Annotated in this window: 56 protein-coding genes and 2 pseudogenes (2 of these 58 cut by a window edge); 28 read left to right on the top strand and 30 right to left on the bottom strand. The window is 67.3% G+C overall.

From position 1 onward, the window contains the following. The 4 genes in view from E3O54_RS01960 to E3O54_RS01945 are tightly spaced (at most 23 nt apart) and all read left to right on the top strand, a layout consistent with a single transcriptional unit that may run on beyond the window. Positions 1 to 1,042, top strand: partial view of an ABC transporter substrate-binding protein gene (locus E3O54_RS01960; RefSeq protein ID WP_241976715.1) — the 3' portion only. 218 nt of this gene lie to the left of the window's left edge; the window shows 1,042 of its 1,260 coding nt (coding positions 219–1,260); the start codon falls outside the window, past its left edge; its stop codon occupies positions 1,040 to 1,042. A 3-nt stretch (positions 1,043 to 1,045) separates the two neighbouring features. Then, a complete protein-coding gene (locus E3O54_RS01955) occupies positions 1,046 to 1,981 on the top strand; it encodes a carbohydrate ABC transporter permease (protein ID WP_134374620.1) in 936 nt (311 codons plus the stop codon). Further along, a complete protein-coding gene (locus E3O54_RS01950) occupies positions 1,981 to 2,889 on the top strand; it encodes a carbohydrate ABC transporter permease (RefSeq protein WP_134343014.1) in 909 nt (302 codons plus the stop codon). The genes E3O54_RS01955 and E3O54_RS01950 overlap by 1 nt, the downstream gene beginning before the upstream one ends. 23 nt (positions 2,890 to 2,912) lie before the next feature. After that, positions 2,913 to 4,619 carry an alpha-glucosidase gene (locus E3O54_RS01945; protein WP_134400835.1) on the top strand — a complete coding sequence of 569 codons (1,707 nt, stop codon included), beginning with the start codon at positions 2,913 to 2,915 and terminating at the stop codon, positions 4,617 to 4,619. Here E3O54_RS01945 and E3O54_RS01940 read toward each other — a convergent pair. Further along, positions 4,607 to 5,068: a VanZ family protein gene (locus tag E3O54_RS01940; protein WP_104101106.1), complete on the bottom strand. Its 462-nt coding sequence runs from the start codon at positions 5,066 to 5,068 to the stop codon at positions 4,607 to 4,609. The genes E3O54_RS01945 and E3O54_RS01940 overlap by 13 nt on opposite strands. A 65-nt stretch (positions 5,069 to 5,133) precedes the next feature. Beyond that, positions 5,134 to 6,669, bottom strand: coding sequence for an amino acid permease (locus tag E3O54_RS01935; protein ID WP_104101105.1), 1,536 nt, complete (start codon positions 6,667 to 6,669; stop codon positions 5,134 to 5,136). 108 nt (positions 6,670 to 6,777) lie between these two features. On the opposite strand from E3O54_RS01935, the gene E3O54_RS01930 reads away from it, so the two are divergent. The 3 genes from E3O54_RS01930 to E3O54_RS01920 all read left to right on the top strand — a co-directional run bounded on the left by E3O54_RS01930 (position 6,778) and on the right by E3O54_RS01920 (position 8,124). Continuing rightward, positions 6,778 to 7,539 carry an AzlC family ABC transporter permease gene (locus E3O54_RS01930; protein ID WP_104101104.1) on the top strand — a complete coding sequence of 254 codons (762 nt, stop codon included), beginning with the start codon at positions 6,778 to 6,780 and terminating at the stop codon, positions 7,537 to 7,539. Next, a complete protein-coding gene (locus E3O54_RS01925; protein ID WP_134400825.1) occupies positions 7,536 to 7,847 on the top strand; it encodes an AzlD domain-containing protein in 312 nt (103 codons plus the stop codon). Before E3O54_RS01930 ends, E3O54_RS01925 begins: the two co-directional genes overlap by 4 nt. Positions 7,848 to 7,935: 88 nt before the next feature. Beyond that, positions 7,936 to 8,124: a DUF1508 domain-containing protein gene (locus E3O54_RS01920; protein ID WP_104101102.1), complete on the top strand. Its 189-nt coding sequence runs from the start codon at positions 7,936 to 7,938 to the stop codon at positions 8,122 to 8,124. A gap of 290 nt (positions 8,125 to 8,414) precedes the next feature. On the opposite strand, the gene E3O54_RS17260 is transcribed toward E3O54_RS01920, so the two are convergent. The 6 genes and pseudogenes from E3O54_RS17260 to E3O54_RS01895 all read right to left on the bottom strand — a co-directional run bounded on the left by E3O54_RS17260 (position 8,415) and on the right by E3O54_RS01895 (position 12,705). Then, positions 8,415 to 8,801: a hypothetical protein gene (locus E3O54_RS17260; protein WP_370247134.1), complete on the bottom strand. Its 387-nt coding sequence runs from the start codon at positions 8,799 to 8,801 to the stop codon at positions 8,415 to 8,417. 82 nt (positions 8,802 to 8,883) lie between these two features. Then, positions 8,884 to 9,504, bottom strand: a pseudogene (locus E3O54_RS17255) (MsnO8 family LLM class oxidoreductase); the annotation flags it as partial. A gap of 125 nt (positions 9,505 to 9,629) precedes the next feature. After that, positions 9,630 to 9,899 carry a 30S ribosomal protein S15 gene (gene rpsO / locus E3O54_RS01910; RefSeq protein ID WP_104101100.1) on the bottom strand — a complete coding sequence of 90 codons (270 nt, stop codon included), beginning with the start codon at positions 9,897 to 9,899 and terminating at the stop codon, positions 9,630 to 9,632. Between the two features lie 314 nt (positions 9,900 to 10,213). Next, positions 10,214 to 10,633, bottom strand: a complete 420-nt coding sequence (locus E3O54_RS01905; RefSeq protein ID WP_104101099.1) for a dihydroxyacetone kinase subunit L — start codon at positions 10,631 to 10,633, stop codon at positions 10,214 to 10,216. Beyond that, complete coding sequence (locus E3O54_RS01900; protein WP_104101098.1) at positions 10,630 to 11,436, bottom strand: HAD-IA family hydrolase; 807 nt, start codon at positions 11,434 to 11,436, stop codon at positions 10,630 to 10,632. Before E3O54_RS01900 ends, E3O54_RS01905 begins: the two co-directional genes overlap by 4 nt. Positions 11,437 to 11,526: 90 nt before the next feature. Continuing rightward, the gene (locus E3O54_RS01895) at positions 11,527 to 12,705 is read right to left on the bottom strand and encodes an AI-2E family transporter (RefSeq protein WP_134400824.1); all 1,179 of its coding nucleotides are present in this window, start codon (positions 12,703 to 12,705) and stop codon (positions 11,527 to 11,529) included. Positions 12,706 to 12,961: 256 nt separating this feature from the next. Between E3O54_RS01895 and E3O54_RS01890 the strand changes: the two genes are divergently transcribed. Together E3O54_RS01890 and E3O54_RS01885 are read left to right on the top strand one after the other, a co-directional pair. After that, positions 12,962 to 13,486 (top strand): type IV secretory system conjugative DNA transfer family protein, encoded by a 525-nt coding sequence (locus tag E3O54_RS01890; protein WP_241976720.1) that lies wholly within the window; start codon positions 12,962 to 12,964, stop codon positions 13,484 to 13,486. After that, entirely contained in the window at positions 13,479 to 13,892 is a 414-nt protein-coding gene (locus tag E3O54_RS01885; protein WP_134400822.1) for a DUF4913 domain-containing protein, read from the top strand. Before E3O54_RS01890 ends, E3O54_RS01885 begins: the two co-directional genes overlap by 8 nt. A 427-nt stretch (positions 13,893 to 14,319) precedes the next feature. Here E3O54_RS01885 and E3O54_RS01880 read toward each other — a convergent pair whose 3' ends face one another. The 3 genes from E3O54_RS01880 to E3O54_RS01870 all read right to left on the bottom strand — a co-directional run bounded on the left by E3O54_RS01880 (position 14,320) and on the right by E3O54_RS01870 (position 18,543). Beyond that, entirely contained in the window at positions 14,320 to 16,029 is a 1,710-nt protein-coding gene (locus E3O54_RS01880) for a PKD domain-containing protein (protein ID WP_134400821.1), read from the bottom strand. A gap of 102 nt (positions 16,030 to 16,131) precedes the next feature. Further along, complete coding sequence (locus E3O54_RS01875) at positions 16,132 to 17,397, bottom strand: nidogen-like domain-containing protein (protein WP_134400820.1); 1,266 nt, start codon at positions 17,395 to 17,397, stop codon at positions 16,132 to 16,134. A 243-nt stretch (positions 17,398 to 17,640) separates the two neighbouring features. Then, on the bottom strand, positions 17,641 to 18,543 hold the full coding sequence (locus tag E3O54_RS01870; RefSeq protein ID WP_104101086.1) for an LLM class flavin-dependent oxidoreductase: 903 nt from the start codon (positions 18,541 to 18,543) through the stop codon (positions 17,641 to 17,643). A 253-nt stretch (positions 18,544 to 18,796) separates the two neighbouring features. Here E3O54_RS01870 and E3O54_RS01865 point away from each other — a divergent pair, with 253 nt between their 5' ends. Together E3O54_RS01865 and E3O54_RS01860 are read left to right on the top strand one after the other, a co-directional pair. After that, positions 18,797 to 19,978 carry a M4 family metallopeptidase gene (locus E3O54_RS01865; protein ID WP_134400819.1) on the top strand — a complete coding sequence of 394 codons (1,182 nt, stop codon included), beginning with the start codon at positions 18,797 to 18,799 and terminating at the stop codon, positions 19,976 to 19,978. 10 nt (positions 19,979 to 19,988) lie between these two features. Continuing rightward, the gene (locus E3O54_RS01860; RefSeq protein ID WP_104101085.1) at positions 19,989 to 20,258 is read left to right on the top strand and encodes a protealysin inhibitor emfourin; all 270 of its coding nucleotides are present in this window, start codon (positions 19,989 to 19,991) and stop codon (positions 20,256 to 20,258) included. Positions 20,259 to 20,551: 293 nt separating this feature from the next. Here the strand turns inward: E3O54_RS01860 and E3O54_RS01855 are convergent, their stop codons facing one another. Further along, positions 20,552 to 20,950: a hypothetical protein gene (locus E3O54_RS01855; RefSeq protein ID WP_134342059.1), complete on the bottom strand. Its 399-nt coding sequence runs from the start codon at positions 20,948 to 20,950 to the stop codon at positions 20,552 to 20,554. Between E3O54_RS01855 and E3O54_RS01850 the strand changes: the two genes are divergently transcribed. From E3O54_RS01850 to E3O54_RS01840, 3 genes are all read left to right on the top strand, one after another. Further along, on the top strand, positions 20,943 to 21,242 hold the full coding sequence (locus tag E3O54_RS01850; RefSeq protein ID WP_134400818.1) for an LPXTG cell wall anchor domain-containing protein: 300 nt from the start codon (positions 20,943 to 20,945) through the stop codon (positions 21,240 to 21,242). The genes E3O54_RS01855 and E3O54_RS01850 overlap by 8 nt on opposite strands. 112 nt (positions 21,243 to 21,354) lie before the next feature. Next, positions 21,355 to 21,780 carry a pyridoxamine 5'-phosphate oxidase family protein gene (locus E3O54_RS01845; protein WP_104101082.1) on the top strand — a complete coding sequence of 142 codons (426 nt, stop codon included), beginning with the start codon at positions 21,355 to 21,357 and terminating at the stop codon, positions 21,778 to 21,780. 4 nt (positions 21,781 to 21,784) lie between these two features. Further along, complete coding sequence (locus E3O54_RS01840) at positions 21,785 to 22,633, top strand: SDR family NAD(P)-dependent oxidoreductase (RefSeq protein ID WP_104101081.1); 849 nt, start codon at positions 21,785 to 21,787, stop codon at positions 22,631 to 22,633. A 1,349-nt stretch (positions 22,634 to 23,982) separates the two neighbouring features. Here E3O54_RS01840 and E3O54_RS01830 read toward each other — a convergent pair. Beyond that, complete coding sequence (locus E3O54_RS01830) at positions 23,983 to 24,402, bottom strand: hypothetical protein (RefSeq protein WP_104101079.1); 420 nt, start codon at positions 24,400 to 24,402, stop codon at positions 23,983 to 23,985. Positions 24,403 to 24,458: 56 nt separating this feature from the next. Here E3O54_RS01830 and E3O54_RS01825 point away from each other — a divergent pair, with 56 nt between their 5' ends. Next, on the top strand, positions 24,459 to 24,755 hold the full coding sequence (locus E3O54_RS01825) for a DUF167 domain-containing protein (protein ID WP_241976714.1): 297 nt from the start codon (positions 24,459 to 24,461) through the stop codon (positions 24,753 to 24,755). A 51-nt stretch (positions 24,756 to 24,806) separates the two neighbouring features. Here E3O54_RS01825 and E3O54_RS01820 read toward each other — a convergent pair whose 3' ends face one another. The 3 genes from E3O54_RS01820 to E3O54_RS01810 all read right to left on the bottom strand — a co-directional run bounded on the left by E3O54_RS01820 (position 24,807) and on the right by E3O54_RS01810 (position 27,987). Then, entirely contained in the window at positions 24,807 to 25,178 is a 372-nt protein-coding gene (locus tag E3O54_RS01820; RefSeq protein ID WP_104101078.1) for an FKBP-type peptidyl-prolyl cis-trans isomerase, read from the bottom strand. Positions 25,179 to 25,343: 165 nt separating this feature from the next. Beyond that, a complete protein-coding gene (locus tag E3O54_RS01815; protein ID WP_134400816.1) occupies positions 25,344 to 26,573 on the bottom strand; it encodes a PrsW family intramembrane metalloprotease in 1,230 nt (409 codons plus the stop codon). 22 nt (positions 26,574 to 26,595) lie between these two features. Then, complete coding sequence (locus E3O54_RS01810; protein WP_104101076.1) at positions 26,596 to 27,987, bottom strand: FAD-binding oxidoreductase; 1,392 nt, start codon at positions 27,985 to 27,987, stop codon at positions 26,596 to 26,598. A 189-nt stretch (positions 27,988 to 28,176) separates the two neighbouring features. Between E3O54_RS01810 and E3O54_RS01805 the strand changes: the two genes are divergently transcribed. The 3 genes and pseudogenes from E3O54_RS01805 (at position 28,177) to E3O54_RS01790 (ending at position 31,494) form a co-directional block, all read left to right on the top strand. Further along, positions 28,177 to 29,799, top strand: coding sequence for a DNA-3-methyladenine glycosylase 2 family protein (locus E3O54_RS01805; RefSeq protein ID WP_134342092.1), 1,623 nt, complete (start codon positions 28,177 to 28,179; stop codon positions 29,797 to 29,799). Beyond that, complete coding sequence (locus tag E3O54_RS01800) at positions 29,796 to 30,671, top strand: fumarylacetoacetate hydrolase family protein (protein WP_233194206.1); 876 nt, start codon at positions 29,796 to 29,798, stop codon at positions 30,669 to 30,671. Before E3O54_RS01805 ends, E3O54_RS01800 begins: the two co-directional genes overlap by 4 nt. Before the next feature lie 13 nt (positions 30,672 to 30,684). After that, positions 30,685 to 31,494 (top strand): annotated as a pseudogene (locus E3O54_RS01790) (glycosyltransferase family 2 protein). A 112-nt stretch (positions 31,495 to 31,606) separates the two neighbouring features. Here the strand turns inward: E3O54_RS01790 and E3O54_RS01785 are convergent. Together E3O54_RS01785 and E3O54_RS01780 are read right to left on the bottom strand one after the other, a co-directional pair. Beyond that, positions 31,607 to 31,888: an alpha/beta fold hydrolase gene (locus E3O54_RS01785; RefSeq protein WP_134342063.1), complete on the bottom strand. Its 282-nt coding sequence runs from the start codon at positions 31,886 to 31,888 to the stop codon at positions 31,607 to 31,609. Positions 31,889 to 32,326: 438 nt separating this feature from the next. Beyond that, positions 32,327 to 33,874, bottom strand: a complete 1,548-nt coding sequence (locus E3O54_RS01780) for an amino acid permease (protein WP_104101074.1) — start codon at positions 33,872 to 33,874, stop codon at positions 32,327 to 32,329. A gap of 220 nt (positions 33,875 to 34,094) precedes the next feature. Here E3O54_RS01780 and E3O54_RS01775 point away from each other — a divergent pair, with 220 nt between their 5' ends. From E3O54_RS01775 to E3O54_RS01755, 5 genes are all read left to right on the top strand, one after another. Then, complete coding sequence (locus E3O54_RS01775) at positions 34,095 to 35,462, top strand: glutamine synthetase family protein (RefSeq protein WP_134342064.1); 1,368 nt, start codon at positions 34,095 to 34,097, stop codon at positions 35,460 to 35,462. After that, a complete protein-coding gene (locus E3O54_RS01770; protein WP_198411411.1) occupies positions 35,449 to 36,276 on the top strand; it encodes a gamma-glutamyl-gamma-aminobutyrate hydrolase family protein in 828 nt (275 codons plus the stop codon). The genes E3O54_RS01775 and E3O54_RS01770 overlap by 14 nt, the downstream gene beginning before the upstream one ends. Continuing rightward, the gene (locus tag E3O54_RS01765) at positions 36,273 to 37,634 is read left to right on the top strand and encodes an aldehyde dehydrogenase (RefSeq protein WP_134400813.1); all 1,362 of its coding nucleotides are present in this window, start codon (positions 36,273 to 36,275) and stop codon (positions 37,632 to 37,634) included. The genes E3O54_RS01770 and E3O54_RS01765 overlap by 4 nt, the downstream gene beginning before the upstream one ends. Positions 37,635 to 37,669: 35 nt before the next feature. Further along, positions 37,670 to 38,461 carry a 3-oxoacyl-ACP reductase gene (locus E3O54_RS01760; RefSeq protein WP_166784834.1) on the top strand — a complete coding sequence of 264 codons (792 nt, stop codon included), beginning with the start codon at positions 37,670 to 37,672 and terminating at the stop codon, positions 38,459 to 38,461. 67 nt (positions 38,462 to 38,528) lie between these two features. After that, entirely contained in the window at positions 38,529 to 39,275 is a 747-nt protein-coding gene (locus E3O54_RS01755; protein ID WP_104101273.1) for a FadR/GntR family transcriptional regulator, read from the top strand. A 28-nt stretch (positions 39,276 to 39,303) separates the two neighbouring features. Here the strand turns inward: E3O54_RS01755 and E3O54_RS01750 are convergent, their stop codons facing one another. The 3 genes from E3O54_RS01750 to E3O54_RS01740 form a co-directional block, all read right to left on the bottom strand. After that, entirely contained in the window at positions 39,304 to 39,609 is a 306-nt protein-coding gene (locus E3O54_RS01750) for a hypothetical protein (RefSeq protein ID WP_233191409.1), read from the bottom strand. A 118-nt stretch (positions 39,610 to 39,727) separates the two neighbouring features. Beyond that, positions 39,728 to 41,233 (bottom strand): NCS2 family permease, encoded by a 1,506-nt coding sequence (locus E3O54_RS01745; protein WP_134400812.1) that lies wholly within the window; start codon positions 41,231 to 41,233, stop codon positions 39,728 to 39,730. A gap of 139 nt (positions 41,234 to 41,372) precedes the next feature. Further along, a complete protein-coding gene (locus E3O54_RS01740) occupies positions 41,373 to 42,902 on the bottom strand; it encodes a carboxylesterase/lipase family protein (RefSeq protein ID WP_241976713.1) in 1,530 nt (509 codons plus the stop codon). A 102-nt stretch (positions 42,903 to 43,004) separates the two neighbouring features. Between E3O54_RS01740 and E3O54_RS01735 the strand changes: the two genes are divergently transcribed. Beyond that, a complete protein-coding gene (locus E3O54_RS01735; protein ID WP_134400810.1) occupies positions 43,005 to 44,285 on the top strand; it encodes a uracil-xanthine permease family protein in 1,281 nt (426 codons plus the stop codon). Between the two features lie 265 nt (positions 44,286 to 44,550). Here E3O54_RS01735 and E3O54_RS01730 read toward each other — a convergent pair whose 3' ends face one another. The 3 genes from E3O54_RS01730 to E3O54_RS01720 form a co-directional block, all read right to left on the bottom strand. Continuing rightward, positions 44,551 to 44,880: a peptidase gene (locus E3O54_RS01730; RefSeq protein WP_134374666.1), complete on the bottom strand. Its 330-nt coding sequence runs from the start codon at positions 44,878 to 44,880 to the stop codon at positions 44,551 to 44,553. After that, positions 44,877 to 46,079, bottom strand: coding sequence for an inorganic phosphate transporter (locus E3O54_RS01725; RefSeq protein WP_134374668.1), 1,203 nt, complete (start codon positions 46,077 to 46,079; stop codon positions 44,877 to 44,879). The genes E3O54_RS01730 and E3O54_RS01725 overlap by 4 nt, the downstream gene beginning before the upstream one ends. Before the next feature lie 89 nt (positions 46,080 to 46,168). Further along, on the bottom strand, positions 46,169 to 46,642 hold the full coding sequence (locus E3O54_RS01720) for an 8-oxo-dGTP diphosphatase (RefSeq protein WP_134400809.1): 474 nt from the start codon (positions 46,640 to 46,642) through the stop codon (positions 46,169 to 46,171). A 61-nt stretch (positions 46,643 to 46,703) separates the two neighbouring features. Between E3O54_RS01720 and E3O54_RS01715 the strand changes: the two genes are divergently transcribed. Then, entirely contained in the window at positions 46,704 to 46,958 is a 255-nt protein-coding gene (locus tag E3O54_RS01715; RefSeq protein ID WP_104101065.1) for a mycoredoxin, read from the top strand. 89 nt (positions 46,959 to 47,047) lie between these two features. Here E3O54_RS01715 and E3O54_RS01710 read toward each other — a convergent pair whose 3' ends face one another. From E3O54_RS01710 to E3O54_RS16170, 5 genes are all read right to left on the bottom strand, one after another. Continuing rightward, complete coding sequence (locus E3O54_RS01710; RefSeq protein ID WP_104101064.1) at positions 47,048 to 48,076, bottom strand: 6-phosphofructokinase; 1,029 nt, start codon at positions 48,074 to 48,076, stop codon at positions 47,048 to 47,050. Positions 48,077 to 48,188: 112 nt separating this feature from the next. After that, positions 48,189 to 50,369 carry a DEAD/DEAH box helicase gene (locus E3O54_RS01705; RefSeq protein WP_134400808.1) on the bottom strand — a complete coding sequence of 727 codons (2,181 nt, stop codon included), beginning with the start codon at positions 50,367 to 50,369 and terminating at the stop codon, positions 48,189 to 48,191. Between the two features lie 204 nt (positions 50,370 to 50,573). Beyond that, positions 50,574 to 50,909: a DUF6804 family protein gene (locus E3O54_RS01700; RefSeq protein ID WP_104169961.1), complete on the bottom strand. Its 336-nt coding sequence runs from the start codon at positions 50,907 to 50,909 to the stop codon at positions 50,574 to 50,576. Continuing rightward, positions 50,909 to 52,036: a DUF2207 domain-containing protein gene (locus E3O54_RS01695; RefSeq protein WP_166805185.1), complete on the bottom strand. Its 1,128-nt coding sequence runs from the start codon at positions 52,034 to 52,036 to the stop codon at positions 50,909 to 50,911. Before E3O54_RS01695 ends, E3O54_RS01700 begins: the two co-directional genes overlap by 1 nt. After that, positions 52,033 to 52,218: a hypothetical protein gene (locus E3O54_RS16170; protein ID WP_166805184.1), complete on the bottom strand. Its 186-nt coding sequence runs from the start codon at positions 52,216 to 52,218 to the stop codon at positions 52,033 to 52,035. Before E3O54_RS16170 ends, E3O54_RS01695 begins: the two co-directional genes overlap by 4 nt. Positions 52,219 to 52,307: 89 nt before the next feature. Between E3O54_RS16170 and E3O54_RS01690 the strand changes: the two genes are divergently transcribed. Both E3O54_RS01690 and E3O54_RS16165 read left to right on the top strand, forming a co-directional pair. Beyond that, positions 52,308 to 52,586, top strand: a complete 279-nt coding sequence (locus E3O54_RS01690; RefSeq protein WP_104101060.1) for a metal-sensitive transcriptional regulator — start codon at positions 52,308 to 52,310, stop codon at positions 52,584 to 52,586. Between the two features lie 107 nt (positions 52,587 to 52,693). Next, complete coding sequence (locus tag E3O54_RS16165; protein ID WP_158252085.1) at positions 52,694 to 52,861, top strand: hypothetical protein; 168 nt, start codon at positions 52,694 to 52,696, stop codon at positions 52,859 to 52,861. A gap of 623 nt (positions 52,862 to 53,484) precedes the next feature. Here E3O54_RS16165 and E3O54_RS01685 read toward each other — a convergent pair. Beyond that, positions 53,485 to 55,044 (bottom strand): SDR family oxidoreductase, encoded by a 1,560-nt coding sequence (locus E3O54_RS01685; protein ID WP_134400806.1) that lies wholly within the window; start codon positions 55,042 to 55,044, stop codon positions 53,485 to 53,487. 134 nt (positions 55,045 to 55,178) lie between these two features. Here E3O54_RS01685 and E3O54_RS01680 point away from each other — a divergent pair, with 134 nt between their 5' ends. Then, a protein-coding gene (locus E3O54_RS01680) for a TOMM precursor leader peptide-binding protein (protein WP_134400805.1) crosses the window boundary here: on the top strand, positions 55,179 to 55,220 show its beginning. 819 nt of this gene lie beyond the right edge of the window; the window shows 42 of its 861 coding nt (coding positions 1–42); its start codon is at positions 55,179 to 55,181; its stop codon lies beyond the right edge, outside the window.

Below are 55,220 nucleotides of genomic sequence, written 5' to 3'. Positions count from 1 at the left end.
CAAGAACAAGGTGCCCGATGTGATCAGTCTGAACGGATCGGGGAACTTCGGCCAGCTGGCGCGGGCCGGTGTCTTCCACGACTTCAGTGGCGACCCCGTTCTCGACCGGATCAACCCGGCCGTTCAGGACATCGTCGGGGCCCTCGGCTCCTACCAGAACGAGGTGAATGCCCTCGGCTTCGCGAACAACGGCAACGGCGTTCTCTACAACCGTGACATCTTCGCCGCGCAGGGCATCGAGATTCCCACCACCTGGGACGAGTTGATCGCCGCCTGCGACACGCTCCAGGCGGCCGGTATCGCCCCGTTCTACGGCACCGCGGCCGACGCATGGACAGTGCAATCCTCCCTGAACGGTATCGGCGCCCAACTCGGCGGCGACGATTTCTTCCCCGATCTCCGCGCGGAGGGTGAGGAGGTGGGTCCCGACTCGGCCGTCTCGTTCGCGAAGAACTACGACGAGACGTTCGAGAAGCTGCAGACGCTGTATTCCTACGCGCAGGACGGCTACCTCGGCCGCACGTACGAAGACGGCAACCTGGCTTTCGCGAACGGCGAATCGGCCATGCTGATGCAGGGGATCTGGGCCCTCAGCCCGATCCTGGCCAACAACCCCGACATCAGCGTCGGCGGTTTCCCCTACCCTGTGACGGATGACCCGGCCGACATCGAGCTCGTCTCCGGTGTCGACGTGGCCATTGCCATCGGCCGCGACACACCGCGCCTCGCCGAAGCCCGACTTTTCGTGGACTTCCTCTTCCAGGAGGAGGTGCAGAACTCCTTCGCAGCCTCACAGAACATGTTCTCGACGGCCCGGGACGCAGCCGAGAACACCAACCCGGCCCTGGCGGAACTGCAACCGTACTTCCAGGCCGGCCGGATCACCGGTTTCGTCGATCACCAGATCCCGGCGAGCATCCCGCTCGGGCCCATCGTGCAGCAGTTCCTGACCGACGAGAACAGCGCGAAAGCGCTGGCGACCCTCGACAACGAATGGCGCAAGGTCGCGTCACGCACCACCTCGACACGAAGCGGAGACTAACTGATGGTTACTTCCGTCCTGACCCGGCCCCGGCCGGAGCAGACGCCCCGAGCGTCGCGGCCGAGCGCGGCGCGGCGACGCGTCGGCGCCACCCCGCGCGCCTTCTACTGGATGGTCGTCCCCGCGGTCGCCGTCTTCGCGCTGCTGCACACCGTCCCGGTACTCATCGGCATCTTCTTCTCCTTCACCAACTACGCAGGCTTCGGCTCGTGGGACTTCGTCGGGTTCGGCAACTTCATCGCCCTGTTCCAGGACGACCGGGTACTGAAGGCCTATGGCTTCACCTTCGGCTTCGCCATCGTCGCCACCATCCTCACCAACGTGATCTCGCTGGCCATCGCGGTCGGACTCAACGCGAAGATCGCGTTCCAGTCCACCTTTCGCGGCATCTTCTTCATCCCCTACGTGCTGGCGATCCTTGTCGTCGGTTACGTCTTCCAGTATTTCTTCGCCAATTCGCTCCCCCGGATCCTGTCGAACGTCCCGGTGTTCCGTGACAACATCCTCACCAACCCGGACTGGGCGTGGACGGCCATCGTCGCCCTCGCGGTCTGGCAGGCCTGCGCGTTCGCGATCATCCTCTACCTGGCCGGTCTGCAGACGATCCCTCAAGAGCTCTACGAGGCATCCGCCATCGACGGGGCCACGCCGGGACGGCAATTCCGGTCGATCACGTTCCCCATGATCAGCGCCTTTTTCACCATCAACATGGTGCTGAGCCTGAAGGGGTTCCTGCAGACCTTCGACCACATCGTCGCCCTCACCGCCGGCGGGCCGGGCACCTCGACCGAATCGATCACCCTGCTCATCTTCCGGGGCGGTTTCCAAGGCGGCGAGTTCGCCTACCAGTCCGCCAACGCGGTGCTGTTCGTCATCGTGATCATGCTCGTCTCGTTCCTGCAGTTCCGAGTTCTTCAGCGCACGGAGGCCGACTTCTAATGGCTATCACCATCGACTCCCCCGCCACGGTCGAACCCGCATCCCCCCGGGCGGCCCGTGACTCGCGCGGTGTCCGGCGCATCAAAGACAACCGCACCCGGATCAACTGGTGGGCCACCATGCTGATCGCGGTCTGCGCGATCACCGTGCTGGTGCCGCTCTACTTCGCCGTGATCACCGCGCTGAAGACCCCCGACCAGCTCGGCGGCACCGGGTTCGCGCTCCCCACCAGCGTCCACTGGGAGAACTTCGCCGACGCCTGGACGCTGACCAAATTCCCGCAGGCGCTGATGAACACAGCCCTGATCACCGTCGGCGCCGTCATCCTCACCCTGCTGACGAACTCGCTCGTGGCGTACGCGATCGCCCGCAACCTGCACAAGCCGTTCTTCACGGGCGTCTACTTCTACCTGCTGTCCGCCATTTTCATCCCGTTCCCGATCATCATGCTCCCAGTCGTGAAAGAGACGGCCCTGTTCGGTCTGGACAACCAGGTCGGGTTGATCTTGCTCTACGCGGTGTTCGGGCTCTCGCTCAACGTCTTTATTTACGTCGCGTTCATCAAATCGATCCCGATCGAGCTGGAGGAGGCGGCCTACACCGACGGGGCGACCACCTGGCGGGTTTACTGGCAGATCATCTTCCCCTTGTTGACCCCGATGAACGCGACCGTCGGCATCCTCACCTGTGTCTGGGCGTGGAATGACTTCATCCTGCCTCTCGTCGTTCTCTCCGACCCGGCGGCACGCACCCTGCAACTCTCCCAATTCGTGTTCCAGGGCCAGTTCAACACCAACTACTCGGCCGCGTTCGCCTCATACCTGATGGCCATGGCCCCGCTGCTGATTGTGTACATTTTTGCCCAGCGCTGGGTTATCTCCGGCGTGATGAGAGGATCGATCAAATGACGACACCCGCACCAACGTCCGGGATGACCGCCCCCGCGACCACCCCCGCGACCACCCCCGCGACCGGCGCCTCCTGGTGGACCAGCGCCGTCGTCTACCAGGTGTATCCGCGCAGCTTCGCGGACTCGGACGGCGACGGGATCGGCGACCTCGGCGGCATCCGTTCGAAGCTCGACTACCTCGCCGAGCTCGGCGTTGACGCGGTCTGGCTCTCTCCGGTCTACCCGTCGCCGCAACATGACAACGGCTACGACATCAGCGACTACCAGGACATCGAACCGGTCTTCGGCAGCCTGGCGGAGTTCGACCTGCTGCTGGTCGAGGCCCACGAGCGCGGCATCAAGATCGTGATGGACCTGGTGGTGAACCACACCAGCGACGAGCACGCCTGGTTCCGGGAATCACGCTCGTCGCTGACGAACCCGAAGCGCGACTGGTACTGGTGGCGCAAGCCCCAGGCCGACGGTGGCCCGCCGAACGGCTGGGGCAGCGCCTTCAGCGGCCCGGCCTGGTCGCTCGATCCCGCCACCGATGAGTACTACCTGCACCTGTTCGCCAAGCAGCAGCCGGACCTCAACTGGGAGAACCCCGAGGTGCGCCAGGCCGTCTACGCGATGATGAACTGGTGGCTGGACCGCGGCGTCGACGGCTTCCGGATGGACGTGATCAACTTCATCGCCAAGCAGGTCGAGCTGATCGACGGACCGGCCCCGGCCACCGGCGGCGGCTCGCCGATGGGGGCGCAGATCCATGAGTTTCTGCAGGAGATGCACCGCGAGGTCTTCGACGGCCGCGGAGGGCGGCACCTCACCGTCGGCGAGATGCCGGGCGTGAGCACCGACGACGCCCTGCTGTTCACCGACCCGGCCCGGCGCGAGGTTGACATGATCTTCCAGTTCGAGCATGTGGGCCTCGACCAGGGCGAGCACAAGTTCGAGGTGCTGCCTCGCAGCCTGACGGCGCTGAAGAAGAGCCTGTCACGCTGGCAGGAGGGTCTGGCCGAGACCGGCTGGAACAGCCTCTACCTGAACAACCACGACCAGCCCCGATTGGTGTCGCGCTTCGGCAATGACACCTCCTTGCGCTACGAGTCGGCAACTCTGTGGGCCCTGGTGTTGCACCTGCACCGCGGAACGCCCTACATCTACCAGGGCGAGGAGATCGGCATGACCAACGTGCGGTTCGACTCCATCGACGACTACCGTGACCTCGAATCCCTCAATCACTACCGCGAGGCCGTGGAAGAGTTCGACCTGGACCCCGGCACCGTGCTCGCCGGAGTGCAGACCATGGGCCGCGACAACGCGCGCACGCCCATGCAGTGGGATGCCTCGCCGCAGGCCGGTTTCAGCACCGGCACGCCGTGGCTGGCCGTGAACCCGAACAGCGTCACGGTGAACGTGGCCGCCGACCTCGCGAGCGAGCGAAGTGTGTTCCGCTTCTACCAGCGCCTGATTGCGCTGCGGCATGAGAGCGAGGTGGTCGCCCTCGGCGATTTCACCCTGCTCGAACCCGACCACGACGCGCTCTACGCCTTCACTCGCAGCCGGGGTGAGGAGACGCTGCTCGTCGTCGCGAACGCATCCGATGCCCCATTCACCGACCTGCTTCCGATGGACGTCTCCGGCGCCGATCTGATTCTGGCCAACTATCCGGCCACAACGGATGCCGCCGCACCGTCCTCGAATCCGGTGCTGCGCCCCTGGGAGGCGCGCCTCTACCGGCTGTAGGTCGGCGCAACCCGCCTCGACCGGGGCTCCTCACGGCGCACCAGTTTAAAGGCTGTAAGGACGAGGCCGACGATGACACCGAGCACGGCGCCGCTCCCGTTCGCGACCAGATCGCGCACATCCGGGACCCGGGTCGGCAGGAACTGCTGCGTGAACTCGATCGAGCCGGTGAGTAGGACGGCCACGACGATCGCCAGCCACCAGAACCGGCGTCCGAGCAGGAGCAGCAGAAACACGCCGATCGGGATGAACATGGCGATGTTGGCCGCGAATTCGACCCGCCCGTAGGTGATCCAGTCGGTGGAGTCGTGCCGGTTGAAGAATCGGAGCGCCCGGAGCAGCAGCTCGTTGTTCCCACTGTCGAGCGGCTGCGGCCCGAGCGTCACCCAGCCCACGAACGCCAGATAGGCGAGCGTGACCAGGGACAGGACGGGATGGCGGTGCAGCATGGCTCCATCCTTCCCGATGGATGCTGGGGGTCACCCCAGTGACGGCCCCCGACCGCGAAAGCGCGCTACTTGCCCAGCGCTGCCTTCTCCTCGGCGATGACCTCGTCGCGGAGGGTTTCGTCGAAGACGCGCTTGGCCTCGATACCGACGACGGAGTGACGGCGGCCGTAGAGGAAATACACCGCGATGCCGATCGCGAGCCAGACCGCGAAGCGCACCCAGGTGAGCGTCGTGAGGTTGAGCATCAGCCAGAAGCAGAGCGCGGCCGACAGGATCGGCAGGAAGGGCGAGAAGGGCACCTTGAAGGCCCGGGGCAGGTCGGGGCGCTTCTTGCGCAGCACGACCACGGCGATGCTGACCAGCACGAAGGCCGACAGCGTGCCGATGTTGATCATTTCCTCGAGCACGCCCACGTCGGTGAACCCGGCGATCAGGGCGACCGCGGCGCCGGAGATGATCTGCACCCGGGCGGGGGTGCCGCGCTTGGACGAGGTGACACTCAGGCCGCGCGGCAGCAGGCCGTCGCGGCTCATGGCGAAGAGCACGCGGGAGAGGCCGAGGAGCAGCACCATGATCACGGTGGTGAGCCCCACCAGAATGCCGACCGAGATGACCTGGGCAGCCCAGCCGGCGCCGACCGAGACGAACGCCGTCGCGAGTGAGGCATTGGGGTCGTCGGCGAGAACGGTGTACGGCACCATGCCGGTGAGCACGAGGCTGACGCCGAGGTACAGCACCGTGACGATGGCCAGACCGGCGAAGATGCCGCGCGGCAGGGTCGTCTGCGGGTTCTTGACCTCTTCGGCGCTGGTGGCGACCACGTCGAAGCCGATGAACGCGAAGAAGACCAACGAGGCGCCGGCGAGCAGACCGAACAGTCCGTACTGGGCCGGCTGGGCGCCGGTCATGAACGAGAAAAGGGACTGCATCCAGACGTCGCCGTCGCCGCCCGCGGAGGGCACGGCCTCGGGGATGAACGGCGTGTAGTTCTTCGGGTTGATGAAGAAGGCACCCACGACGATCACGAACACCACGATCGCCACCTTGAGAATGGTGAAGATGCTGGCGACGCGCGCCGACAGCTTGGTGCCCAGCACCAGGAGGGTGGTGAAGATTGCGACGATCACGAACGCGCCCCAGCTGACCTGCAGTCCGAAGACCGCGATCGTGGCCGGGACATCCCAGTTCCAGAGTTCGAAGACCTCACTTAGGTAGATGCCCCAATACTTGGCGATCACGGCCGCGGCGGTCAGCATCTCGAGGATCAGGTCCCAGCCGATGATCCAGGCGAGCAGCTCGCCGAGGGTCGCATAGGTGAAGGTGTACGCCGAGCCGGCCACGGGAACCGCCGAGGCGAACTCCGCGTAACACATGATGGCGAGCGCGCAGGTGACCGCGGCGAGGAGGAACGCCAGGGTGACGGATGGCCCGGCGTAGCTGCCGGCCGCCTTCGCACCGACCGAGAAGATCCCGGCACCGACGGCAACCGCGACGCCCATGATCATGAGGTCCCAGGTGCCCAGCGTGCGCTTGAGGCTGTGCCCCTTCTCGAGGGAGTCGGCCATGGAGGCCTCAATGCTCTTGGTGCGCCAGACGCTCATAACTGGGTGCTTCCGTTCCGTTGGGTATCGGTCAATGCTAGGCCCCCGCGGGGCTTCCCCGACCCCGGACCCCGCAGACCCGGGGGCCGCACCCCCTAGCATTGAGCGGTGCCCACCACCCTCCGCCACTCCCCCGGGGCCAGGGTCGGCCTGTCGATCGCGGTGGCCACCGGCCTCTACGGCATCTCGTTCGGCGCCCTGTCGGTGTCGTCGGGGCTCGACATCTGGCAGACCTCGGCGCTGAGTCTGCTCCTGTTCTCCGGGGGCTCCCAGTTCGCGTTCATCGGGGTGATCGCCGGCGGCGGCAGCGGTGCGGCAGCCGCCGGCGCGGCGGCGCTCCTCGGCATCCGTAACGCGGTCTACGGGATGCAGTTGAACGCCCTGCTGCACCCTCGTGGCTGGCGCCGCTTCGCCGCCGCCCAGGTCACCATCGACGAATCGCTTGCCACGAGCACCGGGCAGACCGTGCTCGTCGAGCAGAAGCGGGGGTTCTGGGTCGCCGGTCTCGGCATCTTCGTGTTGTGGAACGTATTCACCCTGATCGGGGCTCTCGCGGGCGACGCCGTGGGCGACCCGAAACAGTGGGGCCTCGACGGCGCGGCGGTCGCGGCGTTCCTCGGGCTGCTCTGGCCGCGGCTGCGGTCGAAGGAGGCCGGGGCGATCGCCGCGGTCTGCGCGCTGGCCACCGTACTGACCGTGCCGCTCGTTTCGCCGGGCGTGCCCATCCTCGTGGCGGCTGTCGTCGCCGGTGCCATCGGCTGGTTCGGTTTTCGGCACGGGCCGGCGGGCGAGGGTCTCGAGCCCGACGTCGACCCCTATCCCGGTCCACCCGATGCACCCGGTTCGACGGATGCGCAGGCTCCCCGATGAGCGTCTGGTTCTGGATCCTCGTGGCCTGCGCGGCGGCGTTCCTCACGAAGCTGCTCGGCTATCTCGTGCCGCAGAAGTGGGTCACCAACGCGCGCATCGCCCGCGTCGCCGGCGTCCTCACGATCGGCCTGCTGACTTCCCTGACGGTCGCGAACACCGTGGCCACCGGCCAGGACCTCGTCGTCGACGCCCGGCTCGGGGCGCTCGTCGTAGCGGCGATTGCGCTCTGGTTCAAGGCCCCGTTCCTGGCGGTGGTCATCGCGGGCGCGGCAGCGGCCGCCGGGCTCCGGCTGCTCGGTCTGGGTTGAGGGTCTCGCGCGCCAACGGGGGCGGTAGGGTTTTTCCAACGGCAATGCGTCCGTCGACGTTTTTCGATGATGAAGAAAAGAGTGTGTGATGTCCGGGAAATATGAGCTCTACGCGGAACGATCCGGCGGATACCAGTTTCGGCTGAAGGCCAACAACGGCGAAGTGATCGCGACCTCCGAAAGCTATCACTCCAAGGCAGAGGCCCTCAAGGGCATCGAGGCACTGAAGGCCCACGTCAAGTCGCACGTGGTCGACATGACGGAACCGGACGCCTGAACGAATCTCGGTTCTGCCGAGTGAGTCACCGTCGATTGGTCCTGTGGCTCCCGGAGAGTCGAAGCTGACTGCGCCGTGTGGACGCTGGTCATCCGGCGGAGCACCGTGTGCGGCGTCGAACCAATTCGACGGAGATTCTGCCGTAAAACGGCTTTATCGGAGTATTCGGGGCCGATACGGCCACAATCTCCGTCGAATTCGTTCTGGACGGAGTCACTGCACCGCGGCAACCGCCCCCGAACCCCCAGTCCTCGACGCCATCCCGTTCACGGCTGTGAGGGTTCACTCGTCTAGACCGCCGCGAGTTCCTCGGCCGCGAGTTGCTCTCCGGTGAAAAGCTCGGCGGCGAGCAGTTCCAGCGTGCGCGCACGCCCGGGTGAGGTCGCCGCGTCGGCGCCCGTGTGAGCGGAGGCGATCGGCTGCAGCATGACCTCGTCGACCCCGAACTTCGCCGCGAGGGCACGGATGCGCGCGGCCGCGGCGCCGGGCTCGTCGATGATCCAGGCCGCGGCCATCCGTTCGATCATCTGGAGCAGCGCCGGCGCCATCGGTGCGGCGGCGGCCTCTTCGACCGTCGCGAGCGGGCCGAGCGGCAGGCCCGATCTCAGGCGCGCCATCTGCTGCATCTGCGGCAGGGCGAGGGCGAGGGCCTCGACCCGGGTCTCGGCGACCGACACGTTCAGGGTGAGGATGGTGCGGGGGGGCGTCGAGGGTCTCGCTGGGGGTGAACCCGCGTCGGTACAGCTCGAGGGCCGCTGTGGTGCCGTCGCCGGCGAAGTGGTTGGCGAACACGTAGGGCATGCCCTGCCGGGCGGCGAGCCGGGCCGAGTAGTCGCTGGAGCCAAGCAGCCAGATTTCGGGCATCCCGGTGGCGGCGGGAGTCGCGTGCAGGGTGTAGTCCTGACCGGAGGTGAGGCTGAGCGAGGCCCCGTCGGGGTGCAGCAGCGCCGCGATGTCGGCGATGTTGCGCGGAAACGCGTCGACCTCGCTCACTGCTCCGCTCGAGCGCAGCAGTGCGGTGATCATCGGGTCGCTGCCGGGCGCACGGCCCAGCCCGAGGTCAATGCGCCCGGGGAAGGCCGCCTCGAGGACGCCGAACTGCTCGGCGATCACGAGCGGAGAGTGGTTGGGCAGCATGACGCCCCCGGAGCCGACCCGGATGCGTTCGGTCTGCGCCGCGAGGATACCGATCAGCACGGGCGGGTTCGTCGACGCGACCGCCTGCATGTTGTGGTGCTCCGCGACCCAGTATCGGGTGTAGCCGAGCCGGTCCGCGCTCTGGGCGAGGTGCACGGCTGCCGCGATCGCCTCAGCGGAGCTTTGCGAGGTGCGGACGGGGATCAGATCGAGCACGGAGAGGCTCAGCGCGGAGGTAGACATCGGTGGGGGAAACCGCGCCGGGCCCGGAGATATTCCCGGTTCCCCGCTCCGGACACACAAACGGGCCGCCACCCGGAAGGTGACGGCCCGCTTGTAAGAAGATCGCGGTGTCTTCGAAAAGTGCCTTAGCGGCGCAGTCCGAGGCTGCCGATCAGTGTGCGGTACCGAGTGATGTCGACATCCGACAGGTAACCGAGCAGACGACGGCGCTGACCAACCATGAGGAGCAGACCACGACGCGAGTGGTGGTCGTGCTTGTGCTCTTTCAGGTGCTCCGTGAGGTCCAGGATGCGCTGCGTGAGCATTGCAATCTGAACTTCGGGGGACCCGGTGTCGCCTGGGTGGGTAGCGTACTTTTCGATGATCGCCTTCTTTGCATTAGCTTCGAGTGCCATAGATGGGATCCCCTTTCTCTCACTGCGCGGTGCCCGGGGCCGAATGCCTGGGCTCTCTTGATCCGCGGCCGTCAAACGGCAACCGTTCGAGTTTAGCAGAGTCCGAGAGGTCGGCTGGAGCAGCAGGAGCAACGGCCAGAAGATGCGGGCTGCGATCTCGGCCGGGGCGCTGACCAGCTGCTCGTGCGCCCTCCCGAACCGGATGTAGAGCTCACTGAGAGGGTGCCGCCGAGGCCGTTGATCATCAGGGCCACCCGGTCCCCGACACGTCCGGCAGGTCCCCGACGACCGCGTCGCGCATCTCGTCGGTCATCTCATTCGCGGTGGTCAGCTTCGCGCGGCGTCGGCCCGGTTCGCCATGGATGCCCACGCCCATCCACGCGTGTCGAGGTTCGCGGCGGCGATCCCCTGGTGCATGTCCGGCACGAACTGCTTCGGGCTCCGGGATCGGGCGAACCGATGCTACGTTCTCCGGTGTAGCTGGCCCTGCCGCGACGGGCCTGCAGCATGCTCGTGGCGTCCGCGCTCGCCCGCGCAACCAGGGACATCCGGGCGAGGAGGGTTTCCGGGTCACGGCCGGCGGCCACCTCGGCTTCGAGCGTATCCGTGGCCGGCACGAGGGCGTCGAGCAGGGTCTTGTCTCCCAGGTCGGACTTGCCGCGGGCCTTGATCCCCTCGGTGGCGGCCCGGAGCATCGCCACGAATTCGGTGTCGAACAGGGCTGAGCGGGTCATCGGCTCTCCAGATCGGGGGCCGGGCGGTCGGGGGCGCTGAGGATGGTGGCGAAATCGGACAGGTCGACGAAGAATTCCGGCTCCAGACCCAGCGGGTCGCGCAGCGTCACGGTGGTGGGGCCGCCGGGGTCCCCGAGCGACGACACCACCAGGGCCGCCCCGGTGAAATCTTCGTCCGCGGTGTAACCGCTGATCGTGATCACGGTGCGGAGGCCCGCGGCGAGCGCCGACCGGAGGCCGTTCGCACTGTCCTCGACGACCACGGCGTCGGCGGCGTCGATCCCGAGTTCCCGCAGGGCATGCAGGTAGATGTCCGGGGCCGGCTTCTTCCGGTCCACGATGTCGCCGGCGAAGACCCGGAATTGCGCGGCCAGCTCGGGCCCGATTGTTTGCGTGAGCACGGCGCGCACGGATTCCTCGGCCGAGGTGGAGGCCACGGCGAGGATCCAGCCGGCGCCCGCGGCTTGTGCGACGAGTCGACGGATGCCCGGGCGGGCCGTCAACGCGCCGCTCGCCACCCGCTCGGTGTAGATCGCGCTCTTGCGCCGGTGCCAGCCGGCGACGGCCGAGTCGAGGGCCGCGGGGTCGTCCGCCGGCAGACCGAGCACGCCGGCCACCTCCGGGGTAAGGATGCTGCGCATCCGTTCTTTTCCTCCCCCGATCGTCACCTTCTGGACGTAATCGGAGTCGCTCCACTGCACGGGCACCGAGAATTCCTCGAAGGTCTGGTTGAAGGCCGGCAGGTGGCCGTCGCGTTCGGTGTCGGCCAGCACGCCGTCGCAGTCGAAGATGAGAGCGGGCATCGCCTCAGGCCTTCCTCGCGTTGCCGATGGCGGCGAAGGCTCGGTCGATGGCTGCTTTCAGCGGTGAAATCGCCACCTGTGCCTCCCCGGTCAGATGCCGCCTATCGTAGGCTCGCCACCCCGAGCCGACAATGGGGCGGCCTCGGCGGGCTTCGCCGGCTGAGGCCGGTGCCGGATGGAGAACTTCGCCCGCTGGGTGATCGACTGATCCGGCCTGTCCCAAACCTTGATCATCGCCCAGCCCACGGCGACGAGCGGGACCGCCAGAACGGCCCCGGCGATACCGCCGAGGATGGTGCCCACGGTCAAAGCGACGAGGATCACCAGCGGATGCAGTTTCAACGCCCCCGCCATCACCACCGGGTTGAGCAGGTCGCCCTCGATCTGGTTGACCACGATCACGATGGCCACAACGATCAGCGCCACGAGCGGCCCATTGGCCACCAACGCCACGAGGGCAGCCAGGATGCCCGCGACGGTCGCCCCGATCAGTGGGATGAACGCCGTGAGGAACACGATCACAGCCAGCGGCAGGGCCAGCGGAACTTGCAGGATGGCCAGCCCGACGCCGATCAGAACGGCGTCGAAGAGGGCGATGATCGCCGTTCCCCGCACGTACTGGCCGAGAACCGTCGGGGTGACGTCGCCGATCCGGTGGGCGCGCTCGAGGCTCTCGCCGTGCAGGAAACGTAGGAAGAAGTCCCAGATCTGGCCGCCGTCCTTGAGGAAAAAGAACAGGATCACCAGCACGAGCAGGGCTCCGGTGACCAGCTCCACCGCGGCGGACACCCCGGCGAGCGCCCCCGTGCCGAACTGTGCGCTCGTGACGAAGCCCACGATCGCATCACGCACCGCGTTGAACTGCTCCGAGTCGAGCGCGATCGGGCCCTCAACCAGCAGCCCCTGTAGTTCGTCGAGCCCGTCGCCGGCCGCCACCACCAGCGCACCCCACTGGTTGCGCACCGCGAAGACGATGAGCGTGACGATGCCGCCGAGGATGAGTGCCCCTGCCAACAGGGTGATCCAGGTCGCGAGAATGACCGGGAGGCCGCGCGTGCGCAGCCAGCCGACCAGCGGTGCCAGCGCCGATGCCAGGATGAGCGCCACGAGAACGGGGATCACCACGAGTTGCACCTGCACCAGAGCGTAGACGGCGCCGGCGGTCAGCACGACCACGACGATGATCTGGGTGGAGCGGATGGCCCACCGGCCGAGCCGGCTGGTCAGTAGGGTCTGCAGGGACGGGGATGAGGGGTCGTCGGCGCGCATGCTGACACCATAGGCACCTGTTGCAGCATCGGTAAACGGCTGCCCGGCCGAGTGCCTCCTTACCGATTCGGGCGGAACCCCGGCCCGGCGTCGAACGAATTCGACGGAGATTCTGCCAGGAGAGCGCTCTTTCCCGGGTTTCCGGGGCGTTGCGGGCAGAATTTCCGTCGAATTCGTCGCCCTCATCCGCGCCATCTGCACAACCGCCGAAACCGCCGCGCAGCGAAACGGCGGCCGGCTCCCGGTCCCGCTGGTGATGGAGCTCAACGAGTGCGCGAACATCGTCCGCTGGCCCGAACTGCCCTCGGTGTATTCGTTCTACGGGTCGATGGGCATGATCCTCAACTCCTACTTCCAATCCCGCGCCCAAGCGATCGACGCGTTCGGGAAAGACAGGTGGCAGACCCTCTGGGACGCCGTCGCCACCCGCGTGTTCGGCGGTGGTCCCGACGACGACTTCCTCCGCTCGCTGACCGCCCTCATCGGCGAACACGACGAAATCAACTACGGCAGCTCCACCGGCAAAGACGGCCACCAATCCACCTCCACCAACACCCGCAAGGTCAACACCCTTGACATCGCCGCCCTCGGCTCCCTCCCCGAATGGCGCGCCATCGTCTTCAGCTCCAAATGCCGACCCGTCATGGTCAACACCGTCCCCTGGTTCCGCGACAAGACCCTCACCACCGCCATCAACCGCACCCCGACCAGGACGCCGAACCCCACGCCGGCCCCGGTGCCCGACAACACCACTGCAGCGGAGGTTGCAGCCCATGGCTGAGTACGACGACTACGACTCGACCAACGCTAAAGAGGACGCGGTCGACGTTCGCCAAATGTTTCTCGATTTGCTGATCGGTCACCTCGCCACCGTCGAGGTCGTCGGCACCAAACCAACACCGTGCTGCACCCAATGGTGGCTACACCCTGAGATCATCGCCCGGTTCAAGGCCCTCTGGCAGGCCAGCATGCAAGCTGACGCCAGCGTTATGGACGGCGACGCCGGCGCCGTCTCGTTCTGGTGGATCAACCACTGGGACCGCCACGCCGCCGTCATCTTCGACAAAGGCAAAGGCAACGGGCCATTCCGCGACTGCGACCCCGACCAAGGACACCTCTACCGACGCAAAGACAAAGCTGCCGGAATCGTGCCGACGTCGATGCCACCGGACGATGTGGAGCTGTAGAGGGCCCTCACGGAGGAATCCGTTGGCGAGCAGGGTCAACTCTTGTCGCGGCCCGGTGCTTCGGTGTCCCTGGGTTACGAGGCCATCGACACGAGAATTGCGAATCCAAGTCCCGCGAAAGCCAGTCCGGTTAGGAGTGCGACAAGCACCCGGACTCCACGCTTGGGTGACCAGGGCACCAAGAAAATGGGGAGTCCGATCAGAAATGGAATCGGCGCAAGGTTACCGATCGTGCCGCCGATATCCCGATTGATTCCGAATCCGCCACCTGTACATCCGCTGATTCCGCAGTAGTCCCAGAGTGCGCTGATCAGCAGGACCGAACTCACAACCACTGGAATCGGAAGTGCCCAGAGCAGGTGGAGCCAGGTGCGCTCCTTCGATACAGTTTCGGACACCTACGACCCGCTTTCTTCCCTCAGCGCATTCATTGCGGTACCACCAGCCCTGGTGTGACTACGTTCGCATACGCGATATTAGTGGCACCGCTGCTGGCGAAACAGGCGGCTAATACTTGTCCAGAGAACGAAGCTGGACCGTCGATCTTCGCTTGACCCGCGGCCAGTACTTGGGTGGAGATTTTTGGATCTATGTTCAAGCCCCCGGACGCGGAGATGCCATTGGTTGAGGTGCACGAGGTTGCGTTACCAGTGGCAATCAGCCGAAGCACGTGTGCTTTCCCATCGGCTGATGTCACTTTCAGCCCATTGACGATCCCGATTTTGTCGGCGATGAGGGTCAGATCGGTGGACATGGCTATCTCCATGTTCTGGACTGTGACTGCCGAGCAGTTGTTCACCGATCGGCGAGCATCGACGAGGGTGGGCGTGCTCAACGTGACGATCTTTCCGTTGACGCTGTCGCCACCCGGGCTGAGTGTGCAGCCAGGATTGGCGCTCAACCCGCGGGACCAAGTTGGGGCGTTGTTGGAGGTGGCAGCTGCGTTCATCCACTGTCGCCAGGTCGTATTGACGGGATCGATCCACTCTGTCGGCTTGTAGACAAAGGCGTGGCCGTCGACGACAACGGGTGGGACTGTGGTGTTCGAGGTGATCTGGCCACCTATCGAGCCCAAGGACGCGAGTTGCGTCGTCGATTTTCCATCAATGACGGTGAGCGGACCGCCAGAAGTGAGATTGCCAAGGATCCGCGCCGTGGACTGATAGGACACCTTGCCCGTCACGACAACATTGCCGCCCACCGACGGCGTCGAATCGAATCGCGCATTACCGCCGATAGTTACGTCACCGTCGATACGGCACTCGTTCGTGAAGTATGCGTTACCTGTTGCAATCACGTCGCCCGAAATCCGCACGGTGGAATTGCAATTGAAGTCACCGACGACGCGAACATCACCATTGAGTCCCGGAGTTGTGAAGCTATTCGTGAGCGTCAGCGGGGATTTCACCGAGACTGCGGGTAGAGACCGAGTGGTATCAATGACTGAGGCTACGGAGCCGAAACCTTCTGCTCCGTCATCATCGGTTGTCACGAGCGCGACCAGGTACTGTCCAGGCTGTGCATATGTGTGTTCAACGATTGCTCCGACCGCGGAGATACCGTCGCCGAAGTCCCACAGGTGGTTCGTAATCGTTCCGTCAGGATCGACGGATGTCGTCCCGTCAAAGGTGAAGGATGGGCCAGAATCGGTCGTAGTAACTACGGCATTGGGCACGCGGTTGAGCTCCGGCATGTCGTACATGGAGAGAGTTACCGGTTCTCCAGCTGGGGATACGTCCTTGCCGAAGGAAGTGACTGTCCACTGCCCAGGCTCTGGGGAGTTGATGTCGTAGTACTCGTAAGTTAGCCCGTTGTCGTGCATGGCACCGTTGTGGCTGGACCGGCTAAAGACCTGCCCGCTCGGGGAGGTGAGCGTCGTCTCAACATCACTGCCACGCCACGCCACGTTCACAGTGAACCTCTTGCCCTGCACCTTGAACACGCGCTGCACTGTTTCTTGGGGGCGGATCTGGTCTGTCGGCTCGATGATCGTGGACAGTTCCTGCTCGATGCGATCGGCCATGAGGCTCTGACCGAGCACGTTCGGATGATACGACTCGGGCGAGAACGGGTCCACGACGCCATTCATCGCGGGTTCAGGGTCGCATAGTTCGTGACCTTCCAGGACATCGCTCATGTTAATCGACCCAACTCCAGCGAGTGAGGTGATTCTCTCGATCGCACTGTTGGCCCGGACGATTCCTGCGTTGATCCACTTCTTGTCTGCCTTGCGTGCGATTTACGCGCACCCCAAGAGATTGTCTGCGGCCTCGGCGGGGAAGAATCGGGGGTACGATACCACTTCGATTCGCGCATAAGGTGCTTTTGCCCTGATGAGCCGATAGAGGTCGAGTAGGTCTTCCCCAACCTGTCCGGTTTCAAGATCCGCGAGGTTTGCCTCCACTTCATCGCCCTGGTTACCAATACAGCTGTAGTTGAACCAGTTGACGATGGGAATCCAACTCTTGATCCCACTTTCAACACAGGATTTGATCGTGCCTCCAAAGTCGAGGTCGTTGCCGCCGATTTTGACCGTCACCAGTCGGGTGTCAGTGCCCAGACTGTCCACTTGGGCGGCTTCGCCTTCCAAGGGGGCACCATCCTCTTCGGAGCTGTAGATCAGGTCATGGATAACGGCGCCTGAACAAGCAACGAAGTCAAGTTGAAGTCGCACCACTTGCCGGTCCACCAGGAGGTTTGGGTAGGCGTTTGCCGAGCGATGACACTTGTTCGTGCCATTGTCCGCTCCACTTTCGTAGCTGTACGCCCCCTCACCGGACTGATAACTATCGCCCATGGCGACATACCGGTCCGCTATCTGGCCGTCAGATCTGACTGGAAAGGTGTAGCGGCCGAGCGTCGCTGAGCCCAAACTGGTGTGCACCAGTCCCACGGGGGATGTGTCGAGGAATGATCCATTCGTTCCTGATCCGGGCAGCTCGGAATAGGAACCGGGGATCCCCGTTCCGCTCGAGAAACCAACGCGCGCGGATGACCCGCCGAGTCCATCCACTCCGTTACTGGCGTCTCCGGTTTCCCACTGCACACGCCCGTAGTTGAAGACAATGTCAAATGCTCCGAGGTCGGCATCAGGGCGCGAGACCAATAGCAGTTGAAATGAATTTGTCTTGTCTGCCTTCCCAGAGAAGTACCCAACGTTGACCCAGCTGACGCAGAATGCGGCATGCCCCTCGAACGTGGTCTCCCTATATCCGTAGGCGACAGGGTCTGTTCCTGTTCCCCTCGTGTCCACATCCGCAAAGAACGGAGCAATGATCGGCGTACGGTTAGCGCTGAGCCCGAATGGCGTGTACCTCCCACGCGGAGCATCGAAGGTCACGTTCCCGTTGTTGTTAACCCACAGTGGATGAAGCCGTGCTTGCGGAAGACTTATACAAACAACATCGGGCGACAATTGCGAGTGTTGAGTACTTGTCAGTCGCGGCCGGCTGGAAAGAGCAAATACGAGCTGAATTTGAGGCAGAACGTGAGGAAGGCCAGCCATGAACCAACTAGTGAGTTGGATGCTCTAAACGAGTTCATTAACCGTGCCCCAATATCGTAGAGGCGTTGCCGGTGCTCGCATAGCCAAGATGGCAGAATCGCACCCCCGCACGGCAGGTCAAGCAGCCAATCCGTGCGAGGCTCAGTGCTTCCCTGCACCGCGCACGAGGGCAGCTAGGACTGCTTTGGGAATCGTTTATGTTAGCTTTTCTGCGCCGGCTCTGCGGGGTCGGTTCTTCTCAAACTATTTTCCGGCCCGGGCGCGCTGCCGGCTGATCACGGCCGCAGCCCGGTGCAGAACGGCCTCCGTTCCGGCGTAGATGCCGGCCGCTCGCGGCCAGTGGCTGATCACGTCGGTGAAGCCGAGTTCGCCGGCCCGACCTACGGCATCCTCGAACGCTCCGATGCTCTGCAGGGAGAAGCAGCCGCCGCTGTCGAGAGACAGGTAACGGTCGATGGTGGCCGGGTCCCTGCCCGCGACGACTGCCGTGTCCTCCAGCCGGTGCATGAGGCCGGCTACCGCCGCCCACCAGTCCTCGCCCACGACGCCGTCCGCTCCCGTCGTCACCCAGCCGGAACCGAACGTCGTGACGAGGCGCAGCCCTTTGGGCCCGTTCGCGGCGATGACGAACGGAACCCGCGGCTCCTGGGCCGGCACACCGACCATTCGCGCGCCGACCGCCCTCGCCCACTCCCCCTCGAAGCTGATGCCGCCGCTGCCCGGTTCCTCGTGGCGCAGCAGCCGGTCGAGGGCCGTGACGAACGCGGCGAAGCGCTCGGACCGCTGCTTCGGGGTGTACTCGGGCTGCCCGAGCACGGTGGCGTCGAACCCGGTACCGCCTGAGCCCACCCCGAGCAGGAATCGCCCGCCGGCAATGTCGTCGAGGGTGGCGATCTCCTTGGCGAAGGTCACCGGATGCCGGAAGTTCGGTGATGAGACGAAGGTACCCAGCCGGATCCGCGAGGTGACGACCGCCGCGGCAGTCAGCGTCGGGACGGTCGCATGCCAGGGCTGGTCGGCCAACGACCGCCAGGACAGGTGGTCGTAGGTCCAGGCGTGGTCGAAGCCGAGCTGCTCAGCGCCCTGCCAGCGACGGCGGGCCTCCGGCCACGATTCCTGCGGGAGAATGACGATTCCGAAGCGCATGCTGAGAGTCTACGGAAGGCCTCCCACCGGCACCTTCTCGCCCGGCGCGCACGGTGCTATTAATGGGACTCGAGCGGCGTTCCTGATTTCTCAGGCAGCGAGTCGGCCGCTGATGACACCAGACCCCCGTGGCGGCACCCGGCCCACGTTCCGGATGCCGCCGCGGGCCTTCTCTCGGGTCTCAGGGTCGCGGCACACGGGCTAATCAGGAATTTCTGTGGTGCGTGTCACCGCCGAGTGCCACACTCGACCCATGACAGGCTCATCGCACGGCTTCTCCCGGTGCACTATCGTGCCGCCGTATCTGCTGGTGCGGCTGGCGCGGGTCGACGATCCCCGGCTCGCGGCCGCGGCCGAGGCAGCCAGACGGTCTCTGATGCGGGACGTGCCGATCCGGGAACTGCGCGCGGCGGCGCATCCGACGCCGTCGTCGTCGGTCCACTCCGGTGTGCGCGGCGGAGCGGCCGCCCGGGTGCGCGGGCACGTGGACCGGGCCGTGTCGGATGCCGGCGGCCTGGAACGACTGCCGGGCCGGCTGGTCCGCCGCGAGGGCCAGCCCGCCGGGGCCGATCTCGCGGTCAATGAGGCCTGGGCGGGGCTCGGAGACACGCATTCCCTGTTCTGGAACGTGTTCGAGCGCGACTCGATCGATGACCGCGGTGTGTCGCTGGAGGCGACCGTGCACTACGGCCGCAACTACGACAATGCGTTCTGGGACGGCGAGCGCATGGTGTTCGGCGATGGCGACGGCCTGGTCTTCAACCGTTTCACCGCGTCGCTGACGGTGATCGGGCATGAGCTCACGCACGGGGTGACCCAATTCACGGCCAACCTCGCCTATGAGGGACAATCAGGTGCGATAAACGAGTCCCTGTCGGACGTGTTCGGCTCGCTGGTGGAGCAGCGCTCCCTGGGCCAGTCAGCCGCCGAGGCCGGCTGGTTGATCGGCGAAGGTCTCTTCACCGACCAGGTGCAGGGGGTCGCGCTGCGCTCGCTGAAGGCTCCCGGCACCGCCTACAACGACGATGCTCTCGGCAAGGACCCCCAGCCCGCGGACATGACCGGCTACATCGAAACCGAAGACGACAATGGCGGGGTGCACTTGAACTCGGGCATTCCGAACCGGGCGTTCTACCTCGTGGCCACAGCTCTCGGCGGAAACGCCTGGGAGACGGCCGGCCAGATCTGGTTCGACACCCTCACCTCCGGCACGCTGGGCCGCACCGTGGACTTCGCCGGGTTCGCGCGGGCGACCTCGCGGGCGGCGGTCACGCGCCACGGCGCCGGTTCCCGAGAACACGAGGCCGTGATCGCCGGCTGGACCGCCGTCGGCCTCGGCGGCGGGCTCGGCACCGGATCCCGGCCCCGGTCCGGCACTGGCCCAGGGACCGGCGTCGGTCGCGCCACCGTCGTTCCTGCCCCACGGCCGGAGTAATATCGGCCTCATGAAGGTCGTCGTTTCGCGCAGCGGTGGCTTCGCCGGCATCCGAACCACCTGGGAGGTCCAGGTGGAGGAACAACCCGACCGGTCCGCCTGGGCGGAACTTCTTCGTGGGCTGCCCTGGGACGAGGTATCCGCGACGGCTCCGCAGCCGGACCGCTACGTCTACCGCATCCGTTGCGCACCCCACGAGGTCGTGCTCAGCGAGCAGCAGGTCTCTGGGCCGTGGAAAGATCTTATTGACCGGGTCAGAGGCGTGAACGAAGGGCACTGACCCGTTCTCCGTTGTCCTGGCCTGAGAATCCCCTGTTAGAGTAGACCAACTAAGGGGGCCTCCATCGCAAATCTGCTGGCTGTTAAAACTTCACGTTCTTTCTTCAGTGCTTCTGCACTGAACCGTTCGCTTGTTCTGGCCCTCGGCCTTTTCCTCGCGGCCTTCGTCCTGACCGCTTCGCCGGCGGTTTCCGCTTCGGCTGCTCCGGTCGACGGCACCGTCGAACAGTGTAACGATGTCGCCGGAGTCGGCGGCGGCACCGGCGCCGTCGAATGCAGCGTCACGGTCGACAATTATCTCAATCTTGCCACCGGCGCGACCAGTTCGACCACCAGCACCGTCGTCAGCATCCACGCGGCGAACACCGAGGTGCAGCCCCCCGCAGCGACGGTCGTGAACTCTTCGAAGCTGATCCACACGATCACCCAGTGCAACGGCTCGATCAACGTCGGCGGCGGTAACACCATCTGCACGGTGACCGTGAACAACCACATCACCGGTGCGACCACGGCATCCCCCGCCACGGTCAACCAGTGCGTCGGCTCCGGAGCCAGCACGGCACTCGACTGCGTGCCGCTTGAGAACACCACCGACGCGACCGTCACCCAGTGCAACAACGCCGGGAACGGCGGCGGCGCCGATGTGCTCTGCCGGGTGAATCCCTCGGCGACGGTGACGACCGACGTGCCCATCACTGTCAACCAGTGCAACTACTCCAGCAACGGCGGTGGCTCGACCGTGGAGTGCGCGACCGAGCTCAACACGATCGTGCATGCAGCCGAGGTCACGCCGACGCAGACACCGACCCCGACCGAGACGGCCCTCCCGGTCGCCGCCGACACGATCACGGCCGCTCCCGAGCTGGCCGCGACCGGCGTCGACTCGGCCTCCCTGCTGATCTCCGCGGCTGCAGGCGCCCTGCTGCTGGGACTCGGCGCGCTCCTCGCGCTTCGACGCACCGTCGTACGCCTCCGTCGGGACTGATCCGACTCGCTGTCAGACCGAAACGCGCCTACCGCCCCTCGGGGAACGGTGGGCGCGTTTTTCGTTGCCGGCACCTGCTCGCGCCGAACCGGACCGCGTGGGACTATGAGTCATGGAAACCAACGACCTGTATCCGGTTCAGAACCTCAGCGAGGACGACTGCTGGGATCTTCTGATCTCGTCCAGTTTCGGAAGACTCGCGATGAGCATTTCCGGTGAGCCGGACATTTACCCGGTGAACTTCGTCTCCGCAGACCGGCGGCTCGTTTTCCGCACGGCCGAGGGTACGAAGCTCCTCGAGCTCACGGTGAACAACCGGGTCGCCTTCGAGATCGACGGCATCGGTCGCAGCGAGGCGTGGAGCGTCGTGGCGCGAGGCGAGGCCCGAGTTCTCGACAAGCAGGCCGAGATCGAGGCCGCGGATCAATTGCCGCTGCGCCCGCTCATCCCGACCCTGAAGTACATCTACGTCGAGATAACGCCGACCAGGATCACAGGCCGCCGGTTCCAGCTCGGCCCGGAACCCGACCGGTACTAGAAGCGTGACTCACGCACCGGACTCCAGCGTCGTTCTGATCACGGGGACCTCCTCCGGTATCGGACTCCACGCCGCCATCGCCGCGGCTCGCGCCGGCCACACGGTGGTAGCCACCATGCGCAACCTCGAAGGCGCCCGCGCTCTGCGGGACGCGGCCACCGACGCGGAGGTGAGTCTCGACATCCGTCGCCTGGACGTGACCGAACCGCACGCGGCCACGGATGCCGTGGCCGGGACCATCGACCGGCACGGCCGGCTCGACGCGCTCATCAACAACGCCGGGTCGGGGAGGCTCGGCACCATCGAGAACTCAACAGTCGATGACGTTCGCGCCGTGATGGAGGTGAACTTCTTCGGGGTGGTTGCCCTCACACGGGCCGCGCTCCCCCTTCTCCGGGGCAGCACGGGCCGGCTGATCACCGTCTCGAGCGTGGGTGGAGCCATCGGCCAGCCCTTCAACGAGGCGTATTGTGCGGCGAAGTTCGCGGTGGAGGGATTCATGGAGAGCCTGGCCCCGGTGGCCGCCACGGCCGGTGTGTCGGTGACGGTAGTCGAACCCGGCGCCGTGACATCCTCGTTCGTCGCCAACGTCGGCCGGGACCTCAACCAATCCGGCTTGGCCAACGACCCGTACGCCGCGGCACTGGAGGCGTACCTGGCCCGCGCGGCGTCATCCTTCGGCTCGGCCCAGTCGGCCCGGAGCGCCGGCGAGATCGTCGCCGCCCTGCTCGACGGCGACCGCCCACCGTTTCGGGTGCAGACATCGGAGGCGGCGCGCCAGTTCGTGGCGGCCAAGCTCGCCGACCTCGACGGCGGAGTCGTGCAGCGGATGACGGCGACCTGGCTGGCCTGACGTCGGTCCCCGACTGATGAACGTGCGCCCGATCGAGAGCACCACCCCGGTCTCCGGATGGGTCAGGATTCGGATGAAGCCGGGCGTCCCGGCCGCAATCTTGCGTGCGGTATCGGGGTCGATCGGCCCGGACCCTTCGAAGTGGCTGGGTTGCTCGGGGTGGCCGAGGAGTGTCATCACCGGGACGGTGACGTGCACCGAGCCGCGGATGCCCTGGCCGACCCCCGATGCGGTCACCCCGTCGAGGATGAGGTCTTCGAACACGTCCGCCCGAAGCTGGGTCAGCGTATGGGTGTCGTTCGGGCCCTGCAGGCTCATCCCCATCACGGTGAGGCGGTCGTAGCCGGCCTTCACTTTCTCCGCCGAGTCGTACCAGGAGCGGGATGCCATCCCGTCGGCCTCGGGCTCGAAGATCACCGTCCGGTCCGCCACCGACTTCTGGTGCCGGGCCGTGATCGACCCCGGGTGCAGCCGTTCCCGCATGATCCGGGCCTCGTTCTTCAGGTTGGCCACCGTCAGGTGCGGGGCCGACTTCAGCAGGGTCTCCTCGAACCCGGCCAGGGCCTCGGCGTGGAGCGACCAGGCCTGGTTCATGATCGCCTGCGCATGCCGGTAGGTGATCGACCCGTCCTGCAGGGCGGCCCGGGTGCCGGGCAGTTCATTTATCAGGGTGCGGCTCTCGGCGATCAGGGTTTCGGTCGAGCGCACCGGCAGCCGCAGGGTGCAGGACAGTTCGGTCACGAACTCGCGTTCGACGACCTGTGCAGCGTGCCACCGGGTGCGGGGCATCCCGGTCGCGACCCCGGCCACTGCCGGGGGTCCCTCCCTGGCCTTGTCCTTGGCTGCCCGGGCCGCGTTTCGGGCCAGGGCTTCGGCGAACCGGCGGGCCTGATCGACCTGTTCGGCCAGGCGGGCGTCAACCCGGGCGGCGTCCGCCTGGGTCTCCCGGATGGCGTCGAAGTGACGACCCAGGCGTTCTCGCCGCTCACTGTAGGAGGGCTTCATGAGACACACGTTACGGCTGACCACTGACATTCCATGCTCCAGATCGGCACCCGTCAGCGCCCCGTGGATAACCTGATCAAACCCTTATTGTGGAGGAGTAGAAGCAGCCGTCGCCGGGCCCGCAGCGGGCATCCGTCAATGGGCGTGCAGCACGCATCCGTGTCTCGTGAACTCGGAGATTTTCGGGAAACGCCGTTGTGATGGCCTGGGGTGCCCGTCGTGTCGCGAAAATCTCCGAGGCTGGCGACTTCGACCGCAACGGATGCCCCGGGCGAACCTCTGGAGGTCGACGCACCGGGTCTCGACAGGCTCGACCACCGGCGGAGCCGGCGAGAGGGTGGGTGTCAGGCGAGGGAGTCGGCGGACAGGCTGATCAGACGCAGGAGCGCGTTGCCGTAGGCATCCGCGGGGTCGGCGGCGTCGAAGAATTCCGGCGCCCCGTTCAGCGCCACCGTCACCCGGTAGCTGTCCTCGCCCTGACGGGTGAGCGAACGGAAGGTGCTCCGCAACAGGTCGCGCAGCTGGTCCTCACGCGGCATCCACAGGGCATCCTCGAGGGCCAGTGAATCAAGGGCCCACTCGGTGGTGCCGTTGAAGCCGAGGATCGTTCCCGTGTCGAACTCGTGCGGCTCGATCGTCATGTCACTGACCGTGAACACGTCGCTTTCGAAGCCGGAGCGCTCGATGCGGAAGGCGTCACCGGAGACGGGACGCCACTGCAGACCGGCTTCGGCCAGGGCCCGCGCACTATCGATTGAGATCATGAAGACGACTCCGCCCACTAGCGTTGTGAAGAAAACTATATTCCCGGAGGACCGGCGTGACGCGAACGGTGAACCTGACGGTGCATGTGAAGCCCGGTAGTCGGAAGGGACCGCTGGTCTCCGGGGGAGAGCCGGGCCGAGAGCCGGGCCGGGAGCCGGGCGACGACGCGTCCCATGCTCCGACGGTTGCTGCGCTCACCGTGTTCTTGCAGCAGCGGGCCGTTGAGGGTGCCGCCAACGATGCGCTGGTGAAGCTGCTGGCCAAGCACTTCGGCGTGTCCAAGAGCGCGGTGACCATCGTGCGCGGCCACGCCTCCCGGATCAAGCACGTGCGAATCGAACACGACTCGTAGCAATGCGCGACTCGCGTAGCGACTCGCACGTGCTTCCGGCACTGCGGGTTTCTAGCGGGTTCCGAGCAGGTCGATCACGAAGATCAGGGTCTGGCCGGAGAGCTGGTGTCCTCCGCCGGCCGGTCCGTAGGCCAGGTGCGGAGGGACGACCAGCTTGCGGCGTCCGCCGACCTTCATGCCGGGGATGCCCTGCTGCCAGCCCGCGATGAGCTGAGCAAGCGGGAAGTTGATCGACTGCCCGCGGCTCCAGGAGGAGTCGAATTCATCTCCGGTGTCATAGGCGACGCCGAGGTAGTGCACGTTGACGGTGGCGCCGGGGGTTGCTTCGGCTCCCTCGCCGACCACGATGTCGGTGATGGTCAGTTCGGTAGGCGCGGGGCCCTCCGGAGCGTCGAGTTCGGGCTTGGTGTTTTGATCAGTCATTCCTCTATCCAATCGGATTGCGCGCTCGCCCGCACACCAAAAATTCCCCCTTGCGCGAACGCGGCCGTCGGGCGCACCATGGGAACAGAACTCGCCGCTCCGGGAAAGTTGTCGGCACTGCCACACCACCGGGGCGGCGAGTCCTTGTTCGTCAGGGCATCAGAGTCAGTTGATCACGCCGGCACGGTCGCGCTGGATCAGCCCCAGCAGCTCCGATTCGTCGGCCCGGTCGACGTTCGCGGCCGTACCGTTCACCATGCGCTGTCGGGCGAAAGCCAGGCGGGTGGAGTTGTGGATGAAGTGGTGCATGGCCCGCTTCCGGGTTTGGGGCTGCCGCGCGGCCCAGGATCGAGCCTGCCGACGGCCATCGCGGGTGGCGAGCATACCCACCTCGGCCGGGCTGAACCAGCCGGCCGCGGCATACTCGCTCAGCCGGAGCACGGTGACGCGTTCTTCCTGGCGCCGCAGCAACACGACAACCATGATCGCGCCGAGGAACAGAGGCACCTGCACGGCGAGGTAGTACGCCACCAGCGAGCCACTCTCGACCAGGTAGAACGCCCCGTTCCAGACGGAGTGCAGGAAGATCGCCGAGACAAATCCGAGCAGAATCGTGGCGAAGGCCGGGAACGGCCGGAACCGGACCGCCAGCCCGCACGCAATGCCGATGCAGGCAGTGAACATGACATGGGCGAAGGGCGACAACACCCCCCGCACCAGGAACGTGAAGCCCAGGTTCTCGGAGCCACCCTCCATCATCGCCACACCGAAGTATTGGATGTTCTCGGTGAAGGCGAATCCGGCCGCGACCGTCGCGGCATAGACCACGCCATCGACCGGGCCGTCGAATCTCCGACGCAGCACCCAGAAGAGCAGCAGCACCCCGGCGCCCTTGGCGGCCTCCTCGGCGAGGGGCGCCTGGAGGACGGCGGCGGCGAAACCGTCATCCGTTTCGGTGGCCCCGGCGCCGGCCCGGGCCAGCTGCACGCCCAGGTCGAAGAGCAGCGCGGTCACGATGGAGACGCCGGCGCCCCAGAGAAACGCGAACCAGAGGGCCGGGCGGGGTTCGGGCTCCCACCGATCGATCCAGCCCACGGCGAGCAAAATCCCGATCAGTGGGATGAGTGCCAGGATGAGGCCGACCAGCAGCGTGCCGGCACCGAGGAAGGTGGCCAGGTAGACGAACACCAGCAGCAGCGCGGCGCCCCCGATGACGAGGCCGGTGACCGTGAGCGTGACGATGCCCGCCCGGGTGCGACGAACGGGGGCGGTCCAGACGGGCTGCACCGGCTGGGCCGCGGGCTGCACCGAGGCAGGCTGGGCCGCGGGCTGGGTTCCGGCCGGATGAGAGTGTGGGGCGGCGGCGGAGTGCTCCGGGGTCGGCTCGTGGGTCATGCCCAACAGACTAGCCGCGCGCTCACGCCTCGAACATGGTGCCCGGGTTGAGGATGCCCAACGGGTCGAACGCCGCCTTGATCCGGCGCTGCAGGGCGAAGCCCGTGTCGCCAAGCTCCTCGGCCAGCCAGCGCCGCTTGAGCACGCCGACCCCGTGCTCGCCGGTGAGCGTGCCGCCGAGTTCGAGCGCGGCACGGAAGAGCTCGTCGGCCGCCAGCCAGACCGCCTCCGGCACGACCGGCTCCGCGCCGCCCCGGGCCGGATCGAACGGGATCAGGAAATTGGGGTGCAGATTGCCGTCTCCGGCGTGGGCCACCGTGGGGATGGGCAGGCCCGTGCGGGCGCTGATCTCAGCGATCCGCGCGAACATCTCGGCCAGCCGGGAGCGGGGCACGCAGACATCCTCGATCAGGACCTCGCCGTGAGCGGCCAGCGCCGGATGCGCGGCCCGCCGCACGGCCAGCAGTCGATCGGCGGATTCGGCGTCGGTGGAGACGCGCACCTCCCCTCCCGCGGCCCGCAGCACGGCCACCGCCTGGTCCGCCTCCGCCTGGCTCGCCGGCCCATCCGTCTGCACCAGCAGGAACGCTCCCCTAGTCGGAACTCCCTCGAACAGGTTCGGCCCGAGGTACGCCGCGATCAGGGCCAGGGCCACCGGGTCGATGAGTTCCATCACGGCCGGGCGCAGCCGGGCCGCCGTGACGAGACCGGATGCCGCGGCCGCCTGGGCCACGTCGGGGAACGTCGCGCCGATCGTGACGGTCTCACCCAGGGTGATGGCGCGCGCCCGCACGGTGGCCTCGACGATCACGCCGAGGGTGCCCTCCGAGCCGGTGAGCAGGGCGGTCAAATCGTAGCCGGTGACGCCCTTGACGGTGCGGTGCCCGGTCTCCAGCAGGCTCCCGTCGGCGAGCACCACCGTCAACGCCAGCACCGCCTCCCGGGTGACGCCGTACTTCGCGCAGAGCAGCCCACCCGCGTTGGTGGCGATGTTGCCGCCGACCGAGGAGATCGCCCGGCTTGCCGGGTCCGGCGCGAACCACAGCCCGTGCGCGGAGAGGGCCGTGTTGAGGTCGCCGTTGAGCACGCCCGGCTCGACCACGGCCAGTTCATCCTCCGGGCGGATCTCGAGGATACGGTTCATCCGCTCGACGCTCAGCACGATGGCGCCGTCCGTGCCGCACGCTCCCCCGGCCAGGCCCGTTCCGGCTCCGCGGGTGATCACCGGCACGCGAAACTCGGTCGCGATGCGCAGCGTGGCCTGCACCTGGTCGACGGATGCGGCGTAGACGACCGCCAGCGGCATCCCCGGGGCAACCCAGCCCGATTTGTCGCCCCGAACGGCCGCGAGCCGGCGCGGATCGACGCTGACGTGGGTGCCGAGTTCGGCCTGCAGACGCTCCAATGCGGTCATGCGCCCAGAGTACCGGGCCGGGTGCCGGAGGGCAGGCCCGGACACAGGCCGGCATGGCCCGCGGCCGCTGCGGCCGGCACCGGCGATGGCCGATTCCCGCTGGTGCGCCCGGGCTCGCGGTGGCAGGCTGGCCGGGTGACCATCCCTCCTGCCGGGCTCGATCCGGTCTTCTTCGAGCGCTACCGGGCCATGTCCTCCCGAGACTCCCGCTTCGACGGTCAGTTCATCACGGGCGTGCACTCCACCGGAATCTACTGCCGCCCCAGCTGCCCGGCGGCCACACCGAAGCCGGCCAATGTGTCGTTCTATCTCACCAGCGCGGCCGCGCACGAGGCCGGCCTGCGGGCGTGCAAACGCTGCCTTCCTGATGCCGTCCCCGGGTCGCCGGACTGGGACATCCGTGACGACCTCGCCGCCCGCGCCATGCGCCTGATCAGCGACGGCACGGTTGAGCGGGAGGGCGTGCCCGGCCTCGCCCGCCGCCTCGGCTACAGCGAACGGCACCTGACCCGCGTGCTCGTGACCGAGCTGGGCGCCGGCCCGCTCGCGCTCGCCCGGGCGCACCGCGCGCAGACCGCCCGCGTGCTGCTGGCGAGCACGGATGTCCCGATCACCGAGGTCGCATTCGCCGCCGGTTTCGGCAGCGTGCGCCAGTTCAACGACACCATGGCCGTCGTCTACGAGCGCACCCCCACCGAGCTGCGCCGCGCCCGTCCCGCCCGCGCCCAGCCCCGCGCCCAGCCCCTCGGCGTCGGCGGGGTCGGTGAGGCCGGCTTCGGGGTCGGTGACGGGACGGGCATCGACCTGCTGCTGCCGGCGCGCGCGCCGTTCGACGGGGTGGGGGTGCTGCGGTTCCTCGCCGCGCGAGGCCTCGCGGGGGTGGAACAGGCGACGGATGCCCGTTACGCGCGCACGCTGCGCCTGCCACACGGACCCGCGACGATGGAACTGACCCTGTCGGGAACGGCGGCCGCGCCAGCCGTCGCCTGCCGCGCCCGACTGGCCAGCCTCGCCGACCTCGCGCCGCTCGTCAGCCGGGTGCGGCGCCTGCTCGACCTGGACGCGGACTCCCGGGCGATCGACCTGGCGCTCGGGAGGGACCCGCAACTCGCGGCCGGAATCGCGGCCACCCCCGGCATGCGCGTGCCGGGCAGCGTGGACCCCGAGGAGACCCTGTTCCGCGCGCTCATCGGCCAGCAGGTCTCGGTGGCCTCCGCCCGAACGGCACTCACCCGGCTGGCCGCTGCGCTCGGCGACGACGTGTACCCGGGTGCAGGGGACAGCGACAGCAGCGCCACCACTGGCACCAGCGGCACCAGCGTCACCACCGGCACCAGCCAAAGCCTCTTCATCCACGACTCCACCGCCGCTCCCCTGACCCGGCTGTTTCCCACCGCCCAGCGGATCGCAACCGAGGGCCGCGGCGTGCTGCGCGGCCCGGCCGCGCGCATCGACGCGATCATCGGCGTGGCGGAGGCGCTCTGCTCCGGCGATCTGGTGCTCTCCTACGGGCAGACCCGGGAGGATCTTGAGTCCCGTCTGACCGCCCTGGCCGGGATCGGACCGTGGACGGCCGGATACGTGGCCCTGCGCGTGCTGGGCAGCCCGGACATCCTGCTGACCAGCGACCTGGCCCTGTTGCAGGGCGCCGGGCGGCTCGGCCTGCCCGCGGAGGCCCGGCAACTCGCCCGCCACGGTGCCGCCTGGGCGCCGTGGCGCAGCTACGCCGGCATGCACCTGTGGCGCGCGGCAGGCGCCGCGGCTACCCCGCGCACCGCGACCCCTCCCGGGCCAGATAGCCTGAACAGGTGAAATTCGCCCACCTGAGAGTTGAAGGTCAATCCACTCCGCGGCTCGCCGCCGTCTTCGACGACGCAGCGCTGTTCCTCGACGAGATCATGGACGACGCCCCCCGCGATCTGCAGGACCTGATCGAGAAGGACTCTGACGAGTACGACCGGGTGCGCGCCCTGAGCCAGAACGCCGCCGCGCAGGGAGCAACGCTCACCCCGCTGGGCGAGCTGCGCTACTCGTCGGCCGTGCTGCGTCCGCCTCAGATCATCGCGATCGGCGCCAACTACGCCGCCCACTCCTCCGAGCTCGAACTGCGCGTCGAAACGGCCGCGACCGTGTTCTCGCTCTGGCCCAACTCGCTCACCGGGCACGAGTCCACGATCACCTGGCCGACCGATCTGACCAGCCAGGTCGACTACGAGGCCGAGCTCGGCGTGATCATCGGCACGGCCGCACACCACGTGTCGGTGGCGGACGCTCTCGACCATGTCTTCGGCTACACGGTCGTCAACGACATCACGGCGCGCGACCTGCAATTCTCCGAGGCGCAGTGGTCGCGCTGCAAGTCCTTCGACGGTTTCACGCCCACCGGGCCGGTCGTCATCACGGCAGACCAGATCGCCGACCCGCAGGACCTGTGGCTGACCACCCACGTCGACGGCCGCATCCTGCAGGACGCCTCGAGCGGCGACATGGTGCGCTCGGTCGCCGAGATCATCTCCTACCTCTCCAAAACCTCGACCCTGCTGCCGGGCACGCTCATCTCCACCGGCAGCCCGGGCGGCGCCGGCTACAGCCGCAAACCTCCGGTGTTCCTGCGCGACGGCTCGACGGTCACGATCACCATCGACAAGATCGGGTTCCTCACCACGCATTGCCGCGCGATCTGACCGTGACCGCCAGATGGAGGATCAATGCGACAGCTCGCTGCGGGCGGGAAAGGAGGCAGCGACGATGACGATCTCGGTCGTGATCCCCTGCTACAACGACGCCGCCCTTCTCCGAACCTGCCTCGCGGCTTTGGCCCGGCAGCAGCGGGTGCCCGACGAGGTGATCGTTGTCGACAACGCGAGCACGGATGCTTCGGCAGAGATCGCTCTCTTCGGGGGTGCGCGGGTCGTGCGGGCGACCCAGCGGGGCATCTGGCCGGCGGCGGCAGCCGGCTAGGATGCTGCATCCGGTGACGTGATCGCCCGTCTCGACGCCGACTCCGTGCCGCCAGCCGACTGGCTGGCGCGGATCGAGTCCGCGCTGGCGGATTCCCCCGGGAGCGACATGGTCACCGGCCCCGGCGATTTCTACGGCTGCGGCACCCTCGTGGCCTGGTTGGGCGGGACCTTCTACATCGGCGGATATTTCTTCTGGATGCCGTTCTGGCTGGGGCACCGCCCGGTCTTCGGCTCGAATTTCGCCATGCGCCGGGCGGTCTGGCTGGAGGCCCGCCTCTGGGTGCACCGCGACCGCGACGACATCCACGACGACCTCGACCTCAGTAGGAAACTGAGCCCCGCGGTGCGCGTGCGCTACGACCCGACCCTGCGGGTAGCCATCTCCGGCCGGCCCTTCGATTCCTGGAGCGCCATCGCCCGCCGGGCGCGGTGGGGCGGGCGCACCCTGCTGCAGGGCTGGCCGGAGAATAACCCGTGGCGCCGGCATGCCGCCCGGTACGCGGTGCGGCGCCACCGGGCCGGGCGTCCCACGATCGGGCACTGACCTGTTTCGCGGGGGCATCGGATCAGCCCGCCGGCCTCCGGTTCAGCCGGCCGGCCAACCTCCGGTTCAGCCTGCTACCAGCCGGATCAGCCTGCCGAATCGGCCCGCCTGATCAGCCAGCCGCCCGGTAAAGCGCGGCGAGGGCCAGCTCCGCGACGATCCCGGCGATCGAGTAGCCGAGCACGTGCACCGGGGTGGGCCCTGCGTCGGGGAACACGATCAGGTCGGCCACGAACGGGGCGTAGTCCCAGGGCTCGGTGCCGCCGGGCCCGGCCGCGCACGCCTGGTAGTGCCCGGCCAGGTCGTGGCTCTGCACGAAGTAGCCGGCGTCGGCCAGCAGCGGGGCCAACAGCACGAAGTCTTCCTTGGAGCCGGTCGCGCCGGGCAGCAGCACGATTCTCGGAGCGGCCGGGGTCGCCCAGCTCGAAGGCGGCGAGGTTCCCGCTCGGCGCCGGGAACCAGAAGGCGCGGCTGCCTGCGGGCAGCACCGTCCAGTCCCGGCCGGGGAGGGTGTGGTCGCGCAGCACCATCACATCGGCCGGGTTCCCTGCCGGCCGAGCGGCCGGCGCGGAACCCGGCCGGCCGCGGGAACGCCACTCCCAGACGCACATGGCGTCACGGTAGCGCTCCCGCCCCGCAGCCCGAACGAATTCGACGGAGATTTTGCCGAAAACGGACCTCACCACGTCGAAATGGCCGTTTTCCCCGAGAATCTCCGTCGAATTGGTTCAACACCGGCAGGTCGCTCCGCCTGTGCTGAACAGCGTCCACGCGGGTGCGTCAGCTCTGACCCGCGGAGGGCGACCCAACCAATCGATCGAAACTCGTTCGGCTACGGCGCGCGCTGGTCGTCCCGGCCGTCGAGCGCGAGCAGTTGCTCCTCCACGGCGCCGCCGTAGCCTTCCTTCTGCGGGTCGCCGTGCAGGCCGCCGGACACCGCGTATTCTTCCTCCGGGGAGAGCACGAGGCGCTTGCGCCCGTAGAGCGCGAAGATCAGCAGCATGACCACGTAGACCACGGCGATGGCCGCGATGGCCGGGCGGGCCGGCTCGTTGATGAAGAACCCGAAGAAGATCGCCAGCGAGAGGATGCCCGCGATCACCGCCCCGGGTACGCCCCACGGGCTGCGGTAGGGCCGGTTCGCATTCGGGTACTTTCGGCGCAACACGACGAACGAGATCATCTGCAGGATGTAGGCGATCACGGCTCCCCAAACGGCGATGTTGAGCACGATCGCCCCGGCCACGCCGCCGGCGCCGCCGAGCGAGTCGACGAGGATCAGGGCCACGAAGCCGATCAGGGCCCCCACGAGCAGCGCCACCGCCGGAGTCTGGCGGCGGCCGGTCAGGGAGAGGAATTTCGGATAATAGCCGGCCCGCGACAGTGAGTACATGTTGCGCCCGTACGCGAACATGATGCCCTGCAGGGAGGCCAGCAGTCCGACCAGGGCGAACAGGGCCAGCACAGCGGCCGCCTCGTCGCCGACCATCGCCCGAAAGCCGTCGAGCAGTGGCTCCCCGGCGGTGGCGATGTTCGAGGCCCCGACTATCCCGGTGTTGAGCACCAGCACCAGGAGCCCGGTCACGATCAGGGTCGTGCGGGCGATCAGACCGGCTCGCGGGATGTCCCGCACCGGGTCGTGGGATTCCTCCGCGGCCAGCGGCAGCTCCTCAATTCCGAGGAAGAACCACATGGCGTAGGGCAGGGCGAACAGGATCGGCACCACGCCGAAGGGCAGGAACTCGGACTGGCCGGCCTCCGGGGCGATATCGAAGAGGTTGTCCACACTGAAGAGCCCGGAGAAGGCCGCCATTGCCGAGAACACCAGCAGGATGCCGATGGAGATGATCGAGACCACGATCGCGAATTTGAACGAGATCGCGGCGCCGGCCGAGTTCAGGCCGATGAATACGGCGTAGAGGATGGCCCACCACGCCCAGGCGGGCAGTGAGACTCCGAGCAGCTCACTCGTGATGCCGTCGGCGTAGGACGCCGAGAAGTACACGATCACGGCGGTGGTCGCGACATACTCAATGGTCTCGGCCAGGCCGGTGACGAAACCGCCCCAGGGCCCGAGCGCCGCCCGGGCGAAGGAATAGGCGCCGCCCGTGTGCGGCATGGCCGACGCCATCTCCCCGATCGCGAAGATCATGCCGTAGTACATGACGATCAAGAGGGCGAAGGCGATCAGCATTCCGCCGAATCCAGCGAAATCGATGCCGAAGTTCCAGCCCGAGAAATCACCGGAAATGACCGCGGCGACGGCGAGTCCCCACAGCCCCCAGATCCCGGCGCTGCGGCGGAGCTTGCGTTTCTCGAAGTACCCTGCCTCTGCCGTCGTGTAGGTCACGCCCGAGACGTTCAAGGTGTCTTTGGACATCCTGGATTCCTTTGCGTTCTGGTTGCGCAACTCAGCGATCGAGCGGCAACTCCGGGAGTTTACGTTGGCATGACTATAGGGCTCCAATGGTGGCTTGTACATACCTTTACATGCCCGATTCCTGAGTCGAGCGAAACAAAAATTGGCCGTCACACAGCGCTCGATCTGTGGTCTAATGGTCGAATGTTCACCCTTTGACCGGCTCGATGAGGAGAAGTTGATGACACCCCGCTCCGGAAATCTCTCGCTTGAGGACCTCACCTCCCTGGTTCGCGGCGGCGACATCGACACCGTCGTCGTCGCATTCACCGATATGCAGGGGCGGCTGGTGGGCAAGCGGGTTTCCGCGCGGCTCTTCCTGGAAGACGTGGCCGGCCACGGCGCGGAGTGCTGCAACTATCTGCTGGCCGTCGACGTGGAGATGAACACGGTGGACGGCTATGAGATGTCGAGCTGGCGACGCGGCTACGGCGACATGGCCATGATCCCCGACCTCGCCACACTGCGACGCGCGCCCTGGCTGCCCGGGGCCGCCCTCGTCACCGCGGACCTGCGGTGGCTCGACAAGTCACCCGTCGTGGCGTCACCCCGCCAGATCCTGAAAACCCAGCTGGCCCGGCTGGCCGACCGCGGGCTGGTACCCTATGTCGGCACCGAGCTGGAGTTCATCGTCTTCGACGACGGCTACCGGGAGGCGTGGAAGAAGGGCTACCGCGACCTGACCCCCGCCAGCGATTACAACATCGACTATGCGCTGCTCGCATCCACCCGGATGGAACCGTTACTGCGGGACATCCGTAACGCCATGGACGGCGCCGGCATGTACTGCGAGGGCGTCAAGGGTGAGTGCAACCTGGGCCAGCAGGAGATCGCGTTCCGCTACACCGACGCCCTGGCCACCTGCGACAACCACTCCATCTACAAGAACGGCGCCAAGGAGATCGCGGATGCCCACGGCAAGAGCCTGACCTTCATGGCCAAGTTCAACGAGCGGGAGGGCAACAGCTGCCACATCCACATCAGCCTGCGCGGCACCGACGGATCCGCGGTCTTCGCCGACAAGGATGCCGATCACGGCATGTCGACGCTGTTCCGTCACTTCCTCGCCGGCCAGCTCGCGGTGATGCGCGAGCTGACCCTGTTCTCGGCACCGAACATCAACTCCTACAAGCGCTATGTCAGCGGCAGCTTCGCGCCGACTGCGATCGCCTGGGGGCTCGATAACCGCACGTGCGCCCTGCGCGTGGTGGGGGCCGGCCTCGGCCTGCGGGTGGAGAACCGAGTGCCCGGCGGCGACGTGAACCAGTACCTGGCCGTGGCCGCACTGATCGCGGCCGGCCTCTACGGCATCGAGAACGAACTCGAACTCGACGATGCCTTCGTCGGCAACGCCTACGAGAGCGGCGCCGAGCGGGTGCCGGCCTCGCTGCGGGAGGCCACAGCGCTGTTCGCGACATCCACGATCGCCCGGGAGGCATTCGGCGACGAGGTCGTCGATCACTACCTCAACAACGCGCGGATCGAGCTGGAAGCCTATGACGCGGCGGTGACCGACTGGGAGCGGGTGCGCGGCTTTGAGCGCCTCTGACCCCGGCACCGCACCGCGCCCCGGTGCCGACCCGCGCCCCGTGATCGGCCTGACCACCTATCTCGAGCAGTCCCAGACCGGTGTCTGGGACGTGCCGGCCGCCTTCCTGCCCCAGGCCTATTTCGACTCGGTCATCCGCGCGGGCGGCATCGCCGTGCTGCTGCCGCCGCAGCCCGTGGACGCGGCCATTGCCGACCGGGTGCTCGACGGCCTCGACGGCCTGGTCATCACCGGCGGCAAGGACGTCGATCCGGCGCGTTACGGTCAGGCCGCCCACACGAAAACCGACGAGCCGCGGCGGGACCGTGACGCCTGGGAGCATGAGCTGATCCACCGGGCCATCGACCGGGAGCTGCCGCTGCTCGGCATCTGCCGCGGCGCCCAGATGCTCAACATCGCACAGGGCGGCACCCTGCACCAGCACCTGCCCGACGTCGTGGGCCACGGCGGCTACCAGGCCGGCGGCGGCGTCTTCAACATCGTGGACGTGCACGTGGAACCCGAGTCGCGGCTGCACGGGCTGCTCGACGCCCTGGACGTGCCGCTTCCCGTTCCCGTCTACCACCACCAGTCCATCGACCGGATCGGCGCCGGCCTCACCGTGTCCGCACGCACTCACGACGGGGTCGTGCAGGCCGTGGAACTCACCGATGTCCCGTTCGGGCTGGCCGTGCAGTGGCATCCGGAACAGCACGACGACCTACGTCTCTTCGCGGGCCTCGTCGACGCGGCCGCCCGCTACCGAGCGGCCCGTGACCACGAGAACGACCACAACCACAACCACGACCACGATCAGGAAAGGGACACCCTGTGAGCAGCTACACCGTGATCAACCCGACCGACGAAACCACAGTCACCGTGGTCGAACACCTCGACACGGATGCGACCGATGAGGCCGTCTCCCGGGCGGTGGCCGCGCAGCGGCTCTGGTCCCGGGTGGCGCCGGCCGACAAGGCTGCCGTTCTGCGCCGCTTCGCGGAGGCCGTGGACGGGGACCGGGAGAACCTGGCCCGCATCGAGATGGCCAACTCGGGGCATCCGATCATGCAGGCGCGCTGGGAGGCCGGCCATGTGCGCGACGTGCTGACTTACTACTCGGCCGCCCCCGAGCGACTCTTCGGGCGGCAGATCCCGGTGTCCGGCGGTCTCGACGTGACCTTCCAGGAACCGCTGGGTGTGGTCGGCATCATCACCCCGTGGAACTTCCCGATGACGATCGCGGCCTGGGGTTTCGCTCCCGCCCTCGCGGCTGGCAACGCGGTGTTGCTGAAGCCGGCGGAGTGGACGCCGCTCTCCAGCATCCATCTGGGCGTACTCGCCCGGGAGGCCGGCCTGCCCGAGGGGCTGTTCCAGGTGCTGCCGGGCCGCGGATCGGTGGTCGGCGAACGGTTCGTGACGCACCCCCAAGTGCGGAAGGTCGTCTTCACCGGGTCGACGGATGTCGGCAAGCGGATCATGGCCGGCTGCGCCGCCCAGGTCAAACGGGTCACCCTGGAACTCGGCGGCAAGAGCGCCAACATCGTGTTCGCCGACTCCAACCTGGAGAAGGCCGCCGCCACCGCACCCTCCGGGGTGTTCGAGAACGCCGGCCAGGACTGCTGCGCCCGTAGCCGCATCCTGGTGGAGCGTAGCGTCTACGACCGATTTCTCGAGCTGCTCGAGCCGGCCGTCGCCGGTGTGCGGGTGGGTGATCCCGCCGACGAGAGCACCGAGATGGGCCCGCTCGTCTCGGCCGCGCACCACGCCGCGGTCTCGGCCTATGTGCCGGAGGGCTCCCCCGTGGCCTTCCGGGGCAGCGCCCCGACCGGACCGGGTTTCTGGTTCCCGCCGACCGTGCTCACCCCGGACTCCCGCACGGACCGTTGCGTCACCGACGAGATCTTCGGACCCGTCGTCACCGTGCTGCCGTTCGACGGTGAGGACGACGCCGTGAACCTCGCCAATGACACCGACTACGGCCTCTCGGGATCGATCTGGACCCGCGACGTGGGCCGGGCGATCCGAGTGGCGCGGGCCGTGGAATCCGGCAATCTGTCCGTCAACTCGCACTCCTCCGTGCGCTACACGACTCCATTCGGCGGCTTCAAGCAGTCGGGCCTCGGCCGGGAACTGGGCCCGGACGCCCCGTTGTCGTTCACCGAGACCAAGAACGTCTTCATCGCCGTCGACTAGACGCCACACCCTCAGACGAACCCCAAGGAGCCAGCATGAGCACCCTCACCCCCATCGACCTCACCCAGCGGCTCGCGGGCCGGGTCGCCGTGATCACAGGCGGCGCCAGCGGCATCGGCCTGGCCACGGCGAAACGGTTCGCCGCGGAAGGAGCAACGGTTGTGATCGGCGACCTCGACGAGGCGGCGGGGCTCGCGGCGGCCGACCAGCTCGACTGCCTCTTCGTCAAGGTGGATGTCACCGACGAGGGCGAGGTCAACAACCTCTTCGACACCGCCTATCTCACCTACGGCTCCGTCGACATCGCGTTCAACAATGCCGGGATCTCCCCGCCCGACGACGACTCGATCGAGACGACCGAGCTACCGGCCTGGCAACGGGTGCAGGACGTCAACCTGAAGTCGGTGTACCTGTGCTGCCGCTCCGCCCTGCGCTACATGGTGAAGCAGGGCCGCGGGTCGATCATCAACACGGCCTCGTTCGTGGCCGTGCTCGGCTCCGCGACCAGTCAGATCTCCTACACCGCCTCGAAGGGCGGCGTGCTCGCGCTCAGCCGCGAGCTGGGCGTGCAGTTCGCGCGCCAGGGCATCCGGGTCAACGCCCTTTGCCCCGGCCCGGTGAACACCCCGCTACTGCAAGAGCTATTCGCGAAGGACCCGGAGCGCGCGGCCCGGCGGCTGGTGCACATCCCAGTCGGCCGGTTCGCGGAACCCGAGGAGCTCGCGGCCGCGGTCGCGTTCCTGGCCAGCGATGACTCCTCGTTCATCACGGGCTCCACGTTCCTTGTCGACGGCGGCATCAGCTCGGCCTACGTGACGCCGATGTAGCGGTGCGGGAGGGTGCGGAAACCGTGATGGACTGGAAGTTCGACCAGGAGCCAGGACCAGAACAGTGATCGACGACGAACAGCCCGGGCTCGACAGTGGACTGCTGCTGCGCCCCGTGCACAGTGGCAACGCCTTCGAGGAGACCGTGCAGCGGCTGCTGCAGACCGTGCGGCTGGGACTCGTCGCGCCCGGCGAACGACTGCCGGCCGAACGCGAACTCTCCGCCATGCTCGCCGTGAGTCGGGACACGCTGCGGGATGCGATCGCATCCCTGGCCGAGGCCGGCTATCTGGTCTCCCGACGCGGCCGCTACGGCGGCACCTTCGTCAACGATTCGTTGCCCCAGCAGACGCCCGGCCGAGGCCACGAGCGTGGACTGCCGGCGCGCCGGGACATCTCCGTGGCCGAGATCGAGGACGCGCTCGCGCTCCGGGAAATCTTGGAGGAGGGCGCCGCCCGGCATGCCGCCGCGCGCACCCTGTCGCCCGGCGAACGGGAAGTGCTGTGGAACAGCCTGGCCGACTCGATCGGCGCCACCGGCGAGGACTACCGCCGACTGGACTCCAGGCTGCACCTCACCATCGGCGAGCTGGCCGGCTCACCGTCGCTCGTGCCGCTGCTGGCCGAAGTGCGGATGCGGATCAACGAACTGCTCGACAACATCCCGTCACTCGGACCGAACATCGCACACTCGGACCGGCAGCACGAGCAGATCGTGACCGCGATCCTGACCGGTCGGCCCGACGCCGCCGCGCAGGCGATGGCCGAGCATCTGGCCGGCACCGCCCTGCTCCTGCGCGGCTTCCTGGAGTAGCGCGAGGCCGCGCCGGGCCAGATCGAGGTCAGATCAAGAACGCGAACGGCAGCGCCAGCAGGCCGAGGGCCAGCGCCAGCAGCACGAGCAGCAGCGAGCCGGCCAGCAGCACCGCGTTGAGCACGATGCCCCAGATCGCCAGGGTGCGCGCCTGCGGTTCCCGTCCGAGGGCGAGGATGCCGACGACCAGGCCGGCAATGGGCACGAGGAAGGTCCAGCCGGCGACGATCGACACGAGGCCGAGCACGAGGCTCGACACGGCCAGGGTGCTGCTCCGCGGGGGTACGGGCTCGGCAGTGTAGACCGGAGCCTGGTCGGGAGCGATGGTTGACATGGGCGGTTCTCCGTTTCGATGGGGAGCGACGGATGCCGCTCTCCCAACGACACTACGGAGCATCCGTTTTGGCACCCATGGGGTTAGCCCCCGAATCGGGCCGGGGGCGGCCACGCGGTCACGCGCCGAACAGAACCTCGATCGGGCCGCGCACGAAGAAGACCAGGAAGCCGGCCGCGACCACCCAGAGCAACGGGCTGATCTCGCGCGCCTTCCCCGAGAACGAACGCACCAGCACCCAGGTGATGAAGCCGGCCCCGATTCCGTTGGCGATCGAGTAGGTCAGCGGCATCACGATGATCGTGAGGAACACCGGTAGCACGATGGAGAACTCCGTGAAGTCGATGAACCGGATCTGGGACACCATCATCGCGCCGACGATCACGAGGGCGGCCGCGGCCACCTCGAGCGGCACGATCTGGGTGAGCGGGGTGAAGAACATGGCCGCGAGGAACAGCAGTCCCGTGACGATGTTGGCCAGTCCCGTGCGAGCACCCTCGCCGATGCCGGCACCGGACTCGATGAACACCGTGTTCGACGAGGCAGAGGTGGCACCGCCGACGACGGCGCCGACGCCCTCGACGATCAGGGCGGATTTCAGGCGCGGGAAGTTGCCCTTCTCGTCGGCCACATCGGCCTCGCTGGCCAGGCCGGTCATGGTGCCCATGGCGTCGAAGAAGTTCGTGAAGACGAGCGTGAAAACAAGCATCGACGCGGCCAGCATGCCGATCCGGTCGAAGGCGCCGAAGCTGACCTGTCCGACGAGGCTCAGGTCGGGCAGCGAGACGATGGAGGTCGGCAGTACCGGAGCGTTCAGGTTCCAACCGTCGGGGTTCTGCCCGAATGACGGCCCGACCTTGAAAATCGCCTCGAGGACCACCGCGATCAGCGTGGTGGCGACGATTCCGATCAGGAGGGCCGCCTTCACCTTGCGGGCGACCAGGATGCCGAGAATGATCAGGCCGAGCACGAACACGGCGGTCGGCAGGCTCACGACGGAGCCGTTGTCGCCGAGCTGCACGGGCGGCGACGCGGCGCCGCTCGCGCGCACGAAGCCGGAGTCGACCAGGCCGATGAAGGCGATGAACAGGCCGATGCCGACCGTGATGGCGATCTTCAGCTGGCGCGGCACGGCGTTGAAAATGAGCTCGCGTAGGCCGGTGGAGGCGAGCAGCACGATGATGAGCCCGTTGATGACCACGAGGCCCATGGCCTCCGGCCAGGTCACCTGGCCGACGACGCTCACGGCCAGGAAGGAGTTGATGCCGAGGCCCGCGGCGAAACCGAAGGGAAGCCGGGCGACGGCGCCGAACAGGATGGTCATGACGCCGGCGGTGAGGGCGGTGACCGCGGCAACCTGGCCGTTGGGCAGCCATCCGCCGGCCACGTCGACCGCGGCCTGGTCGGCGCTGAAGCCGCCGAGGATGAGCGGGTTGAGGATCACGATGTAGGCCATCGTGACGAACGTCACCAGACCGCCGCGGATTTCCCGGCCGTAGGTGGAGCCGCGCCGGGTGATTTCGAAGTACCGATCGATGCGGGCCTTGAGCCCCGGGTTCGTGCCCGCCGGGGCGTCCGGCTTGGGGGCAGGCGTGGATGACGTGTGGGTCTCTGTTTCAGAAATGGGGTGCTCCTGGTGTCCGACTCAGCTGATTCTCAGTTCCTCAGTTTACGGCCCCGGAGCGCGGGCCGATTCCGCGGGGCTGGGCGAGGACGGCCCGCGGAGGCAACCGGCCGGGCTTCCGGGCTGTGGCACGCCGAGCTCAGATGTGCGGCACGAAGGCGTCCCAGGCCCGGCGGCGGTCCCCGCGCGGGTCGGACTCGACACGGTCGACGGCGTCGATGACCAGGGTCAGACGCTCGGCCTCGTCGTAGAGCGGCCAGGCCGCATCCGGCACCCCGGAGGCCGCGAAACTGAGCCACCAACCCTGCATCCGGGCACCGATCCGCTGGAAGTCGCGGCGACCGCCGAGCGCGGTCATGCCGCGGCCGAACCAGCCGTCGAGCCGGTCGAACAGCGGGAACAGCTCGAGGCCGTGCGTGGCGTCGAGCCCCATCAAACGCACCAGGCGCGGCGCGGCATCGAAGCGGTAGAAGCGCACCGGGGCATACCGGGAGTGCCGTTCGCCCACGCGCACGCTCGGGTACCAGAAAGAAAAATCACCACCGAAATCGAGGGCGGGCCGCAGCGCGGGTATCCCGGGGTACTGCGCCCGCAGGCGCGTGCGAGCTTTCTTCTTGGTGTTCGCGAACACGGCGCGGATGCGCCCGGGCGTCGTGGCGAGGATGTCGATGCGCCCACTGAACAGCGAACCTTCCCGCGAGTTGGTGCCGATGATCAGCGGAATCCGGTGGGCACGGCCGTCGCGGAAGGCGTCGAGAGGTCGTTCAGGCAGGAAGTCGCCGTCGATCACGGGCGAGAGCGGGATCGTGCCGGGGTACCGGTCCGGGGCGCGCCGCGTCAGGTCGCTCGTGGCCTCGGCCAGATGTTCCGGGTCGGCCTGCAGAAGCAGGGCAGCGGCATTCGTCACCGTGGTGGGCGAGTTCGTCGGGTCGGCCTGCCCGGTGCGCCGGGCCAGGAGCCGCACAAAGTCCGTGGCCCACTCGGCGGTGACATCGGGGGCATAGACGGCGTTCGGCGGGGCGCTCTGCGCGATCGCGCGCTGGAAGAGTCCGGCGGCGGCCGGGACGGTCATCAGGGTGGTCACGGCGTTGGCTCCGGCCGATTCGCCGAAGAGGGTGACGGCATCCGGGTTGCCGCCGAACGCGCGGATGTTGCGCCGCACCCAGCCGAGCGCAGCCACCTGGTCGCGCAGCCCGAGGTTGCTCTCGAAGGCATGCTCCGCGGTCGAGTAACGGCTGAAGTCGATGTAGCCAAGCGCCCCCAACCGGTAGTTGAGGCTGACATAGACGATGCCGCCGCGCCGCACGAGCCCCTCACCCTGCCGGGGCACCTCCCGCGAGGACCCGACGCTGTAGGCGCCGCCGTGGATGAAGAACATGACGGGCCGCAGCATCCGCGGGTCGACCGGTTCGTCGGGAGCGATCACGTTGAGGTTGAGGCAGTCCTCGCTTTGCGGGATCGTCGGTTTCGCGCCGATGAACTGGCCGCGGTGGCTCTGCGTGGCGACCGGGCCGAAGGAGCTTGCATCTCGTTCGCCCGGCCAAGGCGAGGCCGGCTGCGGAGCGCGGAATCGGAGCTCGTCCACGGGGGCGGCCGCGTAGGGAATCCCGCGCCACTGGCGCACCCCGCGCACCCGGATTCCGTGCAGCAAGCCGGTTTCAATCCTCACCGAGAGTGGCTCTGCTTGGGCAGGCTGAACGGATGGTCTCACCGTCCGATCTTAATTGTTCACTACCATCGGGATTACGTACGACACGGAAACGAGAAACACATGGCTCTGCCCTGGACCCTGCACGGTGACGGAAAAACGGTCGGAGCCACGGATGTCGTCGGCCCCGGCGAGCGCCTGAACTGGCCGCTGACCATCGGGATCGGCACCCAGCACGTCATCGCCATGTTCGGTGCCACGTTCCTGGTACCGCTGCTCACGGGCTTCCCACCCAGCACGACGCTGCTCTTCTCGGGCATCGGCACCCTGCTTTTCCTGGTAATCACGCGCAACAAGCTGCCCAGTTACCTCGGCTCCTCGTTCGCCTTCATCGCGCCGATCACCGCCGCGACCGCGAGCGCGGGCATGGGCAGCGCCCTGTTCGGCATCATCGTCGTCGGCCTACTCCTGGCCCTGATCGGCGTGATCGTGCAGCTCACCGGCACCGGCTGGATCGACGCATTGATGCCGCCCGTCGTCTCCGGGGCCATCGTCGCCCTGATCGGCCTCAACCTGGCGCCCGTCGCCAAGTCGAACTTCGAGCTGGCCCCACTCACCGCGCTGATCACCCTGCTCGCCGTGATCCTCTCGACCGTGGTGTTCCGAGGCATCCTGGGCCGGCTGTCCATCTTCATCGGCGTGATCGTGGGCTATGTGGCCGCCGTGGTGGCCGGCGAGGTCGACTTCAGCGGGGTGGGCGAGGCTGCCTGGATCGGCCTGCCCCAGTTCACCGCGGCGATGAACCCGTTCGCGGATCCGTCCGCCGCCCTCGGCGTGCTGCCGGCGTTCCTGCCGGTCGTGCTCGTGCTGGTGGCCGAGAACGTTGGCCACATCAAGGGCGTTGCCCAGATGACGAATGTGACGGTGAACCGCTTCACGGGTCGCGCCCTGATGGCCGACGGTCTGGCCACGATGCTCGCCGGCTTCAGCGGCGGATCGGGCACCACCACCTATGGCGAGAACATCGGCGTCATGGCGGCCACCCGCATCTACTCCACGGCCGCCTACTGGGTCGCGGGCATCACCGCGGTGCTGCTCGGACTCTCCCCCAAGATCGGTGCGGTCATCAACACGATCCCGGCGGGGGTGCTCGGCGGCGTCACCACGGCCCTCTACGGCCTGATCGGCATCATCGGCGTGAAGATCTGGCTCGACAACAAGGTCGACTTCAGCAAGCCGGTCAACCAGTTCACCGCGGCCACCGCGCTGATCATCGGCATCGCCGACTACACCTTCACGGCCGGCAGCCTCAGCTTCAACGGCATCGCGCTCGGCACGGTCGCCGCCATCGTGATCTACCACCTGATGACGTGGGTGGCCCGGGTGCGCGGCACCGCACGGTAGCATCCGCGGCCCTCCGCAGCGCCGCAGGTAGTGGCTCGCGGCGCATGTTCTGGCTCGCGGCGCACCGTCTACCGTGCACCCAGCTCCACGGGGTGCACCGCCAGCCTGACGGACCAGGTCGCGCAGTCATCCGGCGTTGCGAGCGTGTAGCGCCGTTCCGCACGTGGCGTGCCACCAGCGCAGCGGCGCAGCTACCGCGCGGCGACCGAGAGCGCCCGTTACGGCACGGAACGCTGCGAGGGAAGCGGAACAGGGACGCAGCGGGTCAGCGGTGCAGGGCCGGCACAATCAGGTAGACACCGTAGAGCACGGCCGCGCTACAGAGCACGAAACAGGCGTAGGCGCCCATCAGGGCGACCTGCTTCTGCAGAGGGCTCAGTGGGCCGGCGGCGGCCTTGCGCGCGCGCTTGGCCTCCTTGGCCGCACGCTTGGGGGTGAGCACGGTGATGGCTCCCGTGAATTCGGCCGGTTCGACCACGGGTACACGGCCGGAGGTGGTGAGCAACCGCAGCCCGAGCGAATACAGGCCCACCACGACCGCGGACGAGAGGAGAGAAGCGAGCGCGACGACAAGGAACGCAGACCAATCGATCACAGCGCGACCTTCTTCTGATCCTTGCGAGAGGCCGTGCGGGAGGCCTTGCGGGGGGTCTTCCGGATCTTCACGACCCGCCCGGCGTCGTCGATGTCGTGCAGGTTGTCGTGCGTGACCCGGCTCTGGCGGGACCGGCGAAACAGCACGGCGATGACGAGGGAACCGATCACCAGGTCGAGCACGATGCCCATCGGTCCGATCAGGGCGAGTCCGGCCGCGAAGGCACCCATGATGGCCGCCGCCGGCAGGGTGAGCACCCAGCCGAGCGCGATCTGGCCGGCCATCCCCCAGCGCACGGTCGAGCCGCGGCGGCCCAGGCCCGAGCCGATCACCGACCCGGACGCGACCTGCGTGGTGGAGAGCGCGAAGCCGAGTTGGCTGGACGCGAGGATGGTGGCCGCGGTGCTGGTCTCCGCAGCGAAGCCCTGGGCCGGCTTGATGTCGGTGAGGCCGCGACCCATGGTCCGGATGATTCGCCAGCCGCCGGTGTACGTGCCGATCGCGATCGCGATCGCGCAGGTGGTGATGACCCACAGCTGCGGGCCGGTGCCCACGTCCTGCATCCCGCCGGCGATCAGGGTGAGGGTGATGACGCCCATGGTCTTCTGGGCGTCATTGGTGCCGTGTGCGAGGGCAACGAGCGACGAGGAGATGATCTGCGCGTAGCGGAAGCCGCCCCGGCCATCCGCCTTGCCGGAATCCCGCCGGGTGATGAAGTAGGCGAGCCTGGTGGCGAGGTAGGCGACGATGCCCACCGTGAGCGGGGCGATCAGTGCCGGCAGGATGACCTTGGCCAGCACGACGTCGTAGGCGACCGCCTGCGAGCCGACGCCGATGATCGTCGCGCCGATGAGTCCGCCGAACAGGGCGTGGCTCGAGCTGGACGGCAGGCCACGCAGCCAGGTGATGAGGTTCCAAACGATGGCGCCGATCAGGCCCGCAAAGATGATCTCGGGAGTGATCTGAACTCCGGCGTCATCCTTGTTGATGATGCCGCCGGAAATGGTCCTGGCGACCTCGGTGGAGAGGAAAGCCCCGACCAGGTTCAGAATGGCGGCGAGTCCCACCGCGACCTTCGGGCGCATGGCACCGGTCGCGATGGGGGTTGCCATCGCGTTTGCGGTGTCGTGGAAGCCGTTGGTGAAGTCGAAAATCAGTGCGAGCGCAATCACAAGCGCAACGATCAGGGTGAAATCCACCGGCGTCTTCCTCTGAGTGTACGACAGCCGGGGTTATCTCAAGCTGCACCGCTGTGATAAGCCTGACACTCCCGGGGAAGCAGGTCAATTCAAACCGGGTCGACCACCGTGGCCAAGTCGGGGCCGAAGGTGTAGGAGGCCCGCACCGGAATGCCGGCGAGCACCCCCGGCAGCCAGTGCCGGGCGTCGTCCCACATCTCGTCCACCGGTAGCGCGGCCACGTCGAACCAGACCGGGTTCAGCTCGTCGGACTCGCGCGGGGTGCCGCTCCACTGCGTGCAGACGAACACGCTCGATTCCTGGCTCCAGGCTTCCCGGTGCGGAAACAGGTAGGTCAGCAGACCCAACGGGGTCAGGGCGGATGCCGCCACGACCAGGCCGGACTCCTCCTCGATCTCCCGCACCATCGCCTCCACGGCCGACTCCCCCGGCTCGAGCTTGCCGCCGAGGCCGACGATGTTGCCCCGGCCCAGTCCTTTCTTCTTGCGGCCGAGCAGCACCTGCAGGTCCCCCGATGGAGAACGCCGGGTGAGGTAGCCCACGCAGACCTGAGGAAGAGACATGAACCAATGGTAACGAGGTACGGTCCTGCTCCCGTTCAGGCCGGTTTGTTAGGATCCAAGTATGAACTTTGTGCCGGAATCCGGAACCATAACCATGTTCACGACGACCTGGTGCGGCTATTGCACCCGCCTGAAGACCCAGCTGGTCAAGGCCGGCATCGCCTACACCGAGATCAACGTGGAGGAGGTCGACGGCACGTCCGAGCTGGTGATGAGCCTGAACAACGGCAACCGCACGGTTCCGACAGTCCTCTTTCCGGACGGCTCCAGCGCGACGAACCCGTCGCTGGCGCAGGTTCAGGCCAAACTCGCCTGAGTCGGTCCCGGAACGCACGAAGGGGTCCCGGTTGAACCTCCGCCAATCGGCGGAAATCGATCCGGATCCCCTCAGCGCCTGGTGCGGGTTTAGCCGAAGAGCACCGCGGCCTCGTCGTAGCGCGCCTGCGGCACGGTCTTTAGACCGATGGTCGCTTCCGCGATGCTGACGATTTCCATGTCGGTGCCTCGCAGGGAAACCATGGAGCCCCACTGGCCGGCGTAGACGGCGTCAACGGCCGCCATGCCGAGGCGGGTGGCGAGCACCCGGTCATAGGCCGACGGAGCGCCGCCGCGCTGGGTGTGGCCGAGGACGGTGGCGCGGGATTCGATGCCCGTGCGCTCCTCGATCATCGGGGCGATCATTTCGCTGATGCCGCCGAGGCGGGGGCGGTTGAACGCGTCGAGGCCCTTGGTCGAGAGCGCCTCCTCCATGCCGGCGAGCTTGAAGCCCTCGGAGACGACGAGCACGGGTGCGCGGCCGCGGTCGCGCACGTGCATGACCCAGTCGCAGATCTGCTCGATGGTCTGGGGCTGCTCCGGGATCAGGATGGCGTGGGCGCCGCCGGCCATGCCGGAGTGCAGGGCGATCCAGCCCACGTGGCGGCCCATGACCTCGACGATCATGCAGCGGCCGTGGGATTCGGCTGTGGTGCGCAGTCGGTCGATGGCCTCGGTGGCGATCTCGACGGCGGTGTTGAAGCCGAATGAGTAATCGGTGGCTTCGAGGTCGTTGTCGATGGTCTTGGGAACGCCGACGATCTGAAGTCCGGCATCCGTCAGTCGGCGTGCCGCGGTGAGGGTGCCCTCGCCGCCGATGGCGATAATCGCGTCGATTCCTTCCGCGTCCATCGTCTTCTGAATGTTAATGGGGCCGCCGTTTTCACCCTCGAACGGGTTCGTGCGGGAGCTACCGAGGATGGTGCCACCCTGACGGGAGAGACCGCGCACGCTGTGCCGGTCCAGAGTCATAAAGTCGCCCTCGACCAGGCCTTTCCATCCGTTGCGAATGCCGACGAATTCGGCATCGAGGACGCGGATGCCTTTAAGGACGGAACCGCGAATAACCGCGTTCAGGCCGGGGCAGTCTCCGCCGCTGGTGAGGATACCAATTTTCATTTGTCGTTGCTCCTTGTTGCACAAGTGATCAGATTGGCGCCCACACCGCCGCCACTCAATGATGGACCCCAAACGAGGCCCGGTTCAAATCCACGCCGGTGAGGGGCGCGTTCTACAACTCCCCGTCGAGTGCCAGGGTCAGCAGGTAGATCAGGGCGCTGGCCTGCACGGAATCGGCGGACGAGATCTCGTCGACGGTGCCGTCCAGGGCGCGGGCCGCGAGGCCCTGCTTGCTGCCGATGAGTTCGGCGATGCGCGCGTCAATGGTGTGGGCGGCGATGATCCGCCACGCGGTGACCGGCTCGTCCTGGCCGATGCGGTGCACCCGGTCGATGGCCTGTGTCTGCTCGGCGGCAGTCCAGCTGAGCTCGGCGAGCACGACGTTGGAGGCGGCCTGGAGGTTGACGCCGACTCCGGCGGCAGAGAGGGAACAGACCACCACGGCCACCCCCTGGTCATCGTTGAAGGAGTCGATGGCGGCCTGGCGGGCCAGTGCGCTTTGGTCGCCGCGCAGGGAGACCGTGCGCAGGCCGCGCTTGGCGAAGATGTCCTCGGCGGCATCCATCACGTCGATGTGCTTGGCGAAGAAGACGACCTTGCCCACCGAGTGCGCCAGCTGCACGGCGTAGTCTGCCGCGAGGGCGGCCTTGGCCTGGCCGATCTTGCGCACCATGGTGAAGACGTTCTCACCGGTCGTCTGCCCCTTCGACTCCTCGAGTTCGGCGTGGGCAACCGCGCGGATGAACGCGGCTCGCTGCTCTCCCTCGAGGACGGGCGGCGTCTGGCCCGGATGGCGGGCGGCGACGAGGGAGTGGTACCGGGTGACCAGGCGGGCGGCGAGCTCCCGCTCGGCCTGGCGGATGGAGCGGCCGAGGTCGTCGTCCAGCTCGACCGGGATGTCGGCGATGCGCTTGGCCGGCAGGTCGGCGGCGACGTCGACCTTGCGGCGGCGCACGATGCCAAGGTCGATCACCGCGGCACGCGCGGCGCTGTAGAACCCGGAGTCGGCCGGGGTCAGCCCGATCGCTTCGAGCTTCTGCATGAGTCTGGGGGCCGGCTTGTCGCCGTCGAGCCAACCGAGGAACTGCCAGATCGCCCGGAAGTCGTCGACGTCGTTGATCAGCGGGGTTCCGGTCAGAGCCATCAGCAGCGGGTTGCCACCGGGCGTGCGGCGCCGGATCTGCTCAGCCAGGGCCAGCACGTGCTTGGAGCGCTGCGACTGCAGGTTCTTGATGAAGTGCGCCTCGTCGACGACCATGCCCTTGAAGCCCAGGGTGCCCAGCCAGGTGCGGTGCCGGTCGAGCACGTCGTAGTTGACGATGACCACATCGGCGAAGGCGTCGAGCGTGTCGCCGTCGCCGTGGATGACGGTGGCCCGGCGGTTCGGCGTCCACAGTGCGACCTCGCGCACCCAGTTCATCTTGACGACGTTGGGAACGATGGCCAACAGCGGGTAGGCCCCGCTGACGGATGCCGCGAGCAGGCTCTGCGCCGTCTTCCCGAGCCCCGGCTCGTCGGCAAGCAGGTAGCTGCGGTGGCCCAGGCGCGCGCTTTCGACGAACCGGGCCTGGTGGCGCATCAGCTCCATGCCGCGAGGCGAGAGCCGGTCGACGCGGGGTGCCTCGGGCAGGTCCATGCTGGCGGCCTGACCGCCGGAACCATACTCGAAGGATTTGAACAGCGGGCCGATGAGTTCCCAGTTGGCCAGGCGACGGCCGGAGACGACCGGCTGGGCCGTCGCGGCGCTGAAATCGGGCGCGAGGAACGGGTTGGCGAGCTGGCGAGCCTTGACCGACTGAGGGATGACCTGGTTGACCGGAATTTCCGGCTTGGCCTCGGCCTCGCGGGTGATGATCAGTTCGTCGGGGGTGAGTTCGGCGCCGGACTCAAGCAGCCAGTCGCGGCGGAACCGCTGCGCGACCGTGGACACGCCGGCATCCGGTTCCAGCAGGGTGATCAGGCTGGTGTCGCGGGCCGCGGTCTTCGCCAGGATCTGGGCGATGCCGTCAAGGCGTTTCAGCAGTTCCGCGCGGTTCGCGTCGGTGAGGTCCTTGTCGCCCTTGACCCGGGCACGTTCCTCGCGCATGAGCAGCGCGATGACCTGGTACTTGGTGCGGTTGGTCGGGCCCAGCTTGGCGCCGACCTGCGCCTTCGCCTCCACCTCGCGCACCTTGCGGGCGAGGATGGGAATGATGGGGGCGTCATCGTCGCGGGAACGAGGTCGCTGCCGAGCGCGACCTTCGGCGGCAACACGGTTGTTCGAACCGGCGGCCTGGTGGCGGGTGTAAGCCATTCTTCTCCAACTTCACAGCAGCACAGCAGACAAAGGCCGTGCTCGACGTGGTGCGGCATCCGTGGACACCGGTGCGATCGATACGTCGAAGCCTGAATCGAGCAACGTGCCAACCCTATTTGCGCCACCGGCATTTGGGATGCAGCGGCACGGTCAAGACGGTAATCGGGCTTTTTCGACGCGAATACAGTCTACGCCCGCTGGTCAATCCCGATGCACCGGCACCTTGGTGACGACCCCGACGAGGATGAAGACCAGCGCGGCGATGAACTGGGCGGACACCCAGCCCCGGCCGGATAGGTCGATGACCACGATCGGGTTCCAGAGCACCGCGATCGGCACGAGACCGATCAACCACAGCCAGGCCTTCGCCTGGATGGCGAAGACGCAGAGGATCATCGCGAGGATGCTGACCGCGTAACGGATGATGATGAAGCTTTCGGAGTCCAGCAGCGCGAGCCCGCCGAGCAGGATGACCGCCCCGAGCAGACCGGGGGCCAGAGCGGAACGTGTGACTGTGGGTTCGACCGGGGTGCCCATCAGACGCCTCCTCCTCCTCCTCCGCCGCCGTCTCCACCGCCGCCGACCGAGCCACCTCCACCCGAACCGGAACTGGAGGAACTCGACGCGCTTCCCGACCAGGAGGCCGAGGTGGAGCTCGTGAACGAGCTCAACCCGGCGGCGAACCAGACCGGGTTGAACGGAGCGAACCCAGCGTACCAGTCCGGCTGCGCGTCACTCCGGGCGTAGTGGTCACCGAGAACCTGGGCCCACTCCTTCTCCTGACCGAACAGCACCGCGAACGGCAGCAGGTGCTCATAGAGCTTCAGCACCTGCCCCGGCTGCCCCGGATCGGGCAGGCCGAGAACGGATGCCGGGTCCGGCCGGTAGGGCGACCTCAGCGCTCCCTCGGGACTCTGCAGCACTCGCAGCCGTTCGGCCCGGGCTATATCGATGTACAGCTTCACGCCGACCAGAGTCAGAATGCCGGTGAGCACAGCGCCGACGAGCAGCCAACGGAGCAGCCGGCCACCCTTCCTCTCCCGCAGCCCGTCGGTCAGCACCTGCTCGGTGACCGCCTGGAGCTGCTTGGCCAGCCCGGCGCCCAGCTTGGTGTCCTTCGTCTTGAGGTCGCGGCTCGTGCCCGCGTGCAGCCCCGGGAACAGCAGCCGGAGCACCGCCTGCTCGGCCGGGTCGAGGTCTCTGGTGTGCAACAGCTCGAGCAGGTAGTGCTTTGTGCCCTCCCCCTCCAGGACCCGCACATTGCCACGCACAGCGAAGCTGAGCAACTGGGCGGTCATGGCCTTGGCGCTCGTGCGCATCACGTTTCCCGCCACGAGCAGGTTGACGCCCTGCGGCCACAGGTACTCGGCGACGACGGTCGGCCGACCCGGTGCGTTCCGCCAGCGGGTGGCCCGGGAGGCGACGGCGAGACCGGCGCCGAGCAGGCCGATCAGGGCCGCTGCGAGGCCGATACCCGGGAAAGGGTTCGCCGTGAACGACTGGTCGCGGGGCACGAAGGTGCCAGGTTCGAACCCGACGGCCAGAGTGAGCCCCTCGGCCGAGCCAAGTGCCCCGGCGGTGACGTCGAGCGTGACGTCGACCTGTTCGCAGGTGATGACATAGGTCTGCGCGCCATTCACGGAGACATCGGTGGCGATCGTCACCGGCGCAGGCTGTTGAGCACCACGAACAGGCTGGAGAACACCACCAATGCGGCGGAGATCAACGGGTTGATCTGGTTGAACACGGCCAGCGGCAGCACCGCCCGGCCGTAGCAGAAGGTGCAAACCAGGGTACCCCTGATCACGCGCAGGGTGCGTCGGGACAGCCGGATGACGTCGGGCATGGTGCCTGGTGGTCGCACACGATGGTGACGTCGCTGGCAGACGACAGTATACCCCTCCGGGGTATGTGAAATCGCGGTACTGTAGACCCATGATTGACGACATCAAACGGCGTGCCCTACACCGTGCCCGCATCCTCGAGGGTCAGATGCGTGGTTTGGAGAAGATGATCGAGAACGAGGATTACTGCATCGACATCCTCACGCAGTCCCTGTCAATCCAGAAGTCGCTCGGCTCGCTCAACAAGCTCCTGGTGGACAATCACCTGCAAACCCACGTGACCGAGATGTTCGAGGCCGGGGGCGAGGCTCGGGGGACCGCCATCGCGGAGCTGCTCAAGGTCTTCGAACTCAACAACAACCGAGGCTGAAGCCGGCGGCACCCGCCGCGTTGACATCACCGGTGGAATCAATTAGCGTCTCTGAATGCTCCAAATCCGGGCATCGGTCGTTCCCCCGAGACGAATTGGTTTTCCCATTGACTTCAGAATCTGCATCCCTGCCCAACCTTCCCGGCCACACCGAACACCACGACATCACGAATCTGGTCGGCGAATACCGCCAGCGCCAGCTCAATCTCTTCCGTGAGCGCCAGCTGGAACTCGAGCCCGACGAGCAGATCTCTGCGCACCTTCCCACGCACTAGCCACTGCGCCCGAGCCACTGCGCAGACTCGCCCCACATCAAATCTGCTGGATCGGCATCGCGTTGCTCGCAACTCTTCCATAGTGCCTCGCCGTGACCGCACCGGCCCCTGAGTGAGTCCTCATCGCTCCGCGGCGTCGCGCGCACACGATCGGGTCCGACGGCACCGCGTGCACGCGGGTCATCACCGGCGAGGCGGCGAGTGCCCTGGTCAAGGCCCGAGCCGCACGAGTCATGCGGCGCCTCCAGCGATCACCGTTTGGTATCCGGCAGATGGTGTGGCCAACTCAGGAGATCCGCTCGGGGCATGCCGGGCATCCGCGCTGGTTCCGCACTAGTCTGCGGCGGCTGGCGGACCCAGGCGGCGGATGTCCTGAGTTGGCCACACGCGCGGGCTCAGCCGGGCCTGACCGACGTAAGCGTTCGGGGCGCCAGAATCGCCGTCGACTCCGTTCGGGCTGAGTGGCTCCAGGGCCTCGGACTCGGAAAACCGGGCGGTTGGAACGCGGTTTCATACCGCGTCGAGGGCCGGGTCAGGTCAGGGCCCGGTCGGGTCAGAGCCCGGTCAGGTCAGAGCCCGGTCAGGTCAGAGCCCGGTCAGGTCAACCTCGGTGAACTCACCGCTCAGGCGGCGCGCTCGGCGACCGGCCGGCCCGATCCGGGGGCATCCGGGGCAGTCGTGGCGTTCGCGTTCGTCACGGCCACCTCCACGGCAGCCTCCCCTACGGCGGCCGCCGTGATCCGGTTGGCCATGCCGGTGAAGATGACGCCGTGGAAGGGCAGGATCGCGAACCAGTACAGCCGACCGCCCAGTCCCCGCGGGAAGAAGACGGCGCGCTGACGGTACACGGAGCCGCCGCCCGGCGCCGGATCCGCCGTCATCTCCAGCCACGCCCGGCCGGGAACGCGCATCTCGGCACGGAGACGCAGGAACCGGCCGGTGTCAATGCGTTCGACCCGCCAGAAGTCCAGCACGTCGCCCGTATGCAGGTGGTCGGGGTTACGACGGCCGCGGCGCAGGCCGACCCCGCCGACGAGCTTGTCCATCCAGCCGCGGATGGCCCAGGCCAGCGGGAATGAGTACCAGCCGTTGTCACCGCCGATGCTCTCGATCACGCGCCACAGGGCTTCCGGCTTCGCGGCGGTGTGCTTTTCCTTGAGGTCGGTGTAGACGAGGTGCCCGGCCCATTCGGGGTCGCTGGGCAGCGGGTTGCTCGACGCGCCCGCGATCGACGCGTTCCGCCAGCTGGTCTCGACGTCGCCGTCGCGCATGCGACCGAGAGCCAGGCGCACGGCGGTGCGATACCCGGTGAGGCCCTCTTTCGGTTGGGGAATGTACTGGTCGATGTCGCGCTCGTGCACCACACAGTCGTTTTGCAGACTTGCGATGATGGGCACGGCCAGGCTGCGCGGGATGGGCGTGACCAAATTGACCCACTGCGATGCGAGCCAGGGCGTGAACACGGGCAGGGACGCGATGGGGCGCTGGCGCAGGCCGGCCTCGAGGGCATACCCGTTCATCATCTGGCCGTAACGCAGCACGTCGGGGCCGCCGATGTCGAAGGTGCGGTTGACGTCGGCGGGGAGCTCCGCCGACGCGACGAGGTAGTAGAGCACGTCACGCACGGCGATCGGCTGGATCTTGTTGCGCACCCACTGCGGCGCCGGCATGTACGGCAAAACGTCGGTCAGGTGCCGGATCATCTCGAACGACGTGGAGCCGGACCCGATGACCACCCCGGCCTGGAGGGCTGCTGTCGGCACACCGGACTCCACCAGAATGCGGCCGACCTCTGCCCGGGAGCGCAGGTGCTGGGACAGCTCCTCGGTGTCCGGGTGCAGCCCGCCCAGGTAGACGATGCGGGAGACGCCGGCCGCGGCGGCGGCCGTAGCCACATTCGTGGCCGCGAGGCGTTCCGTGCTCTCGAAGTCGCCGCGGGTGCCCATCGAGTGCACCAGGTAATAGAGCACATCAACCCCGATGACGGCGGATCGCACACTGGCCAGGTCCCCGAGGTCACCCTCGGCGACCTCCACCTGTTCGACCCACGGGACATCTTTCAGCTTCTGGGGTGTGCGCACGAGCACGCGCACGGCGTAGCCGGCTTCCAGCAGCAGGGGAACGAGCCGGCCGCCGATATACCCGGTAGCGCCGGTCACAAGTACACGTCGTTGCGTCGTCATAGCGAAAGCCTAGGGGCGGATGCTGGACTGACGCCGAGGATCGGGCAAACAGCCGCGCCGTGCCGAGCTGCGGCTGTGGGCCAGGGCTGTGGATGACTCGCGCGGGCGCGCGCAGAGTGCGGCATCATCGCCGAATGACACTCCGACTCGATCCCCGGTATCCGGTCGTCTGGCGC

This window comes from Cryobacterium sp. TMT2-4, assembly GCF_004402575.1.
In the GTDB taxonomy this organism is placed as follows: Bacteria; Actinomycetota; Actinomycetes; order Actinomycetales; family Microbacteriaceae; genus Cryobacterium; species Cryobacterium sandaracinum.
The sequence above is the reverse complement of the archived record's forward strand: the minus strand, read 5'-3'. Positions and strand labels throughout refer to the sequence as shown.

What these genes read in the sequence shown, in the direction of transcription:
- E3O54_RS01955 (WP_134374620.1), top strand. Translation starts at nt 1,046, where the DNA reads ATGGTTACTTCCGTCCTGACCCGGCCCCGGCCGGAGCAGACGCCCCGA.
- E3O54_RS01950 (WP_134343014.1), top strand. Translation starts at nt 1,981, where the DNA reads ATGGCTATCACCATCGACTCCCCCGCCACGGTCGAACCCGCATCCCCC.
- E3O54_RS01945 (WP_134400835.1), top strand. Translation starts at nt 2,913, where the DNA reads ATGACCGCCCCCGCGACCACCCCCGCGACCACCCCCGCGACCGGCGCC.
- E3O54_RS01940 (WP_104101106.1), bottom strand. Translation starts at nt 5,068, where the DNA reads ATGCTGCACCGCCATCCCGTCCTGTCCCTGGTCACGCTCGCCTATCTG.
- E3O54_RS01935 (WP_104101105.1), bottom strand. Translation starts at nt 6,669, where the DNA reads ATGAGCGTCTGGCGCACCAAGAGCATTGAGGCCTCCATGGCCGACTCC.
- E3O54_RS01925 (WP_134400825.1), top strand. Translation starts at nt 7,536, where the DNA reads ATGAGCGTCTGGTTCTGGATCCTCGTGGCCTGCGCGGCGGCGTTCCTC.
- E3O54_RS01920 (WP_104101102.1), top strand. Translation starts at nt 7,936, where the DNA reads ATGTCCGGGAAATATGAGCTCTACGCGGAACGATCCGGCGGATACCAG.
- rpsO (WP_104101100.1), bottom strand. Translation starts at nt 9,899, where the DNA reads ATGGCACTCGAAGCTAATGCAAAGAAGGCGATCATCGAAAAGTACGCT.
- E3O54_RS01905 (WP_104101099.1), bottom strand. Translation starts at nt 10,633, where the DNA reads ATGACCCGCTCAGCCCTGTTCGACACCGAATTCGTGGCGATGCTCCGG.
- E3O54_RS01900 (WP_104101098.1), bottom strand. Translation starts at nt 11,436, where the DNA reads ATGCCCGCTCTCATCTTCGACTGCGACGGCGTGCTGGCCGACACCGAA.
- E3O54_RS01895 (WP_134400824.1), bottom strand. Translation starts at nt 12,705, where the DNA reads ATGCGCGCCGACGACCCCTCATCCCCGTCCCTGCAGACCCTACTGACC.
- E3O54_RS01890 (WP_241976720.1), top strand. Translation starts at nt 12,962, where the DNA reads ATGGAGCTCAACGAGTGCGCGAACATCGTCCGCTGGCCCGAACTGCCC.
- E3O54_RS01885 (WP_134400822.1), top strand. Translation starts at nt 13,479, where the DNA reads ATGGCTGAGTACGACGACTACGACTCGACCAACGCTAAAGAGGACGCG.
- E3O54_RS01880 (WP_134400821.1), bottom strand. Translation starts at nt 16,029, where the DNA reads ATGAGCGATGTCCTGGAAGGTCACGAACTATGCGACCCTGAACCCGCG.
- E3O54_RS01875 (WP_134400820.1), bottom strand. Translation starts at nt 17,397, where the DNA reads ATGGCTGGCCTTCCTCACGTTCTGCCTCAAATTCAGCTCGTATTTGCT.
- E3O54_RS01870 (WP_104101086.1), bottom strand. Translation starts at nt 18,543, where the DNA reads ATGCGCTTCGGAATCGTCATTCTCCCGCAGGAATCGTGGCCGGAGGCC.
- E3O54_RS01865 (WP_134400819.1), top strand. Translation starts at nt 18,797, where the DNA reads ATGACAGGCTCATCGCACGGCTTCTCCCGGTGCACTATCGTGCCGCCG.
- E3O54_RS01860 (WP_104101085.1), top strand. Translation starts at nt 19,989, where the DNA reads ATGAAGGTCGTCGTTTCGCGCAGCGGTGGCTTCGCCGGCATCCGAACC.
- E3O54_RS01855 (WP_134342059.1), bottom strand. Translation starts at nt 20,950, where the DNA reads ATGGGCACGTCGGTCGTCACCGTCGCCGAGGGATTCACCCGGCAGAGC.
- E3O54_RS01845 (WP_104101082.1), top strand. Translation starts at nt 21,355, where the DNA reads ATGGAAACCAACGACCTGTATCCGGTTCAGAACCTCAGCGAGGACGAC.
- E3O54_RS01830 (WP_104101079.1), bottom strand. Translation starts at nt 24,402, where the DNA reads ATGATCTCAATCGATAGTGCGCGGGCCCTGGCCGAAGCCGGTCTGCAG.
- E3O54_RS01820 (WP_104101078.1), bottom strand. Translation starts at nt 25,178, where the DNA reads ATGACTGATCAAAACACCAAGCCCGAACTCGACGCTCCGGAGGGCCCC.
- E3O54_RS01815 (WP_134400816.1), bottom strand. Translation starts at nt 26,573, where the DNA reads ATGACCCACGAGCCGACCCCGGAGCACTCCGCCGCCGCCCCACACTCT.
- E3O54_RS01810 (WP_104101076.1), bottom strand. Translation starts at nt 27,987, where the DNA reads ATGACCGCATTGGAGCGTCTGCAGGCCGAACTCGGCACCCACGTCAGC.
- E3O54_RS01805 (WP_134342092.1), top strand. Translation starts at nt 28,177, where the DNA reads ATGTCCTCCCGAGACTCCCGCTTCGACGGTCAGTTCATCACGGGCGTG.
- E3O54_RS01780 (WP_104101074.1), bottom strand. Translation starts at nt 33,874, where the DNA reads ATGTCCAAAGACACCTTGAACGTCTCGGGCGTGACCTACACGACGGCA.
- E3O54_RS01775 (WP_134342064.1), top strand. Translation starts at nt 34,095, where the DNA reads ATGACACCCCGCTCCGGAAATCTCTCGCTTGAGGACCTCACCTCCCTG.
- E3O54_RS01760 (WP_166784834.1), top strand. Translation starts at nt 37,670, where the DNA reads ATGAGCACCCTCACCCCCATCGACCTCACCCAGCGGCTCGCGGGCCGG.
- E3O54_RS01750 (WP_233191409.1), bottom strand. Translation starts at nt 39,609, where the DNA reads ATGTCAACCATCGCTCCCGACCAGGCTCCGGTCTACACTGCCGAGCCC.
- E3O54_RS01735 (WP_134400810.1), top strand. Translation starts at nt 43,005, where the DNA reads ATGGCTCTGCCCTGGACCCTGCACGGTGACGGAAAAACGGTCGGAGCC.
- E3O54_RS01720 (WP_134400809.1), bottom strand. Translation starts at nt 46,642, where the DNA reads ATGTCTCTTCCTCAGGTCTGCGTGGGCTACCTCACCCGGCGTTCTCCA.
- E3O54_RS01715 (WP_104101065.1), top strand. Translation starts at nt 46,704, where the DNA reads ATGAACTTTGTGCCGGAATCCGGAACCATAACCATGTTCACGACGACC.
- E3O54_RS01710 (WP_104101064.1), bottom strand. Translation starts at nt 48,076, where the DNA reads ATGAAAATTGGTATCCTCACCAGCGGCGGAGACTGCCCCGGCCTGAAC.
- E3O54_RS01705 (WP_134400808.1), bottom strand. Translation starts at nt 50,369, where the DNA reads ATGGCTTACACCCGCCACCAGGCCGCCGGTTCGAACAACCGTGTTGCC.
- E3O54_RS01700 (WP_104169961.1), bottom strand. Translation starts at nt 50,909, where the DNA reads ATGGGCACCCCGGTCGAACCCACAGTCACACGTTCCGCTCTGGCCCCC.
- E3O54_RS16170 (WP_166805184.1), bottom strand. Translation starts at nt 52,218, where the DNA reads ATGCCCGACGTCATCCGGCTGTCCCGACGCACCCTGCGCGTGATCAGG.
- E3O54_RS01690 (WP_104101060.1), top strand. Translation starts at nt 52,308, where the DNA reads ATGATTGACGACATCAAACGGCGTGCCCTACACCGTGCCCGCATCCTC.
- E3O54_RS01685 (WP_134400806.1), bottom strand. Translation starts at nt 55,044, where the DNA reads ATGACGACGCAACGACGTGTACTTGTGACCGGCGCTACCGGGTATATC.